The organism is Amycolatopsis acidiphila (assembly GCF_021391495.1).
Classification (GTDB): Bacteria; Actinomycetota; Actinomycetes; order Mycobacteriales; family Pseudonocardiaceae; genus Amycolatopsis_E; species Amycolatopsis_E acidiphila.
Map to the genome: position 1 here is coordinate 7,891,496 of NZ_CP090063.1, position 55,548 is coordinate 7,947,043.

Consider the following 55,548-nt stretch of genomic DNA (forward strand, 5'->3'; position numbering starts at 1 on the left):
TGATCAACATGCTCGTCGGGGATACGCAGAGGATTACGGTCTACGCGGAGCGTGGCTATTCGATAGCGCAACGCATGTCCCAGTCGGTTCTCTTCGCCTTCCAAAGACTTTCCCAAGCTGGGTACACGAAGCGACTAATAGCCTAACTTCGCGAGTGAGAATACGGTCGGCGCGGCCAACTACTTCTGGACATTCGTCGCCGCACCCTTTTTTGTGTGCACTAGCCTGAAGGTAATCCCTTTTCCCTTGAGTTCCTGCCGGGTCGTTATGACTTCCCTTCTTGCAATGTGTGAAGGTAGTTCTGTTTCGAAGGTTTCGCGAGTGAAATCAGTTTTCGTCGCGGCTAGTACGACGTAACACCTTTCCTGTGCGTCGAATAGTGCCAGGAATTGCTCTTCGGTCAGAGTAGAACTTGAATTCTCGGCGTTTGCGGCCCACTCTTTGTAGTAAGCTCGAAGCTGAGACTTTTCGTGCTTCAGGTCAGATTCAATCACGTCTGCCGCTGTGGCAATCTGCGAGCAGGCGTCCCGCATCTTGGCATCAAATCCGTCCTTTACCTGGATGACGTAGAGGACGCCCGAGGCTTGATCCTGTAACAACAGATCGAATAGTTCGATCTTGCCCCTATCGCTGACTGCAAAGATCTTGTCACCGTAATAGTAGTTCTCCGCAGTAGCCTGATTTCGGTTGAAGCCGTCCTCATCCTTGGCAGTCCAGGGCTTCTTTCCTGGAAGATCACTCAACAATATCCGGTCCGGCGCATCAAAGGTCTCTTCCAGAAAGTCAGTCTTGAGGTTTTCAAGGAACGTTCCTTGGCTGCGGTACCAGATCTTGTCTAGCAAAAAATAGGTATCACCATTAGATTGCACCTGAGCGTGGAAGTACTTGTGCAACTCGTGCACGACTCGATGCGATTCGTTGTCTTCATCGGCAGGAAGATAGCTAAGTCGCATCGACTTAACCTTTTCGTAGAAGAGTCGCGAGTCCTCTAAAATTTCCACCCGAAGTTTGTCCAGTAAGATATTTCTGAGGTGTTCTTTCTCTGGTGGATCGGCAGCTAGTATGGGCCACCTGCCGAGCTTGAAGCTGGTTCCAGCATAGTACTGGGCCACATCTTCTGGATCGCAGATGTCGAGATCAATGCTTTTGCCCTCGACCAAATACAATCGAAATTCCTCGATTAGTCGTCTATTTAGCTGCTCCCTATGCCCTTTAGGCTTAACGGGATACAGACTGTCGAGAAACGAGAGCTCGAGAGCATGTTCCTTTGTAGGCTCAGGGAGTGCCTCTAGTTCATGCACAAGCGAGATTAGTTGCCGTAGATCTAGGCTTTTCCTGAGCACGAAGGAGGACTTTAACTCCAGCGCGGGAGGCCTATTGGGGTCGATAATCGCACGGAGGTAACTCTTCGGTCCGAGCCTGGTGCTATCGAGACGACCAACGAGTCGCTTCCAAACCTTGCCAAATGACTCGCTCTTTGAGATCGAATATCCATATCGATAAGTTTCTGTCCTGCCTGTCCGCGGCCCGGTAATCTCCCTGACATCAGCTTCTTTAAAATTGTTTGCTATCAGCTTTTTCGCGGTATCGAAGGCGAAGCTGTAATCTACGTAATCGCTTAGGATTCTATACCCGTTGCCAGATGTGATCGCAAATAGCGAGCTTTTGGTTGCGATGAAAAGGCATACATCAAGCGAACTGCGGAAGAACTTTTCTTCGTCCTCTTCTGAGGCTAGGTAACTCTTCAGGAAAGGCAGCAATCCACGTGACCAGGCTGATCGAACCCAGAGTTGCAGTTCAACAGATGCAAACGGTTGATCAGTTTGGATCTGCTCAAGCTTTTGGTACTGCGATGGATTACCTTTTCTGAGTTCGGAATACCGAGAAAGGATATGATCGACAGTTTGCACGGGTGTTTCGTCGTCTTCGACGACCAACTTCCAGATCGCGTTGTTCGATCGTTTTGAACTCACGCCCACCTCGCCCCGTCGCGACACGTCACTGTTCGTGTATGAGTTATCGCGTTCCGGAGGCCGGGTTGTTACGGCCTGCGCTGGTAGTGTTACCAATCGTTGCTCATGTGAGATCAACAATCGTTTGGCGGTTTAGGTGCCGAACTTGGCTCTATGGGATCAAGAGCGGCGCGCAAGCGCGCCGCACGGCCACTCGGCCTGCCGCTCCGCTCCGGCCGGCGGCCGCGGTTGCAGCTAGCGTCCTCTCATGACCGACGACTCAGAGTCGAGCGAACCACCAGCGTGGCCGATCACGGTGGAAGCGCCACCGGTGACGCTCGTGGGGTGGCCATCCTTCGCCGACGATGCGCGCATGTTGATGGCGCTGGGCGCCGTCGTACGCGGTGCATCGAAAATCGACTACGTGCTACGAGACCTGTACTGTGCGCTTGTTGGTAGCGCATATGCGGCCGTCACAGCGGGTGGATCGATGACGAGCTGGCTCCTTGGCGAGTGCGATGCCCTGGTCAAGTCGAATCGTGAGACCGGTTCTGAGGGTCGCGGCCGGTTGCTGCAGTTGATCAGCGAGGTCAGGTCGCTGGCGAGCGAGCGGAACCGTTTCGTTCACGACGTCTGGGTGACAGGTCTCACCCCGGGGCACCGGCTGATGCGGAGTCGCAATTCGCGTTACGAGATGGACGTTCGGGCCGTGCACCTGGACGACTTGGTGAGAGTCGCGAACGGCTTCGAACGCTCAGCCGTCGCGGTAAGCACTTGGATCGTCGAAAACTTGGGGTATCAGGCAGCTGGGTTCGGGAGCCAATTGCGGTTCGATGAAGAGGACAAACGACGCTCCGACACGGACCCTGACGCCGGTCAAGGAGCTGGGTAGAGCCATCCCGGCGATCTCCTCACGGCGCGCCCGAGGGCAGCCAGACCGGGCGGCACCGGCCAAGGGCGCTTCGCGGCCTCCGGCAGACCCTTGACCGGCACCACCCGGCCCGGCAGGGATGAACCCGCGCCGCGAGGAAATCACCTCAGCAGGGGAAAGGTTGGGAAGAAGACGGTCGGGTGCGTGTGCCATTAGCGTGCCATTAAGGCCGGTCAACGGCGGCCACCCCGAGGAAGACTCGACCGCAGGTCAGAGGCACCATCCTGCATGATCAAGCCGGTTCCCAAGCTGAATACGCAGAATTGGGCATCGTTATTGCCTCACCCACGGGCTAGAGTGCCCTTGTTGGTGGGTTGAGCCCGGCGATCAGCTGGGTCTCGACGCTGCTCGCTCTCCTGTTGATCCTGAACGTCGCTTCCAACCTCGACCTCCACAAGCTAGCGAGGAAGGCGGCCAAGCGGATGAAGAAGATCATCGAGAAGTACGTGGCGCTGGTACCTGCTGCGATGAAGGTTGGTGTCCTGCACCTGCTCATGGCAGCGTCGAGCTGAGTCCACCAACGCACGTTGCAGCAAGATCATCTCCCCGCTTTTTCCCCGCAAAACGATGACAGACACCGAGAAGCTGCCAGATTCAGCGAGCGTTTGCGTTCGCTATCCGGGCAGCCCATGGGTACCGCCGACAAGCGACGGCAGACGACCAGTGGCACAGTCATCTACTCCGTAGGTTCTGGGTTCGAGCCCCAGGCGGCCCACTTCTAGCCCTGCTCAGAGCGCGCCGCAGGCCGCTCGGCCTGCCGCTCCGCTTCGGCCACCGGCCCGCCGGCTACCACTCTTGATCGGCTTGCGAATCGAGCGACTTCGGCACGTGCACTGCTCGGAGCGATCCGTCAGCGTGGTACCGGCCTTCTGCTTCGCCGATCAGCCGCACCGCACGAGGAAACACCGCTGGCGTGCTCCTCGACGGCAGCAGCGGACGGCCGTGCAGGACCGCCCACGCCTCTCGTCGCAACCGGCGAAAGCTCTCCCACCCATGGTCAGTAGCCGCGACCTCGTCAACCGCCGTTCTGACAGCCCCCCGTGAACGCGGTCAACGCCCATACCCGGTCGTCACTCCACCCGCAACGCGCCGCCACCAATTGCGCTAGCACATGCTAAGAGCTGTCGCCTCCACAACGACCTCGCCGATCACAGCCGGCAGATCGCGTCCTAGATCCTTCACCTCGACCCACATCCGCCCAAGACAGTGCGGCGACCTGCTAGGTGTCGCGGATGGTCACGCTCCAATGGACACCGTCCGAGGCGTAGACGTAGAGGAAGTAGTTTCCGCGCTGCCAGCCAGGCGCCACGTCGGCTCCGGGGCGGTATCGCTCTACGACTGTCACATTCGAGAAAGGGTCGCGACCGGTTGTCATGAGGTCGATGGAGAAGTAGCAGTCATCAGGCCGGCAGGCGTGCGCACCTTCGGCCGGCAGTGTCCAGTCGACATCGTATGAGCCGTCCAGGGGGAAGGGATTCGACCGGGCGGTGCCGTATCCCTCGACGCTGATGATCGTGCCCGGAGGAGGGCTGGACCTGCCTTGGATCAAGGGCGCCGCGGTGACGGACTCGCAGGCCGTGAGTGCGAGCACGAGCGTGGCGAGAACGAGCAAGTGAGCGCGCATGCCAAGGCTCCTGACTCCGAGAAGCTGATCACGGTGCGACCCTCAGTGTGCTGCCTCGCGAGGCAGGTGTCAGCTCTCCGATCAGCGCGACCTCGGCGCTGTCAGATCGACCTCGAGCGCGACGAACGACGGGACGCTGTCAGTGCCACTCGACCACGAGCTCGGCAAATGGGAGCGGCGCGCTAGAGAACGGCACCCCGCGAACCTGGTCGGGTTCCTGCTCGAAGACGACAACTCGATCCTGACCGACAACGCGGTCGCGGCGAACCGGCTCAAGCATGTCGTCGACCGGCCCAGGGGACGCCCTGCACTTCGACGGCAGCGTGGAGAAGTTCAGCGAGAAATTCCCGGTGCCCCTGCGGATCGAGGTCACGCGGACACGAGGCGTTCTGGGTTCCGACTAGCCCGCGTCGCGCACTACAGCTGAAGCCAGACCTGGACCGCCTGACGCCTACCTGTTCGGCGGCGGCGGGACAGGGGGCGCCGGTGGCTCGGGCGGCGGGGGTGGCGCCGGTGGCTCGGGTGGTTGCGGCGGCTGCGGTTCGGGTGGGGGCGTCGGCTGGACCATGGCTTCCTCCTCGATCGTCGTCCGTTTCCGGCTACCCGGCGCCCCGGCCATCTAAAATCGACGTATGCGCGGACATCGTCCGGTGACCGAGGTACCCGACGTGGTGGGGTTGGGCGCCGAGGACGCCTGCGACATCGTCCGCCGCGCCGGGCTGGTGCCGCGCGGGCCCGAGGGCGAGGCCGAGCCGGCCCCCGGCATCGTCGTCGCGCAGGCGCCCATCGCGCCCGCGGGTGCTGAGCAGGGCAGCGAGGTCGTCCTCTGGACCCAGCTCGGCCCCGGTTCCGGTGCCGACACCACCCCGCCGCCCCGGCCCGAATCCGCGCTCCTGCCTGCCTGAGGGGTATTGACAGCCCCCTGCGCCGCGCCGCATAGTGCTCGTACTAGAGCGCGCTAGTAGCGCGCGCTACCGGCGCCAGCACGAGGAGGTGTGCCGGGGTGAGCTTCGACCTCGTCACCATGGGCCGGATCGGGGTGGACATCTACCCGCTGCAGACCGGCGTCGGCCTGGAGGACGTGACCTCGTTCGGCAAGTACCTGGGCGGCACCGCCACGAACGTGGCCGTCGCGGCCGCGCGCTACGGGCAGAACTCGGCGGTGATCACGAAAACCGGCGCGGACCCGTTCGGCCGGTTCATCCACCGCGCGCTGCGGGGCTACGGCGTGGACGACCGGTTCGTCGGCACCAGCGAGCACCTGCCAACGCCCGTCACGTTCTGCGAGATCTTCCCGCCGGACGACTTTCCGCTGTACTTCTACCGTTTCCCGCAGGCGCCGGACCTGGATCTGCACCCCGGCGACGTCGACCTGGACGCGGTGCGCAGCGCGAAGATCTTCTGGGTCACCGGCACCGGCCTGTCCGAGGAGCCCAGCCGTTCGACGACGCTGGCTGCGCTGGAAGCCCGTGGCCGCCGCGGCATCACCGTGCTGGACCTGGACTACCGGCCGATGTTCTGGAAGTCCCGCGAGCAGGCCAGGGAATGGATCGGCAAAGCGCTCGATCACGTGACCGTCGCCGTCGGGAACCTCGACGAGTGCGACACCGCGGTCGCCACGCGCGAGCCCAGCGAAGCGGCGAAAGCTTTGCGAGACAGGGGAATCTCGCTCGCCGTCGTGAAGCAGGGGCCCAAGGGCGTGCTCGCGGTGGACGACGCCGGCACGGTGGAGGTGCCGCCGGTGCCGGTCGAGGTGGTCAACGGTCTGGGCGCAGGCGACGCCTTCGGTGGCGCGCTGTGTCACGGGCTGCTCGCCGGCTGGGACGTCGCACGGATCATGCGCTTCGCCAACGCCGCGGGGTCGTATGTGGCGGGCCGGCTCGCGTGCTCGGACGCCATGCCCACCGAAGCACAGGTCCTGGCGAAGCTCGAAGAGGTCGGGAGTGTCTGACAAGGTGCGGGCGATCGTCGACGTACGGGTGCGCAACCCGGAGTTGATCGCGGCCGCGGCGGCCACCCGCGCCAGGGCGCCGTCGCTGTTCGGCGGCCACGGCCGGATGATGATCATCGCTGCCGACCACCCGGCCCGCGGTGCGAACGCCGTCGGCGCCGATCCGCTCGCGATGGCCGACCGCGGCGAGCTGCTGGACCGGTTGTGCGTCGCGCTGGCGCGGCCCGGGGTCACCGGAGTACTGGCCACCGCGGACATCCTCGAAGACCTGCTGCTGCTCGGCGCGCTCGAAGGCAAGACGGTGCTCGGGTCGATGAACCGGACGGGCCTGGCCGGCTCGGCGTTCGAGATCGACGACCGGTTCGCCTGCTACGACGCGGAATCGCTGGCGCGGATGCGCTTCGACGGCGGCAAGATGGTCACCCGGATCGCACTCGACGACCCGCACACGCCCGGCGCGCTCACCGACACCGCGCACGCGGTGAACGAACTGGCCGATCGACGCTTGATCGCGATGATCGAGCCCTTCCTGTCCCGCTGGACCGGCGGGCGGATCACGAACGACCTGACGCCCGAGGCCGTGATCCGGTCCATCACGATCGCCTCCGGTCTCGGCCGCACCTCCGCCTACACCTGGCTGAAACTGCCCGTGGTCGCGGAGATGGAGCGAGTGCTCGCCTCCTCCACGCTGCCCGCGGTGCTGCTGGGCGGCGAGGTGAAGGACGCCGAAGTGGCATTCGCCGCCTGGCAGAAAGCGCTTTCGCTGCCGACCGTGCAGGGGCTGGTGGTGGGACGGTCGTTGCTGTACCCGCATGACGCGGATGTGGCCAAGGCAGTCGACACGGCAGTGGGGTTGCTATGAAGTTGTATCGCGAGGCGGGCAGCACCGCCGAAGGACCGTTCGACGTCGTCGTCACGCCAGAGTCCGCGGGCTGGGGCTACTCCGGCCTCCGGGTGCTGGAGCTGGACGGCGCGGAAACCGTGACGACCGGCGAGTTCGAGATGCTCGTACTGCCGCTGTCCGGTAGCTGCGCGGTCCAGGTGGACGGCGAAAGCTTCGAACTGGCCGGACGCACCGGCGTGTTCGACGCGGTCACGGATTTCGCTTATGGGCCAAGGGATACCGAGGTCACCATCACCGGTCGCGGCCGGTTCGCCCTGCCCGCGGCCAAGACGGAGAAAACGCTTCCCGCGCGCTACGGCCCGGCCGAGAACGTGCCGTCGGAGCTGCGCGGTGCCGGCAACTGCAGCCGTCAGGTCAACAACTACTGCCTGCCCCAGACGTTCGACGCCGACCAGTTGCTCGTCTGCGAGGTGCTCACGCCCGGCGGCAACTGGTCCTCCTACCCGCCGCACAAGCACGACGAGCCGCGCGAGGGCGAGAGCGTGCTGGAGGAGATCTACTACTTCGAGGTCGCCGACGGCGGCATGGGCTACCAGCGCGTGTACGGCACGGCGGACCGGCCGATCGACGTCCTGGCCGAGGTCCACACCGGGGACGTCGTGCTGATCCCGCACGGCTGGCACGGGCCGTCGATGGCCGCGCCCGGCTACGACCTCTACTACCTCAACGTGATGGCCGGTCCCGGCCAGGAGCGGGCCTGGCTGATCTGCGACGACCCGGCCCACGGCTGGGTGCGCCGGACCTGGGAGTCCCAGGAGGTCGACCCGCGCCTGCCGTTCGGGAGGAAGTCATGAGGCTCACCACGGCGCAGGCGCTCGTACGGTTCCTGGCCGACCAGTACTCCGAACGCGACGGCGTCGAGCAACGCCTGATCCCGGCCACCTGGGGCATCTTCGGGCACGGCAACGTCGCCGGGCTCGGCCAGGCGCTGCTGCAGAGCACCGCCGAGATGCCGTACCACCTGGCGCGCAACGAGCAGGGCCAGGTGCACGCGGCGGCGGCGTTCGCGAAGATGCGCAACCGGCTGCAGACCTTCGCGTGCACGGCGTCCACCGGTCCCGGCTCGACGAACATGATCACCGGCGCCGCGCTGGCGACCACGAACAGACTGCCCGTGCTGCTGCTGCCGAGCGACATGTTCGCCACCCGCGTGGCGGATCCGGTGCTCCAGCAACTCGAGGACACCCGCGCCGGTGACGTGTCGGTCAACGACGCGTTCCGGCCGGTGTCGAAGTACTTCGACCGCATCTCGCGCCCGGAGCAGCTGATCCCGGCGGCGCTGGCCGCGATGCGCGTACTGACCGATCCCGTCGAAACCGGCGCGGTGACGCTGTGCCTGCCGCAGGACGTGCAGGCGGAGGCGTTCGACTGGCCGGAGGAGTTCTTCCGGCGCCGGGTGTGGCACGTTGGGCGGCCGGCGCCGGAGGAGGCCGCGCTGGAGCGTGTGGTCGAGCTGCTGCGGGGCGCGAAGTCGCCGTTGATCGTCGCCGGTGGTGGGGTCGTGTACGCCGAGGCGTGGCCCGAACTGCGCGCGTTCGCCGACGCCACGGGCATTCCGGTCGCCGACACCCACGCCGGCAAGGGCGCGGTGCAGTGGGACCACCCGTGTGCCGTGGGCGGCCTCGGCTCGACCGGCACCTCGGCCGCCAACGCCCTCGCCGCGGACGCCGACGTGGTCCTGGGCATCGGCACCCGCTACAGCGACTTCACCACCGCGAGCCACACGGTCTTCGGCCGCGGCGTCACCTTTGTGAACCTCAACGTGGCGCGCCTCGACGCGGCGAAGCACTCGGCCGAGATGTTGCTCGCCGACGCGAAGCTCGGTATCAGGGCGTTGCACGAAGCGCTCGGCGGCTGGCAGGTCGAGGACGCGTACCGGGCGCGCACCCGGGCCCTCGCCGACGACTGGCAGCGCAAGGTCGACGCGTGCTTCACCCTGGGCCACGGCCCGCTGCCCGCGCAGACCGAGATCCTGGGCGCGCTCAACGCCGCGCTCGACGACCGCGACGTGGTGCTCAACGCCGCCGGCTCGATGCCCGGCGACCTGCAGATGCTTTGGCGGGCAAGGGATCCCAAGGCCTACCACGTCGAATACGGGTACTCCTGCATGGGCTACGAGGTGGCCGCCGGGGTCGGCACGAAACTCGCCGCGCCCGATCGTGAGGTCGTCGTGCTCGTCGGTGACGGCTCGTACCTGATGATGTCGCAGGAGCTGGTCACCTTGGTGGCCGAGGGGCTCAAGGTGATCGTCGTGCTCGTGCAGAACCACGGGTTCGCCTCGATCGGCTCGCTCTCGGAATCCCTCGGCTCGCAACGGTTCGGTACCTCGTACCGGTTCCGCGGGAAGGAGTCCGGCCTGCTGGACGGCGATGTGCTGCCCGTGGACCTCGCCGCGAACGCCGAAAGCCTGGGCGCGACAGTGCTGCGGGCGTCCACAGTGGACGAGTTCCGCACGGCGATCGCACAGGCCAAGACGAACGACCGCACGACCGTCGTGCACGTCGAGACCGATCCGGCCGGCCCGAACCCGCCCGGCTCGGCGTGGTGGGACGTGCCCGTCAGCCAGGTCTCCGAACTCGACTCCACCCGGAAGGCCTACGAGGACTACTCGGCGGCCAAGCAGAGCCAGCGGCACTACCTGTAGGAGCAGCATGACCACCGCAACGACGCGCACCGTCATCGGCAACCTCTGCCTCGGCACCGCGCCGGACTCGTGGGGCGTCTGGTTTCCCGAGGACGACCAGCAGGTCCCCTACACCCGTTTCCTCGACGAACTGGCCGGGGCCGGGTACCGGTGGCTCGAGCTGGGCCCGTTCGGCTACCTGCCGACGGACCCGCAGCGGCTCGCCGAGGAGGTCGGCGCGCGCGGGCTGCAGGTGTCCGGTGGCACCACGTTCGGCGCGCTGCACCGGCCGGAGCTGTGGGACGAGATGGCCGCGAACACGCGCCGGGTCGCGGCGCTGACCGCGGCCGCGGGCGCGCACCACCTCGTGTACATCCCGCCGATGTACCGCGACGAGAAGACCGGCGAGTTCACCGAGTCGCCCGAGCTCACCGCCGAGCAGTGGGCGTCGTTCGGCCGCCGCGCGAGCGAGCTCGGCAAGATCCTGCTGGAGGAGTACGACGTGCGGTTGTGCCTGCACCCGCACGCCGACAGCCACATCCAGACCCAGGCCGAGATCGAGCGCTACCTCGACGAGAGCGACGCGCGGTACGCGAACCTGTGCCTGGACACCGGGCACGTCGCCTACGGCCGCGGCGACAACGCCGAGCTGATCCGCCGCTACGCCGAGCGCATCGGCTACGTGCACATCAAGCAGATGGACCCGGTGATCCTCGACCAGGTGCACGACGAGAACCTGAGCTTCGGCGAGGCCGTCAAGCGCGGCGTCTGCGTCGAACCGCCGGCCGGGGTGCCGAACCCCGCGGAGATCGTCGACGAGCTGTCCCGGCTGGACGCGGAGATCTTCGTGATCGTCGAGCAGGACCTCTACCCCTGCGCGCCCGACGTCCCGCTGCCCATCGCCGTGCGCACCCGGGAGTACCTGAACCACTGCGGGCTCGCCGGTTCGAACCGGCCGGGAGCGCGCGCATGACTGTCCACATCGGAGTGATCGGCACCGGCATGATCGGCCAGGACCACATCCGCCGGATCACCGACGTGGTGACCGGAGCCGAGGTGGTCGCGATGGCCGACCTCGACGCGGACCGCGCGCGGCAGGTCGCCGCCGGCGTCGGCGCACGGGCGCTGGCGAACGGGCACGACGTGATCGACGACCCGCTCGTCGACGCCGTGGTGGTCACCTCGTGGGGCCCGACGCACGCGGAGTACGTGCTGGGCGCGATCGCGGCCGGCAAGCCGGTGTTCTGCGAGAAACCGTTGGCCACCAAGGCCGAGGACTGCCTGCGGATCGTCGAAGCGGAGCAGGCCTTCGGCCGGAGGCTCGTGCAGGTCGGCTTCATGCGCCGGTACGACGCGGGCTACCGCGCGATGAAGCAGGTCATCGAAAGCGGCGAGATCGGCGCCCCGCTGGTCATGCACTGCGTGCACCGGAACGCGACGGTGCCCGAGACCTACCACTCGGACATGGCCGTGCAGGACACCGCGGTGCACGAGCTCGACATCATCCGCTGGCTGCTGGGCGAGGACATCGTGTCCGCACAGGTGATCAAGCCGCGGCGGACGAGCCGCAGGTTCGAGCACCTGCAGGACCCGCAGCTCATGCTGTTCGAGACCGCCAGCGGCGTGCGCGTAGACCTCGAGGTGTTCGTGAACTGCCGGTACGGCTACGACATCCAGTGCGAAACGGTCGGCGAGACCGGCGTCGTGCGGCTGCCGGACCCGGCGGACGTGTGGGTCCGGACGGCGTCACACCTGCGCACGAACGTGTTGCAGGACTGGAAACCACGCTTCGCCGCGGCGTTCGACCTCGAGTTCGTCGAATGGGTCGCGTCCGTCCGCGACGGCACGGCGGCCGGGCCGAGCGCGTGGGACGGGTACGCCACCGCCGTGCTCAGCGACACGACCACGGAGGCCCTGCACTCCGGGCGGGTGGTGTCCGTGCGGCTGAAGGACCGGCCGGCGTTCTACGGGGGCTGAGTGTGATGGGAGGCACCGCGCCCGGTGCCTCCCATCGGCCGCTCAGGCCTGGTTGACCGACGCGAGACCGGCGGGCGCCGCGTCGAGGGCGCGCAGGATGGCGTCGGCGAGCTCACGCGCCGCCTCTTCCGTCAGCTCGACCGGAACCCGCGCGGACGGACCCTCGCCGGGGTTGATGAAGTCGATGTTCACCGTGTGCGCGAAGGGCGCGTGCACAGGGTGGTCGACGTAGACGGTCGCGTGTGACAGCGAGAACCAGCCCTTCGCGGACTTCCCGCTGCCGGTGACCTCGATCTTCTCAGTCTGGTAAGTGCACATGTCTTTCCCTTATGCCGCGAGGTTCTTGCCGAAGAAGTCGAACACCCGCTGCCAGCCCGCCACCGCCGCCTCCGGGCGGTAGGTCGGCCGGTCGACGGCGAAGAACGCGTGGCCGGCGCCGTCGTAGGTGTGGAACTCGTGGTCCTTGCCCAGCCGGTCCAGCTCGGCGTCGAGCTTCGCGGTCTCGTCCGGGGCCGGGTACTGGTCGTCGGCGCCGAACAGGCCCAGCAGCGGGCACGACAGCTGCGACGCCAGGCCCAGGATCGGCTTCATGCTCGCGGGCATCTGGGCCGGCGGGTCGTTGACGACGAACGCGCCGTAGCAGTCGACGGCCGCATCGATCTCCAGGCTGCACGCGGCGAGGAAGGTCTGGCGGCCACCCGAGCAGTAGCCGATGACGCCGATCTTCCCGTTCGCGGTGTCGAGCGCCTTCAGGTACTTGGCGGCACCGTCGACATCGCCCACCAGGCGGTCGTCCGGCACCCCGCCCGCGGCGCGCACGGCCGCGGCGGCGTCGTCGGGGTCGGCCCCCGGCGCCTCTCGCGAGTAGAGGTTGGGGCAGAGCGCGTTGTAGCCGTGCGCGGCGAACTTGCGCACGATTTCCTTAGTGGCGGCGTCGTATCCCGGCATGTGGTGGATGACCACCACGCTGCCGTGCGGCTTCTCGTCCAACGGCCTGGCCAGATAGGCCTCGATCTCGTCACCGCCGTCGCCGGTGATCGTGATCGTCTCGGCCCGCATCGCATCGGTCATGGGCCCAGCTTGGCACGATCATCGGCGCGGCGACGAAGCTGTGGGTTACTCGCCCTGATCTGCACCTTTGTCCGGTTCCGGAGACTCGCCCAGCAGGCGGTCGAGGTCGAACTCCGCGGTCAGCTCGGCGAAGATCGGCGTGGTCTCCAGCTCTTTCTGGCTGACGCTCATGCCATTACCTCCCTCACCCGCCCGCGCACCTCTGCGCGAGCGGTTCGCGCCCGCCGCCCCGTCACCCGTCGAGGTGCCGGCCCGGCGGTCCCTTCCTGCAGGTGAAGCGCCGTCCCCTCGCTTCTTGTTCCCGCAAGAGTATTAACGGGTAACCATGTTACCTAACTCACCGTGAGCGACCGTCCGAGCACCGAAAAAAGTTCACACAGATCGGCGCGATGACAACCGCTGGAGGCGGGATCATAATGGAAGTCGAAGGCGGTGCGGCATGGCACTTCACGGGGAAGAGCAGCGGCGGCTGACCGAGATAGAGCGGCAGCTGGCCGAGGAGAACCCGCGCCTGGCCCAGCGACTCTCCGAGCTGCGGCCCATGCGGGTTCCGAGCGTAGTGTTCGCGATGATCGGTGCCCTCTGCTCGGTCATCGCGGGCCTGTTCATCATGGTCGCGGGCGCGCAGGTGCAGACGGCCTTCCTGATCATCTTCGGGGCGGTGCTGACCTGCGGCGTGCCCACCGCGATCCTCTGGCGGACCTGGCTCTACCGGTTGCGCTGAACCCGCGGCGCGCGCCGTACGATGCGGTAGCCGGCGTCGGCCAGTATCTCCGGCAGCGCGAGCACCACGTTGCGGTCCTTCTGCCGTTCCGCCTCGCCGAGCTCCTGCCACGGCCGCAGGTCCGGATGCAGCTTGCGGGCGTTGTCCCGCCGCGCGCCGAGGCGCCAGCCGTCGGCCTTCCGCTCGGCCGTCCAGCGCTCGTGCTCGGCGACCGCCAGCCGCTCCACCTCCTCGGGCTCGAAGGCGAACGGCACCTCCTCGAGGCTGGGCACCATCCGGCAGCCGACCATCGCCAGTTTGCGTTCGATGTCGCCCGCTGAGGCACGATTGGCGTCACGCAGCGTGTCCGGCAGCTCGTCCCAGTCGACCAGCGACGGGTTGTCGGCCACGTCCTGGCCCAGCGCCCGCTGGTCCCGCAGGTAGCGCCGGTGCACGGCCCGCGCCAGCGAGTCGGTGATCCGCTCGGACAGGTACACGCTCGCCATATCCAGCACTCCCACGAATCGGAGCCGGTCCTCGTGACCGTGCTGCACAATCATCTCACCGACGCCGGCCAGCTGTGCCATCCGCACGATCACCGTGCCCCGGGTGGCGTCGACGGTGGCCGCCGCGGTGAGGCCGTCCCGGAGCGCGCGCTCCTCGTCATCGTGGCAGACGAACACCAGATGCACACCTGGTTCCGGGATGTAGACAGGCACCACGGCGACCCGGCAGGCGGCGGCGAAGAACGGGTGCCGGGCACGCAGTTCGGCCACCACCGGCTCCCCGTCGGGGTCGGCGACGATCACGTCCACGATGCCCCGGCCGGCCCGGCGCGCCAGCTCGAGCAGCAGGGCGCGGCCGAACGCGCTGAGCCCGATCACGACAAGGCGTTCGCCGTCGGGCTCGACGGCCGCGAGCACCTGCTTGGCGGCCACCCCGTCGAGGGAGAAGAAATCGACCTCCAGCTCGTTCTTCCAGCCGCGGTCGCGCAGCGCGTCGCCCAGTTCGGGGTCCGCGACGTGCGCATACACCTCCAGCGAGGCGTGCGCGCGGCGTTCGACCTGGCTCGCCGCGAGGACGGTCGCGATGTTCGCGGGGGTTTCGTCGGCGAGCGCGTAGAGCCGGTCGGCGCGGGCGAGCCCGGCGGCGACGAGCGTGGCCGGGCTGCGGGCGGAGTCGACGCGCACGACCGGGTGCTGCGCCTCCAGGTGGGTGGCCAGCGTGCGGGCCGCGACCGAGCTTCCGCAGACGATGATGTGCCGGGCGCGCCGGCGCGCCCGCAGGCGCGCGATCTCGGTCGCGAACAGCAGCCGCGCGGCCTCGACCACGGCGTAACCGGTGACCGCCGGGGTCAGGAACCGGCTGATCTCCAGCGGCCACGGGTAGGGGCCGCCGTTGGACACCGGGCCGGAGTTGATCACGAAGAGCTGCAGGTCGTAGTAGAGGAGGTCGACCGGCCGGTGCGCGAACTGGGTGCTGGTGGCCAGGTACTCGGCCAGTCCGGCGTAGCCCAGGACCAGGGAGACCACGACGAGCACGGCGAACAGCACCCGGATCAGCACCGCGGGGCGCGAGGTCAGTGCGGTAACGATGGCCTCCGTACACGAAACTGGGCAGATGTCCAGTGTGGAGCAACTTCTCCGGCTCGTCGATGACGAAATTCCCGCGGCCCTCGCCCTGCGCGAAAAGCTGCACGCCAACCCCGAGGTCGGCTTCGCCGAGTTCGGCACCGCCAGGGCGATCGCGGACGCGCTGCCGTTCGAGCCCGCGCCGGTCGCCGAAACGGGCCTGGTCGCGCGGATCGGCGGGCCGCGGGGCGTGCTGGTGCGGGCGGAGCTGGACGGGCTGCCGATCGACGAGGAGACCGACTCGCCGTTCGCCGCGGCCAACGGGTTCATGCACGCCTGCGGGCACGACGTGCACCTCGCCGCGCTGGTCGCGGTCACCCGGGCGGCGTACCGGATGCGCGAGGACCTGCCCGTGCCGTTCACCGCGGTCTTCCAGCCCAGCGAGGAGCGGCACCCCTCGGGCGCGGTGGCGCTGCTCGACGAGCCGGCGCTGACCGGCGGGTTCGACGCGGTGGTGGCCGCGCACCTGCACCCGTTGATCGCGTGGGGGTCGATCGGGATCGAGCCGGGCGCGGTGAACGCCGCATCGGACGCGGCGGAGATCCTCGTCGAGGGCGCGGGCGGGCACGGCGCGTATCCACACCTGGCGACGGATCCGGTACTCGCGCTGTCGCACGTCGTGGTGGCTCTGCACGGTCTCGTCGGCCGCCGCCTCGATCCGACCCACGCGGCGGCGCTGACGGTCGGGAAGATCGAGGCCGGGACGTCGGAGAACGTCATCCCGTCCCGCGCACGCGCGTGGGCCACGCTGCGGGCGCTCGACGCGACGGACCAGGCGGTCCTGCGCGACGCAGTCGTGTCCACTGTGGAGGGTGTCGCGGCGGCCCACGCGTGCACGGGCTCGGTGCGGTTCACGAAGAGCGAGCCGCCGCTGGTCAACGACGACGACCTGGCGCGCTCGACCGCGGCCGTCGCACCCGTGGCGGGGCTGGCTGTCGCGCCGCCCTGGCGTTCCTGCGGCAGCGACGACTTCGCCCACCTGCGCCGCCTCGGCCCGTCGCTGATGGCGTTCGTCGGCCTGCACGGCGCGCCGGGCTTCCTGCCGCGGCCGCTGCACCACCCGGAGTTCCTGCCCCCGGCCGACTCGGTCGCACTGGTGGCGAAGACCCAGGCGGTGGCATACCTGGCCGGCGCGCGGCGGGGTTAGGGCCGGTCCTTCTCGAACACCACGATGCGGAACGGCAGCGTCGGGGCGCCGACGACCTTGACGCGTGTCTTGAAGCCGTGTGCCTCGGCGGCCTTGCGCAGCAACGAGACCGGGGCGGCGCTGGTCATGTCGGCGTTGCCGCGCATGTAGCCGTCGACCTCCTCCTCGGCCAGGCCGTAGCGGATCATCCACTCGCGCCACTTCTCCATAGCCGAGGCGCCACGGCGGTCGCCGTTCACGCCGAAGACGTCCGCGAACACGAGCGTGCCGTCCTCGGTGGTGTGCTCGGCGCAGTTGAGGAAGAACTCCTCGAGCGTCTCGTCGGTCGGGTCCGGGCCGATGAGGAAGTGCATGACCAGCGAACCGAACACGATGTCGTACCGCCCGTCGACGTCCTCCCACGCCGTGCCGCGCACCAGCCGCATGTCCAGGCCCGTCTGCGCTTCCGGCTGCAGCAGCTCCCGCGCGTACGCCGTCATCTGCTCGGCCCTGTCGACCCCGCGGTACTGCCGCACCGGCCCGTGGTGCTCCAGGTCGTAGAACGGCCGGTTGATGTTGCGGATCCACGGCACGATCTCGCTCGTCAGCCGCCCGGTGCCATAGCCGATCTCGAGCACGTCGACCGAGCGCATCTTGTCCGCGTAGATGCGCAGGATCTCGCGGAACACCGTTGCCGCGCAGTCGCGGATCAGCTGGGCGTAGCGCGGGATCCAGCACCGGATGTGCCGCTCGTAGGAGTCGAAGTAGTCGGGCGAGCGGAACTCGGTCTCGCTCGTCCAGTCCTCGTCCCAGCGCCCGACGCCGTTGCGTGCCACCCACGCCCGGCGCAGGTCGGCGGCCTTCATCGTCGGCTCGAAACGCACCGCGCGCGCCTTGATCGAGTCGTAGAACTGGGCCGCGCCGGCGTAGCGCAGCGAGTTGCGCTCGATGACCAGCTGCCGGCCGTCGACGCGGCCGGGGTTGGGCCGGTAGCCGCCGATCAGGTCCGGGTCGAGCAGCAGCAGGTGATGGCCGACGGCGGCCGGGCCCAGCGGATGCACCTCGCCGACCCGCAGCTCCTCCTTGGCGGCGATGTAGATGTCGTACGGCCCGTCGCGGTGGCGTGCCTGATGGCGCCTCCACAGCTCGATCTGCCGGGCGAGCTTGTCCTCGTTCTCGAAGAACCACGACCAGTCGATGAGGAAGATCCGCTCGCTGACGTTCGCGGTCATCTCCTCCGGGTGGTCCGGGGTCCAGAACTGCTCGGTCTCGTCGGTCAGGTCGGCGATCGCGCGGACCTCCCCGCCGGTCCACTCGCGCAGGCTCGAGAAGCTCGGCAGGTAGTAGTCGGCGTCCACGACCAGCTGCGACGCACCGCCCGAGTCGAGCTCGTGGGCGAGCGCGCCGGCCCAGCCACCGAGCAGGTGCAGACTCGCGTGCTCCTCGGGATAGCCGTCGATGAACTTGTTGATCTGCTCGTTCAGCGCGTTGCGGCCCTGGCGCGCCGAGCGCTGGCCCGGGGAGAGCGTGGTCTGCGCGAGCTTGCCGAGCCAGTCGGCGAACCGCGTCTCGAAGGTCTTGAAGCCGGCCTCGTCCCCGACGTCCGAGGGGTAGGACAGGTAGTCGGGCTCGCCGAAGTTCTCCGGCAACCGCTCGGAGTCCGCCTGCTTGACGACGACCAGCGGCAGGTGCAGCGCGTGCGCGAAGCCGACCTCGTAGGCGAGGTTGGGCCGCTGCTTGCTGCCCTCGAGGATGACCAGGTCGGACTTGAGCAGCTCGTCGCTGACCTTCGCGCCGATGTCCTTGTTGACGCTCTGGTTCTCGTTCCAGTCGTAGTAGTCGAACCCGTGCTCGCCGAGCCTGTTCTTCATGACCGACAACGCCTTCTTCACGGCGTCCGGGGAACCGGCCTGGGTGGACCAGGCGAGGAAAGCGGCGAGCCGGGTCAACAAGGCCTCCGTAGGGTCACGGGTCGGATCAGCAGTGTATCCAGCCGGCTACTCCGGACGGCCGGTTCCGCGAAAACCGTTACCGCGCCGGAGGAGCCTGGGGACGAGGAACCACAGCACCCCGAAAGCGATCGCCACCAGGCCGCCGACGACGCCCATCGCGAGCGGGCCGTAGACGACCTTCGCGATCAGCGCGACGACGTCGGACACCGCGGCGGCCAGGCACACGAGCCCCGCGAGGACGGTCCGGTTGCCGACGCGCAGGATGTCCTCGCGGCGGCCCTCCCGGAACAGGATCCGGTGCCACGCCGCGGGTGCGGTCAGCAGGGCCGTGGCCAGCGCGGCGAGCACGACGGCGAGCAGGTGCATCGACTTCTCGAAGCCGCTGGCCTCGCGGAACGGCGTGGTGAACACGACCGACAGCAGGAAGCCGAACAGGATCTGCACGCCGGCCTGCGCGACCCGCAGCTCGCTGAGCAGGTCGTTGATGTTGCGCGCGAGCCGCTGGTTCGGCGTCTCGTCGGGCTCACCTTCCACGCGCTCAGCGTACGTGTGGCCGGCTCGAATCGCGGACCACGAGCTCGGGCGTGAACACCACCTGCTGGTGCTCGACGGGCTCGTCATCGCCCCTGGTCTCGGCGATGAGCAGGCCGGCCGCGGTGTGCCCGAGCCGTTTCGCGGGCTGGCGGACGGAGGTGAGCGGCACGGCCGCGGCGGCGGCGAACTCGATGTCGTCGTAGCCGACGATCGCCATCTGCCTGGGCACGCGCACGCCGGCGCCGACCATGGCCTGCAGCACGCCGAGCGCGAGGAGGTCGTTGGCGCAGAACACCGCGGTGGGCCGCGGGCTCATCCCGAGCAGCCGGGCGCCCGCGTCCCGGCCGGAGGCCACGTCCAGTGCACCCGTCTCGAGCACGGCCAGCTCAGCGCCGGAGCCGGTGAGCACGGAGCGGACGCCGGCCTCGCGGTCGCGGCACTGTTCGAGGACGTGCGGCCCGTTCACGAACGCGATCCGCTGGTGGCCCGCCTCCAGCAGGTGGCCGGCCGCGAGCGCGCCGCCCGCGACGTCGTCCACCGAGACGGAGCTGGCCTCCTCCGGGGGCACCTTCCGGTCGACGAGGACGTACGGAATCCCCCTGCGACGGAAGGTTTCCAGCGCCTCGCCCGTCGTGTCGACCGGGCTGAGCAGCACCCCGCGCACCCGCTGCTCGGCGAGCATCGAGAGGTAGGAGGCCTCGAGGTCCACGCGCTGCCCGCTGTTGCAGGTGATCACGTTGAGACCCTCGTCGTGCGCCGCCTCCTCCGCGCCACGCGCGAGATCGACGAAGAACGGGTTGCCGAGGTCGAGCACGAGCACCGCCATGATCCGGCTGCGGCCGGCGCGCAACTGACGCGCCGACTCGTCGCGGACGTACCCCAGCTCCTGGATGACCGACAGCACGCGGGACCGCGTCGCCGCCGAGACCATGTGCGGCCGGTTGACCACATTGGACACCGTACCGATGGAAACGCCGGCTTCCCGGGCCACGTCCTTGATGCCGACCATCGATCCCCTTGCTCTGCCGGTGCGCACACCCTACCATGCTCATGAAACGTTTCAAGCTTAGGTTCCAATACCGGGAAAGCCCGCAGCGCCAGCATTCCACGGCATCGACGGGGTCTAACGTGGCAGCTGACGACAAGGAGGCTCCACGTGGAACTGATGCGGCTGGGCGAGTTCGGCAGCGAGCGGCCGGCGGTGCGCCGCGACGGCGGGGTGTACGACCTGGGCGGGCTGACCGCCGACATCACCGGGGACTTCCTCGCCGACGGCGGCCTCACCCGCGTCGCGGAGGCGCTCGACGCCGGCTCGCTGTCCACTGTGGAGGAAGCCGGGCGGCGGATCGGGGCGCCGGTGGCCAAACCGGGCGCAGTGATCTGCATCGGGCAGAACTACGCCGCGCACGCGGCCGAGTCCGGCTCCGCGCCGCCCGAGCGGCCGATCATCTTCTTCAAGCCGCCGAACACAGTGGTCGGCCCGAACGACGACGTGCTCATCCCGCCGGGCGCGACGAAGGTGGACTGGGAGGTCGAGCTCGCGGTCGTGATCGGCAAGCAGGCGCGGTACCTGTCCTCGCCCGAGGAGGCGCTGTCCCACGTCGCCGGGTACACGATCGGCAACGACGTGTCCGAGCGTGCGCTGCAGGTCGAGCAGTCGGGCGGACAGTGGTCGAAGGGCAAGTCGGCGGAGACGTTCAACCCGCTCGGGCCGTGGCTGCGGCCGGCGGCCGAGGTGGCGGACCCGCAGAAGCTCGGTCTCCGCTCCTGGGTGAACGGCGAGCCGCGCCAGGACTCGAACACCGCGGACATGATCTTCTCGGTGGCGCAGCTGGTCTTCGACCTCTCGCAGTACCTCGTGCTGGACCCCGGCGACGTGGTCAACACCGGCACCCCGGAGGGCGTCGCACTGTCCGGGAAGTTCCCGTTCCTGCAGGCCGGGGACGTGCTGGAGCTGGAGATCGACGGGCTGGGGAGGCAGCGCCAGCAGCTGCGGTGAGCGGGGCGGCTGCGGGTGTCCTTCGTCACGGGCGACAATGGAGGACGTGACGCAGACCCTGACCAAGCCCGCCCTGAAGATCGGCCCCTACGCGGTCGATCCGCCGGTCGTGCTCGCGCCGATGGCGGGGATCACGAACGTCGCGTTCCGGCAGCTGTGCCAGGAGTACGGTGCCGGCATCTACGTCTGCGAGATGATCACCGCCCGCGCGGTCGTCGAGCGGCATCCCGGCACGATGCACATGATGACCTTCGGCGAGCACGAAAAGCCCAGGTCGATGCAGCTGTACGGGGTGGACCCGAAGACCATGGCCGAGGCCGTGCGGATCATCGTCGGCGAGGGGCTGGCCGACCACGTCGACTCGAACTTCGGCTGCCCCGTCGCCAAGGTCACGCGCAAGGGCGGCGGGGCGGCGCTGCCGTTCAAGCGCCGCCTGTTCGCCGACATCGTGTCCTCGTCGGTGAAGGCCGCGGAGTCCGCCGGGGTGCCGTTCACGGTCAAGTTCCGCATCGGCATCGACGACGAGCACCACACGTACCTCGACGCCGGGCGGATCGCCGAGGCCGAGGGCGCGGCGGCGGTGTCGCTGCACGCCCGCACCGCGGCGCAGCGGTACTCGGGCAAGGCCGACTGGAGCGCGATCGCACGCCTGAAGGAGGCCGTGCAGAGCATCCCCGTGTTGGGCAACGGCGACATCTTCGCCGCGGACGACGCGTTGCGCATGATGGCCGAGACGGGCTGCGACGGCGTCGTCGTCGGGCGCGGCTGCCTCGGGCGGCCGTGGCTGTTCGGCGAACTGGAGGCCGCGTTCGCCGGGCGGGAGATCCCCGCCGGACCGTCGCTCGGCGAGGTCGCGCGCGTGCTGCGCCGGCACGCGGAACTGCTGATCGAGCACGACGGGCCGACGAAGGCGATGCGGGACCTGCGCAAGCACATGGCGTGGTACTTCATGGGCTTCCCGGTCGGCTCCGAGCTGCGGCGCCGGTTCGCGATGGTGTCCTCGCTCGACGAGCTGAACGAGCTGATCACGCACCTCGACCACGATGCGCCGTTCCCGGCGGACGCCCTGGGCCCGCGCGGCCGGCAGGGCTCGCCCGGCAAGGTCACCCTGCCCCACGGCTGGCTCGACGACCCGGACGACAACCTGGTCCCCGAAGCCGAGGACATGCACTCTGGGGGCTGAGGCCTCGATCTACCTAAACCTCCGAGGTTTTGCCTATACTGCTTCGCTGTTCCCCGAGCTCTTGCTCCCCGGCCCACGAGTGGTGACACATGGTTTCCGCCAGCGAGCCTTCGACCACCGCATACGACCGGCTGGCTTCGGCGATCCGCGAGGAGATTCTGTCGGGCGCACTGCGACCCGGCGATCGTCTGCCGACAGAACCCGAGCTCTCGGCGTACTACCGGGTCAGTCGCAACACGGCACGGGAGGCCATCCGCGCATTGGCCTCCCAGGGCCTGGTGAAGGTCAAACGCGGAGTGGCCGGTGGCACCTTCGTCAGCGCACCCTCGTTTTCGCACATCAGTCAGACTTTGCGCACCGGGCTCGCACTGGTGACCGACGGCGTGCACCTGACGGTCTCCGCCTTGATGGACGTCAGGGAGATGCTCGAGGTACCGGCCGCGGAATTCGCCGCCCGGCTCCGCACGGACGAGGAACTGGCGGCCATCCGCCGGACCTTGTTCGATCCAGCCGAAGTCGACCCCGGCAACGTCTTCGATAGCAACCGCGATTTCCATACGTGTCTACTGCGAGCAACTCACAATCCGCTACTCGAAGTGCTGGCCGAGCCGGTTTTCCGGGTACTGAAGGAACGGTTCCTGCGGGAGCGGGCGCCGGCCAGCTTCTGGGCGGAGGTCGACCGGGAGCATCGCGAGATCATCGGCTTCCTGGAGTGCGGCGACCAGGCAGGCGCCCGTGAAGCCAACCGGGCGCACCTTCGACACCTGCGCGGCACCTATGAGCGACTCGATCGCTTGACCGCCAAAACCTCCGAGGTTTACGCTGTCGGAGACCACGGCGTCGACTAACAAATCCCGTATGACTGAAGGTTCCGCACCGGCCGCGTGCACGTCCGCGCGCCTCCTCTGAAATGGAGCCGTACATGACCGTGAAACCCGGTTGGCAGGGTCGATTCTTCGAGGACTTCGAGATCGACGACGTCTATCGCCATCCGCTGGGGCGCACCGTGACCGAAACCGACAACACGTGGTTCACGCTGCTCACGATGAACACCAATGAGGCACACTTCAACGCCGAGGTCGGCGCGGCGTCGGAGTTCGGCAAGCCGCTCGTGGTCTCGACGCTGACGATCGCCATCGCGATCGGGCAGAGCGTCATCGATACCACGCAGAACGCGTTCGCGAATCTGGGCCTGGACAAGCTCACGCTGACTCATCCTGTGTACGCGGGTAACACGCTGTGGTCGGAGTCCATCGTGCTCGGCAAACGCGAGTCCGGCAGCCGGCCGCACGCGGGCATCGTCACGGTCAAGACTCGTACGCTCAACCAGCACGGAGACGAGGTCCTCTCGTTCGTCCGGACCTTCTATGTGCATCGCCGTGGGCACGGCACCTCGACCTTTCCCGAGGCCAAGAAGCCCTTCACGGTCCTCGATTCGGAGCGGTCGTGATGAAGCCTCTGGAGGATGTCCGCATCCTGGCGCTGGAGCAGTACGGTGCCGGCCCGTTCGGTTCGCTGCATCTCGCGCACCTCGGCGCGGACGTGATCAAGATCGAGGATCCCGGTGCCGGTGGCGACGTCGGCCGTTACGTGCCACCGTTCGCCGAGGGCGAGGACTCGCTGTTCTTCGAATCCTTCAACCGCGACAAGCGCAGCATCAGCCTCGATGTTCGTCATCCAGAGGGGCGCGCCGTGCTGGAGGACCTCGTGCGTCACTCCGACGCGGTGTACTCGAACCTGCGCGGTGACGTACCTGCGAAGCTCGGCATCCGGTACGACGACCTCAAGGACGTCAACCCCAAGATCGTGTGCTGCTCGCTGTCCGGGTTCGGCATGACGGGACCCCGCGCGGCCGAACCCGGCTACGACTACGTGTTGCAGGGGCTGGCGGGGTGGATGACGCTCACCGGTGACCCGGACGGTCCGCCGGAGAAGACCGGACTGTCGCTCGTGGACTACTCCGGCGGCTTCGTGGCGGCCATCTCGCTGCTCGCCGGCGTGCACGCGGCCCGACGGGACGGCGTCGGCATGGACTGCGACGTGAGCCTTTACGACACCGCGATCAGTCTGTTGACCTATCCCGCCACGTGGCACCTGACCGCCGCGTACCAGCCCGCCCGTACCCGCCGTTCGGCTCATCCATCGCTGGTGCCGTTCCAGGCGTTCTCCGCGAAGGACGGCTGGCTGGTGATCGGCTGCGCAAAGGAGAAGTTCTGGCAGCGGCTGGCCGCCGTCATCGAGCGGCCCGAGCTCGCCACTGATCGCCGGTTCGCCACCTTCGCCGACCGCAACGAGAACCGCCAGGAGTTGCAGGACATCCTCGACGAAGAACTCTCCACGCGAACCGTGGCGGAATGGCTCGAGGCGCTCCGGGCAGCCGCTGTGCCGTGTGCGCCGGTCAACGATGTCGGACAGGCCTTGCGTGACGAGCACACGCTGGCGCGCGATCTCATCGTTTCGACCGAGCATCCGCGGTTCGGATCGGTGTGGCAGGTCAACTCGCCCGTTCGAGCCGGCAACGTCCCGCAGCAGCACAGGCGTGCGCCCTTCCGTGGTGAGCACACCGCCACCGTCCTGCGTGACCTCCTGGGCTACGACGACGAGACTGTCCGCCGGTTGAGCACGGCCGGCGTATTCGGACCGGAGAATTAGCTCCGCACCATCCGCGAGCACCATTACTGGGTGAAACCTGCCCGAATTCGGGCAGGAACCTTGCCGAAGATGACTCCGACTGCGAACGTCTGAGGATGGATCAGCAGCTGGTGCGCCACATCGCAGGCTCCACGGGCCTGCCGGTGCCGGTCGCCGAGCGCGTGATCGCGGACGTCATCGCGTACTACCGCGAGACGACCGAGGAGTTCGTGCGCCGCCGGCACGGGGAGCTGCAGCGGCGTGGGCGCAAGAACGCCGAGATCTGGCAGATCGTCACGACGGAACTGGCCGAGCGCCCCGTCGGCGCGGGCGAGCTGACCGAGCGCCAGCTGCGACGGATCGTCTACGGGTGAAGGAAGGCTCTACATGTGCGGAATCGTGGGTTACGTCGGCAGACGGGCGGCCACGCCGATCCTGCTGGAGGGGTTGCACCGGCTGGAGTACCGCGGGTACGACTCGGCGGGGCTCGCCGTCGCGCAGCGCAGCCGGCTCAAGATCACGAAGGCCGCCGTGCGCGTGGACGAGTTGCGGGGCCTCGTCGAGGAGGACCAACCCTCAACTGTGGGCATCGCCCACACCCGCTGGGCCACCCACGGTGAGCCGACCGATGCGAACGCGCATCCGCACGTCGACAGCGCGAAGCGGATCGCCGTGGTGCACAACGGAATCATCGAGAACGCGGGCCGGCTGCGGGATCGGCTGGCCGCGGACGGCGTGAAGTTCGTGTCCGAAACGGACACCGAGGCGCTCGCACACCTGATCGCGCGGGCACTGGCGGACGGCGCGTCCTCGCTCGAGGACGCGGTGCGCGCGACGCTGCGGGAGGTTAACGGCGCGTACGGGCTCGTCGTGCTGGACGCGCAGAACCCGGGTCAGCTCGTCGTGGCGCGCAACGGCAGCCCCATCGTGCTGGGCATCGGCGACGGCGAGATGTTCGTCGCGTCGGACGTCGCCGCGCTCGTGCGGTACACCCAGCGCGTCGTGTACCTCGACGACGGCGAGCTGGCCACGATCACGGCGGACGACTTCGTCACCAGCACGCTGCAGGCCCACCGCACCGCGAAAACCCCGACGACGGTGGACCTCGACGACGACGACTACCAGCTCGGCAACTACTCGAACTTCATGCACAAGGAGATCTGGGAGCAGCCGGAGTCGGTGCGGCGGACCCTGCTCGGCAGGCTCGACGAGCGGTTCGGCACCGCCCGGCTGGGCGGGATCAACCTCGACCCGCGGGCGCTGCGTGCGATCCGGCGGGTGAAGTTCCTCGGCTGCGGATCGGCGTACTACGCGGGGCAGATCGGTGCGAACCTCGTCGAGGAATGGGCGCGGCTGCCCGCCGACGCGGAGCCGGCGTCGGAACTGCGCTACCGCAACCCGGTCGTGGAGGAGGACACGCTGTACGTCGCGGTGAGCCAGTCCGGCGAGACCGCCGACACGCTGGCGGCGGTGCAGGAGCTGCGGCGCAAGGGCGGACAGGTGATCGGCGTGGTCAACACGGTCGGCAGCGCCATCGCGCGCGAGTGCGGGAGCGGGGTGTTCCTGCACGCGGGGCCGGAGGTTTCCGTCGCGTCGACCAAGGCGTACACGAACATGGCTGTCTGCTTCGCGATGCTGGCGCTGTCGCTCGGGCGGGTGCGCGACCTGTCGGTTTCGGACGGCTCACGGATCGTCGCGGCGCTGGACGCGCTGCCCGCGCGGATCACGGAGGTCTTCGCGGCGGAGGACGAGATCTCCGCCGTGGCGAAGGAACACAGTGGTGCGGAACGGATGTTCTTCATCGGCCGGGTGCGGGGCTGGCCGGTCGCGCGGGAGGGCGCGCAGAAGCTGAAGGAGATCTCGTACGTGCACGCGGAGGCGTACCAGGCGGGCGAGCTGAAGCACGGGCCGCTGGCGCTGATCGACCCGGGGATGCCGTCGGTGGTCGTCGTGCCCGACGACGAGCTGCTGGTGAAGAACATCGGGACGATCGAGCAGATCAAGGCCCGCGGCGGCCCGGTCATCGCGGTGACGAACGCTTCGCTGCCGTCGGGGCTGGCCGACTCGGTGATCCAGGTGCCGCGCAGCGAGCCCGAGCTGGACCCGATCCTGTTCACGATCCCGCTGCAGGTGTTCGCCTACCACCTGGCGCACCACCTGGGCCGGGACATCGACAAGCCCCGGAACCTGGCGAAGAGCGTGACGGTGGAGTAACAGCGCGGCGGCGCCGGGCGACCCTCTTCGGAGGAGCTTGGAGCCGGACATGCGGATCAAAATTCTCGGTGTCGCCGCGTTGTTGGGTTGCCTCACCGCCTGCGCGCAACCGGCGGTACCCGGTGCTCCGGTGCCGGTCACGACCGTGGCGCCGGTCGAGGTCACGCCGACGACCACGGCGGTGCCGCCCCCTGCCCCGGCCACCACGACGACGAAACCGGGACCCACCACCACCCGGAAATCGTCCACACGCAGGACGACCACCCGGGTGCCGCCGCAGTACGGGTATCAGTGCCGCGATGGCGACGAGAAGCTGTACTCGATCTGTGCCGGACACAAGGCGTGGGTCGACGGGCAGCTGGAGCTCACGAACTGCCTCGACAGCGGCGGCACCTGGGACATCGAGCACCAGCGATGCACGAGGGCGCCTAGTACGACGGCTTCGTCGTCGGGGTCGGGGTGAGGACGCCGAGGTCGATGGGCGGAGCGTTGAACGCCGAGTCGTACGCCTCCTGCACGCCGGGCGCGATGGCCGGCTCCGCCGGTGGGCGCGGATGCGGGATCATCGCGTCCCGGCTGACCCGGGCCGCACGCTCATCCGCGGTCTCACCCCGGGTGTTCTTCGCCGGTTGCCGGGTCGTCACCGGCTTCGCGGCGGATACCGTCGCAGGCGGTGGAGGAGGCGGGGCGTCGGCCAGCTGCGCCTCGTCCTGCTCCACCACCGCGACGGCGGTGTTCCCACCCGTCACCGGTTCCTCCGACAGGCTCATCGGGACGATCGCCATCGCGATCGGCGCGGCCACGAGCAGCAGGAGGATCACGGATCTTCGCATTGGGCCTCTTCCACGCAGGACAAGATCAAACGGAAGATACCATCCCAGAATTCCGTGCCCTGCTGACGAAAAACAACCGCTCGACGGTCATTTTCGGTCCGGCAAAAGCAAACTTGCGCCGCGGTCTTGCCGAGCCCTTCGACGATCGCGGTGCTGACCGCCGTGGCTTCGACCTCCCCTGGTCGATCCACGGCTCGTACGGCTGCACGCCGGCCACCGGTCCGCTCGACCGCCCGGATGCCAGCGATCTTCGCGAGCGCGCTCGCGTTGTGCAGTTTCGGCACCGATCGCGGTCATCAGCTTCCGCCGGGCGTCGTACAACGCCCGGGGGCACCCCGGATGTCGTGGTGCAGCCGGCCGAGGGTCTCGTCGAGCTCATTCATCGAGTTCTCCTGGGTGAGGACGGTCGGCAGGGCCTGCAGGCGCTGAGCTGACCACCCAGCCCAGCTCGACCAGCTCGGCGACGGCGAGCGCTCGCGTGGCATCGGTGGTGCAGAAGCTCGCCGGGGCGTTCGGGTGGGCGTGATCTGTCGGTGGATGTCGGTACGGTTCTCGGCATGACCGCCGGCCTCCTGCGCGCGCCACCGGCCTCTCAAGCGGTGTCGGGAGTTGGTTAGAAGCCGGCGATGGGTGCTGCCGCGTGGCTGATCGGCACGGTGTGCGTGATCCAGGACCGGGCGACGAGAAGGTGCAGCAGGAAGGACGTCGGCTCTGCCAGGTAGTTGGGCACTCCGTCGTGCAGCACCAGGCCACTCTGGAGGTGCGTGCTGGGGGCGATGGCCAGGACACTGCCTGCGAAGGCAGCGGTGACGGGGCGGTGCACGTGGCCTGCCAGCACCCGTGCGACATTGGTGTGCTGGACGAGCACGTCCAGCAGTTCCACGCCGTCCTCCAGGCGCATTCCGTCCAGAAACGGGATGCCGACATCGATCGGAGGATGGTGCAGGCACACGATCGCCGGCGTGTCCCGCTTGCGAGCGAGGATTCCGTTGAGCCAGTTCAGTTGCGGCGTTCCCAAGCAGCCTTTCGGCGACCCGGAGACCGTGGATTCGAGGACGACAAGGGTGAATGCGGGATAGTCCACCGCGTACTGCGTGCGCTCGGTACCGCCGATAAAGCGGGTGCCATCGAACTCGTCCAGCAGCGCTGCCGGGTCGTCGTGGTTGCCTGCCGCCAGATGCAACGGCAGCGGGAAGCGGTCGATCGCCTCGTGCAGTTCCTTGTACTCCTCCGGCCTGCCGTGCTCCACAAGATCGCCGGTGATCACGACGCAGTCGGGCTGTGGGTCGAGCGCGAGGACGCGGCCGAGGGCCCGGTTGAGCCCGACAGCCGGAGGTCCGGCCAGAGGACCCGTGGTCATGTGCGGGTCGCTGAGATGCGCGATCGCTGCGGTCATAGCCCCCAACGCTCCAGCATGCGTCACGGCCGTGGCAACCGGTCACGCACCCGCGCCGATCTGCCAGGGGGCGTTGGGATGTTGCTGGAGATAGCAGAAGGGGTGCCTCCCGGACCTGGGTGGCACCCCTTCTGACCTGCGAAGAGCGGATGACGGGAATCGAACCCGCGTATTCAGCTTGGGAACCATATCCGGAGACCAGGAAAACGGCGCTGACCTGCGGTTCTTGGTGTGCGTGGGGTACCCGTGTTGACCGTTGTTGACCGGGGCATGTTGTTGGCATGTTGCTGCGGGCTGCCCTCGCACAGGGCTCCTGCTGAGGTGATCTCCTCGCGGCGCGGGTTCATCCCTGCCAGGCCGGGTGGTGCCGGTCAAGGGTTTGCCGGAGGCCGCGAAGCGCCCTTGACCGGTGCCGGCCGGCCTGGCAGCCCTCGGGCGCGCCGTGAGGAGGTCACCGGTCGTGCCCTTCCCTGATCTCCGAAGCGGTGCCGGGTCCAGGGCAGAGCCCTGGCCGCCGGAGGGCTTCCGCACCCCGATGACGAGCCCGCCGGGGCAGTTCCGGTTGGATCAGGCTTATGGCCGACGGGTACCCGGACCTACGCATCGATCGATATGTGACGGTCGTCCAAGGCGACCAGCATCACCAGGCTCGGTTGCGCGGTTGGTTGGATGGCCACGACGGAACGAGACCGATCTACCGACTTGAGCTGCTGACCAGCCAAGGGACGTACGGAGGTCCCTACACGGCGACCGGACCGGACATGTTCGAGGCCCTTGTGCGATTGCGGCGCCAACTGGAACCGGAAGGGTTGAGAATCGCGATCCAGGGCTCCCGACGCGACGCGTACCCCAGCGGCATGGCCCGCGACATGGGGGGCGGCGAGCGAGTCTACGTCCTACGTCCGGGACGGACAGCTCGCCGCGACGACCTCGTGGACACCTTCGCCGAAGCACCGCCCGACCAGTTGGCGACAGTCGACGAACAGCGAACCTTCTGGGAAGCCTGGCTCAAGGAAGCCGACAAGGCGTAGGCAGGGTCCGGTCGTCGAACCTTCTGGGATCGGGTGGTCACTGAATCGCTGGGGCCGCCGGCCGAAGCGGAGCGGCAGGCCGAGCGGCGCAGCGGCGCGCTTGCGCGCCGCCCTTGATCCATTAGAGGCAAGTTCGGCAGGTCGAGCGTTGGCTCAGTGGCTCCCGGTCAAATCCGGCAGCGTAGGCATGCCCACACGGTCTCGCGCTGCCCCAAAACTGTCGGTGCGCCTGTCTAGTCTTGGAGCCATGAACGAGGGACGCTCCAAACCCCGGGCACGGCTGCTAATCACCGACTTGGACAACACGCTGTGGGACTGGTTCCAAGCGTGGTACCGATCCTTTTCAGCCATGCTGAACAAGCTATCCGAGCTGAGCGGCGTCTCCGTACAACAGCTAGAGCGTGAAATTCAGGTTGTCCACCGCGCGAGGGGGACGACGGAATACTCGTATCTATTGAATGAGCTGCCGTCATTGTTAAGGCAAGGCCTTGACTCCGACCCCTTGACCTACTACGACCAAGCTATTCATACTCTCAACCGCGAACGGCGTACATTTACAAACCTCTACCCAGGAGTCAAAGATACACTCATTAAGCTCCGCCAACGCGGAATCCCAGTAGTTGGCTACTCTGAATCGATCGCATATTGGACCGAATGGCGCATCCGAAAAACCCGCTTAGATGGCCTTCTCTCCGTGCTATACACATCGCCCGATCACGACCTTCCATCTGGCGTGACCTTCGAAAAACTTCGATGGCACCCTAACCATGAATACGGGTTAGTTCAAACGGAACATCGTCACGTTCCCGAGGGGACTTTGAAGCCCGCCCCCTCGATCCTAAAGAAGATAATGTGCGACTTTGATGTTGAGCCTTCTCAGGCGGTGTATGTAGGCGATAGTCTAATGAAAGATGTCGCAATGGCGCAGATGGTGGGAGCACTAGATGTACATGCGTCGTATGGGATAGCCCAGCACGCCGAGGGCTACGATCTCCTCCGCCGAGTGTCGCACTGGAGTCAGGGCGAAATTGAGCGGGAAAAGCAGCTAGCATCACAGCCCGACGTTACCCCTACTTACTCCCTTCGTAGCGGCTTCAACGAACTACTTGAAACTTTCGACCTTGGCGGAAATTGCTAATGAACGACGAGGATCTAGTCAAAAACTATGTGGAACTGTGGAAACAAACGATAGCCGTCCAGCAGCATTTCAACGATATCGCTTGGCGTATACGGCAACTGGCCCTAACGGCACTCACTTTCGCACTCGGGGCCGCGGCCGTGGCCGCCAAAGACCGCACGACTATCCAGCTAGGAGGGCTAGAGATCCAACTCTCCACCACCATCCTTATATTCGGAATAATTGTTTGGGGGTCATTTTACTTTGTAGATCAAGTTTGGTATCACAAGCTACTAATTGGCGCCGTGAAGCACGGGGAGACACTAGAACGAGCGCTGGCGTTATACCTGCCAGAATCGGGGCTGACCCAAGAGATCAGCAAAGCTAGTCCCTCGCACATAAAAATTGGGCTAGGAAGGTTCACGCCCACGAAAAGGATCACACTTCATTCTACGAATAAGCTGCGGATATTTTACGCTGCTGGGGGCATTGCCCAGTTGGTCGTAGCAATTATTCTGCAGTTTTCCTCGAAGACCCCTCACGTCTATCCACTCTGATCCTTGCTTCCGGGTAGGCGCCTCTCGATGGCTGAAGGCAGCAGCAGGCCAGCGAGTCAGTCCGGACCACGTCCCAGAGCGTCAACGCATCGACTCCTCCTACTGCGCCCTCCCTATCCTTCGACAAGCGGTGCGATCCATGTCACACCGTCAGATGGCTTAAGATCGGCATCGGCGTAGCGCGCGCCTCCCCAGCTTCGAACGCATGTACGACAGGATGGTGCGGTGACTTCCTTCGAGCCCCTGGTCGACAGCCCCGAGCTGCGGAAGGCGCGAGGTGCCTTCTTCACGCCTGCAGCTCTCTGTAGCTACGTGGTGAACTGGGCTGTTCGAGACGCGGCCGATCGAGTTCTTGAACCAGCCTGCGGTGAGGCAGCCTTCCTAACTGCGGCCGGCGAGCGTCTCATGGAGCTCGCTGCTCAAAGCCGCAGGCCTGCTGCCGCGTTGCACGGCGTTGAGCTACACGAACACAGCGCACGTCACGCCGCTGCCGTGGTGCGGGCGCAGGGGAACGACGTTCAAGTCGACGTCGGGGACTTCTTCACCTTCAGTCCGGAACCTGTCTATGACGTGGTCATAGGTAATCCTCCCTACGTGCGTTATCAGGACTTTGCGGGTGAAGCGCGTATGCGGTCCCGCGAGGCGGCACTTCGCGCCGGCGTCCCGCTGACTGGCTTGGCGTCGTCCTGGGCCGCGTTCACAGTGCACGCTGCACTTTTTCTAAAGCCCGGCGGCCGCCTAGGCCTTGTTCTTCCAGCCGAGCTCTTAAGTGTTAACTATGCGGCACCAATTCGCCGCTTCCTAATGGAACGCTTCCAGTCCCTGCGCCTAGTTATGTTCACAGAACGTGTTTTCCCGGGCGTAATGGAAGAAGTCGTTCTTATTCTAGCAGATGGGTTCGGCCGAGGCTCGGCCAAACACTGCGATATCTATCAAGCAAAAAACACCACAGATCTACATCAAGCAATCGAGCAACGATGGACGCCAGTCGATCTCGAAGCCAAGTGGTCTCCGTCTCTATTGTCAGAGTCCGCGCTCGATGCGTACGAGTCACTGGCCGCAAGTTCAATGTTTTCCACACTGCTCGCTTGGGGTGAGACCACGCTTGGAATGGTGACAGGAAATAACAAGTACTTCATGATGTCGCCAGCTCAAGTGGCAGAACTAGGGCTTTCCCCCGACGAACTGTTGCCTATGTCGCCGCCGGGTTCGCGCCATCTTCGCGGCCTAGAATTTACGAAAGCTGCCTGGCGAGAGCTTGGCAGCGACGGGATGGCAACGTTGCTTCTGCGACCAATGGGCGAGCCCTCCCCTGAGGCAAAAGCTTACTTCGCGAAGGGCGAGAAAGATAAGGTCGACCAAGCATACAAATGCCGAGTTCGCAAGCCGTGGTGGCGCGTCCCATTGGTAGCTAAAGCCGACATGTTCCTCACTTATATGAACGCCGACACCGTGCGTCTGTGTCAAAACAGTGCGGGCGTGCACAATCTGAACTCGGTACACGGCGTATATCTACGAAAAGGCGTGCTTCAGCTCGGAAAGAAAAACCTGCCAATTGCCACGCTCAATTCGATGACCTTGCTAAGCGCAGAGACTGTGGGGCGAGCCTATGGCGGCGGCATGTTGAAAGTCGAGCCAAAAGAAGCGGATCAACTTATAGTGCCGTCAAAGATGCTCGTCGAAAACGCTCAGGGCGACCTCGCTTCTATCCGCCCACAAGTCGCTCGGTTTCTGCAAACTGGCAAGTTATTCGAAGCTGTTCGACTAGTTGACGACGTCTTATTAAGTGCTCATGTAAAGATGAATCGAACACAGATAAAGGCGCTCCGTACATCGCATATGGAGTTGCGAAAACGTCGCGCCTCTAGAGGAGCCAGCGCGCGTGACTCGAATTGACGACTCAGTCAGACAAGCTCTCAAGTCGCTTGGCACTAAGCCTCCCGATGACTCGAATAATTCGGTTAAGAAGGCTTACTCGGAAAACATGTCGAATGCTCTCGCGGCGGCGCTCGCCGATGAGCTTCGACGTCGCGGCCTACGCGGTACCCGCCCGGCCGGTCCAGGAGAGGTGGGGGCATCGGGAGCCGGGCGCCGACTTAATGGTGGCTTATTTTCGAAAAAGATCGATGTGAGCTGGGCGACCGAAGAGTCCGGGCTCCTGCTCGGAATGAGTATCAAGTGTATAAATTTCCGAGACGGTCGAAGCCATAATTACCAGAAGAACCTGACCAATCGTAGGGGCGACCTGGCGGTAGAAGCGGTTACGCTGCATCGAAGGTTTCCGTATGCAGTCCTGGCAGGCTTCCTGGTTATGGATGACGGCGCACGCCATGACGGTACTGCGAAACGCACCAGCACATTCATTAACGCGTTTCCACGTCTCCGGATTTTTACTGGAAGGTCAGACCCATCAGGCCGCGAGGAGCAGTTCGAGCGATTGTACATAATGTTAGTCGATGCTAATCCGTTTCGACCAACACTTGACTGCTATCGAGCTGATGACCCTAGCCAGGCCGTGCCTATGGACGAGATATTTGACGACTTGATTTCTTTGTTAGTCGAGAGAAACTTCGACGCTTACGAGCGAAATGGCAGTAACGGCCTCCAGAAGGCAAAGTGATGACTGAAGCTAAGATCGTTGACATCTTTTCATTGCTTGAGCCGATTGTGCTCGCGCATCCTGAGACCAACCCTTGGCAGGTTCGTGGCGCTGGACCTGCGGTATATGACGCTGACTTCAAGTTGCTTGAGGAGATGCTGACTGTCCCCGTGGCAGAGGGAACGGGGACTCAGTCGGGTAGACTGGCGAAAACGATCGATGCCTGGGTTGCAAGGGAGTTGCGACGTTCTGGCTTCGACGAAGACGAGGTTTGGCCACGCCTGAGCGCACCCCGCGTTGTACCGCGCGAGGTCTCGCAGTTCATAAAGATGTTGCCTCGGCGGTTACAGTCCGAAGCCAGGATGCAACTCCTCCGCAACACCACGGTTGCCCCTTCGGACGCGCGCATACTAGGACGAGCGTATGTGAAGCAGGTCGACGTCCTCATAGCACAATGGTCACGCGGCCCCGAGCTTCTCGTCTCAACTAAGAGCATGGGGTCCTCGTTTAGAAAGAACCTGGCAAACAGATTTGAAGAGGCATACGGCGATGCCAAGAACTTGCGTGGCCGATACCCGCTTGCAGCGATGGGTTTTTTGTTTCTCCTGAGATCGACAATCCAGGAGGAGGCGGGGGCCTTCGAGCGCGCGGTTGACATGATGCGGAAGCTGAAGGCGGAAAGTGACGTATACGACGCAACTTGCCTAGTTGTGGCTGAGTGGCACGAGGGGATGAAGCCCGCAAAGGTGACCTTGCTAAATGATTTGGTACCCGAGGACTTGAACGCCAACACGTTTATGGCGACACTCGTTGATGCCGTTTTGACTCGAACACCTGTGGAGATGCACGTTGAGGTACGGCAGCGGCGCGAGCATCGCGTACTGCCGATCGAGTAGGCAGGTCGGGGATCGAGACAGAACGGCTCGCCAGGTCCTAGGTAGTACTTTAAGTGTTGGGTGATACTCTGAGTGCTACTCTAGGGAGGAGCGGTCATGTTCGCGCTTATTGTTCGGTTTTATCTTCGTGATGAAGTAGCAGCTGAGCAGTTCGATTCGTTGGTCGCGGAGACGGTGCCCTTGATCAGAGCTACAGAGCCCGGCACTCTGATCTACGCCGTGCACAAGGTCAAGGACGCTCCGCTGTCGCGCGTCTTCTACGAGCTGTACGAGTCGCGCGAGGCGTTTGACCAGCACGAAGCCAACGAGCACACTAAGCGCTTCCTGGCTGAGCGAGAGCAGTACCTGACTGGTGTCCGCGTCGAGTTCTTGGACTCGCCGACCGGCAAGGGGTTCTGATGCCTCTGCCCAGCGACGCGAAGGCACTTGGCAGGCGAGTCGCGTCGCATCGGGCCAGGCGGGGGCTGTCTCAGAAGGAGCTTGGGGCGAAGATCAGCCGCTCTGAGAGCTGGGTGAGTCAGGTCGAGCGGGGTGCTCGGCGGATCGACCGCATGTCGGTGTTGGAGACGCTGGCTGAGGCGCTTGAGGTGCCGATCGGTGAGCTGGCTCCCGAAGAGAACGTGGTCGCTGCCGCGACTCAGAAGCCGCAGGCTGCATCCAGTCTGAGTTTGGCCCTGTCGTCGAGTGATGCGCTGCATGCGGTGCTGTCCGAGAAAGCCCCGGTCGATATCGACGCTCTGGGGGCCAGGGCTGAGCAAGCGTGGGACTTCGCGCACGGCTCGGAGTACGAGAACCTGAGCGAACTGCTCGGGACGCTGATCCCAGAGCTGGAGTACGCCGCCCGCAAGACCACGGGCGCGGACCGGCAGCGGGCGTGCATCGCGAAGGCCAAGGCGTATCACGCGGCGGCTGGTGTCCTCTCGAAGATGGACGAGCTGGCGGCGGCCTTGGTGGCTGTCGACCGCTCGATCGCTGCTGCGGAAGAGGCCGACGACCCGCTGTTGATGGCGGCCGGCGCCTTCCGGCTGGCCATCGTGTTCCAGAACGCCCGACGCCAAGACCTGGCACTTCGCACGGCGAGTACGGCCGTCAACGCACTGGCGCGGCTGGTCGAGGCTGGAGAACCGGAAGCCGTGGCACTACGTGGCGCCCTGTACTTGCAGCTCGCCGTGGCGTCGGCTCGTACAAACCAGGCGGACGAGGCTTACGGCTACCTGGAGCGCGCCCGAGAGGCCGCAAGCTTCTTGGGCGTCGACCGGAACGACTACAACACCGAGTTCGGGCCCACGAACGTCATGCTGCACGAGGTCAACGTGGCCGTAGAGCTCGGCGACGCCGGTCGTGCCCTCCGGGTGGCAGCCAAGGCTGACACCTCCCGCATGTCACCGGAGCGGCAGGGTCGTCTCCTGATCGACGTGGCTCGCGCACACGCACAGCGGCGACAAGCCGAGGAGCTAACAGCCGCACTCCGACGTGCCTTCGAAGTGGCTCCGGAGCAGGTGCGTACCCACCGAGTCGTCCGAGAGCTGCTGGATGACGCCCTCAGCAGCGACTACGGGAACACTCCTGAGCTGCGAGAACTCTCCCACGAGATCGGAGCACGCGCCTAACCCGCACTTTTTTTGCGATACCCGCACTTTCAGTGTTGCCCGGTACTGAAAGTGCGGGTAGCTTGGTCTATGCAAGCCCGCGAAGGGCTCCCGAAGAAGACCGAGAAGCAAAGGTGTTGAGGATGGCGATCACGAGGGGACACCGTTTCCCGATCGAGTTCGATGAGGCGTTTCCGCAGGGCCTGGTTATGGTGGGCGAGGTTTCGCCGGACAACGAGTACCAGTCGCGTGACGACCGGTCGGCTGGTCGGCCCGCACGACAGCGGGTGGACGAGACCACCGGCAAGCGGCAGTGGAAGGTGGCCGTAACCGACCCGTCCGAGCCCAACGCCAAGCGGGCCTCGTACGAGATCACATTCCTGGCCGATGTCCAGCCCGTCCCGACCACCACCGAGGTGCTGCCGGGAATGCGGCCGATCGAGCTGGACGGGCTGACCGCTGAGCCGCGCGTGGCGGGCAACGGCGAGTTCAAGTACCAGTCCTTCGTCTTCCGCGCGACTGGGTTCAAGGCCGCGAACAACGGCGGTGGCAGGGCTGGGAAGTCGCCGGGGAACGCCGGTGAGCAGTCGGCCAAGGCTGCGTGAATAGATGATGTACAGCGACGTTTCGGTGTCGGCGGTTCCGCGCATCGAGAAGCCGGACGATGGCCCGGGGTATCTGTACGACTGGATGGCTGAGCATCTCGCCACCCGGATCGAAATGGGCGAACTCCGACCCCACACCCGGCTTCCCAGCGAATCGCGGTTGGCCTCCGAGTACGGCGTCTCGCTGGGAACCGCGCGGCACGCGACCCGAATCCTGCAGTCTCGCGGACTGCTGGTGACGGTCAAGTCCAAGGGCACCTACGTAGCCACCCAGTTGGATCGGGGAAGGCCTTAGGTCCGGCACGGGGACGGATGCAGGATTCGACGGCCCGTCTGTCCCCGTGCCTCCCACCCACATCCCTTGGAGGGGAGGTGATCGTGGTGGCAACCAGAGTACGGAACTCCCGGCGTCGCTGGCTGGTACGCCGACGCTGCCTGCTCTGCGGGCAACCACACCGGCTCATTCGCGACAAGGTCCACGTGTGCCGGACGTGTGCCCTACGCCCATTCGAAGGTCTCTAAACCAAAGTCCACAGTAGACGCTCAACGCACGCGGGCCGTGTGTCGATCAAACACGCCCTCGTGCGGAATCCCGGAAACGTAAGGCGCAGAAGCGGAACCTGGCTACCAACCCTTTCCCGCTCCTGCGCTGTCTACCCTGATGGAGCAGACAAGTGGAAACCATAGACAACGCGAACCAACGCGTGTCAACAGACCGCACCCCGCCGCGGTGCGCCACATGCAAAAAGTTCACCCGACTGCTACCCGGCGACACCGAGTGCGCCTTCTGCGCGGGCAGGCTCCCCATCCTGATCACCACGAAGGCGGGTGCGCGCCGATGAACGCACACACCTTCGGAATCCTGTTCCTCGGCGGCGTCGGCCTGGCGATCGTGGTCTGGGTGCTGCACAAGCTCGGCCGCGCTCTCGCCTCGATTGCGGAAGCTCTCGCGGCCGCTGCCGTGGTGTTCATCGCGCTGTGGTGGCTACTCAAGGGCCTGAGCTGGGTCGTGAAAGAGATCGTGACCCATCCCCGAACAAGCCTCACCGTCGTCACGGTGACCGCGTGGTGTCACTGGCTGGGCTGGCTCTCGTTGGCCGTCGCTGTTGCAGCGGCTTCAGCGGTTCTCGGTCTGTGGCGGCTGGTGGACCTGGTGTCGTTCGACCAGTGGGCCGGACGGATCTTGCGGTCCTGGTGGCAGCGCTGGGCCATCTACGCACCAAAACTGCCCGGCTGGTTGCACGCCTGCGGGTTGAGCGTCAAGGACGACACGGTGCCGGTCGACGTGACCGTGAGCCTCGTTGGCCGCAAGAAGATCACTCGCGACCGCTCACACCCCAACGTGCGGATTCCTCGAGTGCGGGGAGTGAAGTCCGGCCCGTCGTGGGACGAGGTGCGGGTGGAGCTGGTGCCCGGCCAGAAGCCCGAGGACTTCGACGAAGCCGCTCGCGCCTTGGCCTCGGCACGCAAGGTGTCGCGGTGTCAGGTGCGGGAGGTCGCACCGAATGTGGTGTCCGTCGACTTCCAGCGTCGTGACCTGCTCGCCGCTCCGGTGCCGTGCCGGTGCCGGAGCTAGCGGGAACCGATGCGGGGGATCTGCGGCGGGTGTGGGCCGGGCGGACCGAGTACGGGCAGGACTGGTACCTGCCGCTGTACGGCTCGGGCAGTCACACCCTCACGGCTGGCGCCTCCGGTGCAGGGAAGAACTCGGTCATGTGGTGCCCGCTGGCGTCGATCGCTCCGGCAATTCGGGATGGCCTGGTGCGAGTCTCCGGGATCGACCCGAAAGGCATGGAGCTGGCTTACGGGCGGGGCATCTTTCATCGCTACGCCGTGACTGCCAAGGAGGCACTTGAGGTTCTGGATGACCTGGTGGCCGCGATGGACGAGCGCAAGTGCCAGTTCGCCGGACACGTCCGGGCCGTGCCGATCAGCCGGGACAACCCGCTGGAGCTGGTCGAGTTCGACGAGATCGGGGCACTAACCCGGTACACCGACCGCAAGACCCGGGACTTGATCGTGGAGAAGGTCGCGCTGCTGACGACACAGGGCCGGGCATTGGGCTTCACCGTGCGCGGATATGTGCAGGAGCCGACGAAGGAGACGGTTCCGGTCCGGGAGCTGTTCCCTCGCCGTATCTGCCTTCGCGTCACGGCCAAGTCGCATGTCGCCATGGTGCTCGGGGACCAAGCCTATGAGCGCGGCGCGTGGGCGAATCGCATTGACGAGTCCGCGGCTGGTGTCGGTTACGTGTGGGGCGAAGGGCTCCGGGAACCGCTGCGCGTGCGGGCGGGCTGGGTGCCCGACGAGACCGTGAAAGCCCTGGAGGCGTTCGTCGCTGGCGGTCAGGTCCTCACCCTGCCCGGCCGGACCTCGGACGAGGGCGGGGTGGCGGCGTGAACCACCACCGTCACGATGTCCTGCCCTACCTGGACGCTCTGAGGGAGCACCTCGTCCGACATGACGTGCCCTCGCCGGTGTCGGTGGAGTGCACGAACTGGCGCGAGCCGATCGCGGTGCACCTGTATGAGATCACCCTGTCCGATCTCGCGTCGGCTCTGCTGCTTTGGACGAAGTCTCTCGACGGTGTGACGGTCACGGCGAAGCGGATGCGGCATGACCAGTCGGTGCATCTGACTGTGGTCGGTCGGGTCGCCTCCGGTGTCCCACTGCACGTGTGGGGCGGGGTGCGGTTCGAGCGCCCCCTGTTTCCGGACCTGCCAACCGGCGTGGAGCAGGACGTGGAGCTGTCCACGCTGCACCGCTGGAAGCACCCCGGGCAGGGGGTGGCCGCCTGATGACGGCCCCTTCTCAGAAGGCCGGCGGGACTCGCGCGGAGCGGATGCGGTTGCCGCTGTCGACGGAGGTCATGAAGGCGACCGCCGAGAAATACGGCGTGTGTGTCCGGCCGTTCACGATGGAGGTCGGCGACCCCGACACCGGCGAACTGCGCTACGTCGCCGTGCCTTGCGGGTCGACGGTCGAGAGCGTGTGTGCACCGTGTGCGAAGAAGGCCAAGGCCTTGCGGATGGCGCAATGCCGGGAAGGCTGGCACCTGACCGAGGAACCCGACTTCACCCCGGCAGCACCCACCGACGATCAGAAGGAGTTGATGGCCTTCCGCGCTGACCTGGTGGCGCGGTATCGGGAGGCGGTGGAGATCGGGGAGGAGGGCCAGGCCGATGAGCTGCGCGACGAGATCCGGGGAGTGGACGAGGAACTTCGACAACTCGGGATGCGCGGTCGTCTGCCCTCACCGGACCTGCCGGAGAAGGGACCGAAGAAGCGATCGACCAAGCGGCGACAGGACGCACCCAACCTGCCCCGGCGGAAGGTCGCCAAGACCACCGTGGGGCGGGAGTACGCGGGCAAGTTCCGGCCGTCCATGTTCGTCACGCTCACCTGCGACACCTATGGGCGGGTCCGCGACGACGGCACCCCGGTCGATATGGCGACCTATGACTACCGCCGTGCGGCTCGCGACGCGGTGCATTTCTCGTCGCTGGTGGATCGGTGGTGGCAGAACCTGCGCCGGGTCGTCGGGTGGGATGTGCAGTACTTCGCCACCGTGGAACCGCAGAAACGGGCCGCACCGCACCTGCACACCGCGCTGCGGGGCTCCATCCCGCACGAGGTCGTCCGGCAGGTCACCGAAGCCACCTACCACCAGGTGTGGTGGCCCAACCATGACCAGCCCGTCTACGGCGGGGACTACCTGCCGGTGTGGGACATGCGAACGAAGTCCTTTGTCGACCCCGAGACACGGGAACCGTTGCGGCAGTGGGAGGACGCGATAGAAGACGCGGAGGAACCCGCGCACGTGGTCACCTTCGGGCGGCAGGTGCACTCCAAGGGCATCCTCGGCGGCACCGAAGAAGCGGGGCGGCACATCGGGTACCTGACCAAGTACCTCACCAAGTCCACCGGTGAGGTGGTCGAGGCAACCTCGGCCAGGCAGCGGGACCACCACGACCGGCTGCATGCCGAGCTGTCGATCACCCCGTGTTCGCCTCGGTGTGCGGTGTGGCTGCTGTACGGGATCCAGCCCCTCGGCGCGACCAGCCGCACGACTCCAGGGCACTGCAAGGGGCGGACGCACCGCCGGACCACGCTGGGCTTGCCTGGTCGCCGGGTGCTGGTGTCGCGCAAGTGGTCCGGCAAGACCCTGGTCGACCACAAGGCCGACCGCAAGGCCTTCGTCCGGGACATGCTCGCGGGCGTCGGGATCGAGAAGCCGGAGGTTGACACCTCGCGGCTGATCTGGCGCAAGGTCGACCCCGGCGATCGGGACGCACCCCCACGTGCGCACCTGCTCATGCGGGCCATCGCCGAGCGGATCACGTGGAAGGCCGAGTACGACCGGGCGCTACTGGCCGCGAGTCCACCAGGGGAGCCAGAAACTTCGGCAATCCGGCAGGCGGCTTGAGAACTGGGGGAACGGCTGTGAACAGCCATTATCTGAACGTCGAGCAGGCGGCCGAGTACCTGAACACCTCCGTCCGCTTCGTCCGCCGGTTGATCGCAGAACGACGGATTGCGTTTCACAAGGTCGGTGCCCATGTCCGCCTGGCGGTCGAGGACCTGGAAGCGTTCGTGCGGGCCGGGCGGGTGGAGCCGATCACTCGGGCGTCTGTCCGTCAGGACCTGGGAAGGGCTGCCTGATGCCGAACAACAAGGGACGGAAGCGGCGGTTCGGCAGCGTCCGGAAGACCTCGCTCGGGGAGTTCCAGGCGAGCTACCTCGGGCCGGACGGCAAGCGGCACTTCGCGCCGCATCGGTTCAAGCGGGAGCGTGACGCTGACCGCTGGCTGAACGGCGTGGAAGCACTGATCGTCGCCGGGGATTGGACGGATCCGGAACGGGCGAAGGTCACGCTCGGCGAGTACGCGGAGCGGTGGATCAGAGAGCGTCCGGGGCTGCGGCCACGCACGGTCGAGCTGTACCGATGGTTGCTGCGCAAGCATGTCCTGCCCTACATCGGCGGCGTCGAGCTGCGGAAGCTGTCGGCGGCGACCTTTCGGCAGTGGAGGGCGGATCGGCTGGAGGCCGGCGTATCGGCCTCGGTGCTGGCCAAGTGCTACCGGCTGCTTCGGGGCATCCTCAACACGGCCGTGGATCCGGACGCGATCATCACGAAGAACCCGTGCAAGATCGCGGGCGCGGAGAAGGAGAGTCCGGAGGAACGGCCGCTCGTCACGGTAGCGCAGGTGTTCCAGATCGCGGAGAAGATGCCCGACCGGTTCGCGGCCATGGTGCTGCTCGCGGCGTTCGGGTCACTGCGGTTCGGGGAGGTGATCGCCCTGCGGCGGTGCGACCTGGCCAAGGACGTGAGCTGGGTACGGGTGTCGCGGTCGTTCGTCGAAGTGCCGGGTAAGGGAGTGGTCGCGGGGCCGCCGAAGTCACGGGCCGGGGTGCGGACGGTGATCCTGCCGGACGCGATTCGCGGGGAGATCGTGGCGCACCTGAAGAAGTTCGTGCAGCCGGAGCAAGAGGCGTTGCTGTTCACGCTGGAGAAGTCGGGCGCGCCGGTGCGGCGGCCGAACTTCGCTCAGCGCACGAAGTGGACCGAGACGGTGACCAAGCTCGGCCTCAAGGGGGTCCACTTCCACGACCTGCGGCACGCGGGCAACGTCTGGGCGTCCAAGGCGGGCATGTCCACGCGTGACCTGATGGCGCGGATGGGCCACGACGACATACGGGCGGCGCTGATCTACCAGCGGGCGACCAGCGACGCGGACCGGATCATCGCGGATCGGCTGTCGAAGTTGGTGGAAGAGCACCGCGAGAAGCCCGCCGAGTGATGTTGTTGGGATGTTGCTGGAGACGGCAGAAGGGGTGCCTCCCAAGATCGGGTGGCACCCCTTCTGACCTGCGAAGAGCGGATGACGGGAATCGAACCCGCGTATTCAGCTTGGGAAGCTGATGTTCTACCATTGAACTACATCCGCAGCGCCACGAAGCATACACGGTGCGCCCTATCCCTTTCGCGAGGCCTCCCGGACAACTTGACGTGTCGGGGGCAACTGACAACACTTGTTGTCATGGACCAGCGGCTCCCCGATCCCGAGCTCTTCCGCCACGGCGGGTTCAAGGTCGCGGCCAAGTTGTTCGGGCCGGCGGAGGATCTTCGCGGGACCGCCGAGCAGGTTCGCCGCTTTCGGGAGTACGCCCAGGCCGAGGATCCGCTTGCCGACGCGGTCGTCGCGAGCATGTCCAGTCCACAAGCCAAAGCCGCCTTCGAGGAGGCGCTCGAAAAGGGCGTCGGCCAGGTGCGGCACCCGCCCCGGGAGGTGCGCGAGTTCTTCGAGGCCGTCGAGGCCGCGCCCTACTGGCTCGACCACGACCGGCTGGAGCGGGGTGCCCGGGCGATCACGCGCACCGGCCTGCTCGGGCTCTTCCCGCTCGGCGACATGTCCCTGATGGGCGGCTACCTCGCCTCCCGCGCCACGAAATCCCTCGTCGCGACCGGGCAGATCGAGCATATGGCGGGCCGTCGCCTCATCGAGACCGCCGCGTGGTGGATCGACGTCACCACGCCCGGCAAGCTCCGCCGCGGCGAGAGCGGCTACGCCTCGGCCATCCGCGTCCGCCTCGTGCACGCGCACGTTCGCGCCGCCATGAACCGGCGCCCCGACTGGGACTACGAGGCCTGGGACCGTCCGGTCAACCAGGTCCAGACGACCGGCACCCTGCTGCTCTTCTCGCTCGTCTTCGTCCTCGGCACCCAGCTCCTCGGCATCCGCTACACCGACCGCGAGCGCGCCGACATCCTGCATCTGTGGCGCTACGTCGGCTGGCTGATGGGCGTCGAGGAGGACCTCCTGCCCGCCAACGAGGATGACGCCTGGCGCCTGCTCTGGCTGCTCGCCAGCACCGAGTTCATCCCCGACGAGGACTCGAAGCGCCTCGCCAAGGCACTGCAGGCGACCCACGACGCCAGCCCCGCCGGCAAGCTCCTTTCGCGGGTGCACTCCTCGATCAGCCGCCTGGTCCTGGGCAAGAACAACGCCGACTTCCTCGAACTGCCCAACGACCTCGTCACGCAGGGTGCGGTGCTCACCGCCGCCGCGGTCAACTTCGCTGCCGAGACCGCGCGCCGCCACATCCCCGGCGCCACCGCGCTGCAGGAACTGATCGGCACGCTCGAGCGCCGCCGCTACGTCGACCGGCTCGCGAAGATCGTCCGCTTGGACCCGACGTATGCGCGGCACATGGCGGCGTGACAGTAGGGTGAGCGGGTGCTGCTCAGTGACCGCGACCTTCGCAAGGAAGTCGAAGCCGGACGCCTGGGGATCGACCCCTTCGACCCCGCCATGGTGCAACCGTCCAGCGTCGACGTGCGGCTGGACCGGTTCTTCCGGGTCTTCAACAACAGCCAGTACACCCACATCGACCCCTCCCGGCAGCAGGACGAGCTGACCTCGCTGGTCGAGAAGGAGGGCGACGACCCGTTCGTCCTGCACCCGGGCGAGTTCGTGCTCGCCTCGACGTTCGAGCTGGTCAGCCTGCCCGACGACCTCGCGGGCCGGCTCGAGGGCAAGTCCTCGCTCGGGCGCCTCGGACTGCTCACGCACTCCACCGCCGGGTTCATCGACCCCGGCTTCTCCGGGCACATCACGCTCGAGCTGTCGAACGTCGCCAACCTGCCGATCACGCTCTGGCCGGGCATGAAGATCGGCCAGCTGTGCCTGTTCCGGCTCACCAGCGCCGCCGAGTTCCCGTACGGCTCGGCCGAGGTCGGCTCGCGCTACCAGGGCCAGCGCGGCCCGACGCCGAGCCGGGCGTACCAGAACTTCCATCGCGTGGACACCTGGCGCTGAACCACCCAAAACGTATGGAAACCTTGCTGACCAGGTGAAACATTTCACCCGGCTGGTTCGGTATGGACTGGACCACCCCTACCGTTAGCCCGGATGGAGGCATCACCTCAGGGCAAGGAGGCAGGGGCAATGGGTCTCGCCACGACCGGAGAGCGAGCTGGTCAACAACATCTCGCCCACGTCGTGTTCATCGCCGGGGCGGCCGCGATCGGCGGCTTCCTCTTCGGCTACGACAGTTCCAACATCAACGGTGCCGTACTCGGCATCCAGCAGCACTTCCACGTCGGGGCCGGGGTCACCGGCCTGACCGTGTCCAGCGCGCTCATCGGCTCGGCCGTCGGCGCCTGGTTCGGCGGCCTGCTGTCCGACCGGATCGGCCGCATCCGCACGATGCAGCTGGCCGCCGTGCTCTTCCTGATCAGCGCCGTCGGCGCGATGTTCCCCTTCAGCGTGTGGGACCTCGCGATCTGGCGCGTCGTCGGCGGAATCGCGATCGGTGTCGCCTCGGTGATCGGGCCGGCCTACATCGCCGAGGTCGCGCCGCCGGCGTACCGCGGCAGGCTGGCGTCGCTGCAACAGCTGGCGATCGTGCTCGGCATCGGGGTGTCCGCGCTGGTCAACTGGGTCGTAAAGGACCTGGCGCCGGCCGGCGCGGACGGGTCACATGACCTGAACGGCTCACTCGGCGGCATCGAGGCCTGGCAGTGGATGCTCGGGGCCGCGGCCATTCCCGCCATCGTGTACCTGGTGCTCGCCTCGGTGATCCCCGAGTCGCCGCACTACCTGCTCTCGATCGGCAAGACGGCGAAGGCGCGCAAGGTGCTCGCGGAGGTCGAGAGCGGGGACGTCGACGCCAAGCTCGAGGACATCCGCCGCGGCCTGCGCGTCGAGAAGCGCTCGAAGATCCGCGACCTCGTCGGCGGCAGGTTCGGACTGCTGCCGATCGTCTGGGTCGGGATCGCACTGGCGGTGTTCCAGCAGTTCGTCGGCATCAACGTGATCTTCTACTACTCGGACACGCTGTGGCACTCGGTCGGGCAGAACACCGACTCGCTGCTGATCTCAATGGTCAGCCCGGTCATCAACATCATCGGCACGTTCATCGCGATCGCGTTCATCGACCGGGTGGGCCGCAAGCCGCTGCTGCTCATCGGCTCGGTCGGGATGGCGATCGGCCTCGGCGTCGCCGCGATCGCGTTCGGCAACGCGGCGACCGTCAACGGCGAGCTGAGCCTGCCGGGCGCGTGGGGCCCGGTCGCGCTGGTGTTCGCGAACCTGTTCGTGATCTCGTTCGCGCTGTCCTGGGGCGTGATCCTCTGGGTCATGCTCGGCGAGATGTTCCCGCTGCGCATCCGCAGCGCGGCGCTCGCGATCGGCACGGCGGCCAACTGGGTCGCGAACTGGGCCGTGACGGTCAGCTTCCCGAGCATGGCCGCGTGGAACCTGTCGACGACGTACTGGATCTACACCGCGTTCGCGGTCCTTTCGATTCCGTTCGCGCTCAAGTTCGTCCGTGAGACGAAGGGAACAGCACTCGAAGACGTGGCCTGAGCAGGTATTCGACACGATGGCGCAACGATGTTGCGCCATTCGTGCGCTCCGGGTCGTTATCGTTCGGTGACAAGAAGCTGGGCGTGGGGCTCGCCAAGTCCGGCTGGTACTGGGTTCAGGACTTCGGGTTCTGACGCGCCCGCTCGACGATCGCCGCCGTGTCCACAGTGGACGGCAAGGTGCCGAACGCGATGCCCCAGTCGCCGCCGAGCCGGGACGCGCAGAAGGCGTCCGACACCGCGGCCGGCGCGTACCGGACCAACAGCGAACCCTGCAGCACCAGCGCCATCATCTCGACCAGCCGCCGGGCGCGGAACTGGATCTCGTCGAGGTCGGACAGCTCCTTGCGCAGCCTCGCGACCGCGTCGTCGAGCCGCGCGTTCGCCCCCGCCGCCAGCTCCACCTCGGTGAAGAACGCCTCGACCGACTCGGGCTGCTTGCCCATGGCGCGCAACGCGTCCAGCGCGGCGACGTTGCCCGAACCCTCCCAAATGGACAGCAGCGGCGCCTCGCGGTAGAGCCGCGGCATCCCGGACTCCTCGACGTAACCGTTGCCGCCCAGGCATTCCAGCGCCTCGGCGGCGTGCGCCGGGCCACGCTTGCACACCCAGTACTTGGTGACGGCGAGCGCGAGGCGGCGGAACGCGGCCTGGTCCGGGTCGCCCGTCGCGCCGGCGAGGCGCATCGCGACCGTGGTCGCCGCCTCCGACTCGACGACGAGGTCGGCCAGCACGTTGGCCATCGCGGGCTGGTCGACGAGGTTCGCGCCGAACGCGCGCCGGTGCGCGGCGTGGTGCGTCGCCTGGACGACACCTTGGCGCATCAGGGAAGTCGTGCCGAGGACGCAGTCGAGGCGGGTGTTGTTGACCATCTCGATGATGGTCGGCACGCCCCGGCCCTCCTCCCCGACCAGCCAGCCGACGGCGCCGTCGTACTCGATCTCGGACGAGGCGTTGGACTTGTTGCCCAGCTTGTCCTTCAAGCGCTGCAAGAAGATCCGGTTGCGGGAGCCGTCGGGCAGCACCCGCGGCAGCAGGAAGCAGGACAGCCCGCCGGGTGCCTGCGCGAGCGTGAGGAACAGGTCGGACATCGGCGCCGAGGTGAACCACTTGTGCCCGGTCAGCACGTAGCTGCCGTCGCCGGCGGGGCGCGCGGTGGTGGTGTTCGCGCGGACGTCGGAGCCGCCCTGCTTCTCGGTCATCGACATGCCCGCGATCAGCCCGCGCTTGGTGCTCGGCACGCGCAGCCCGAAGTCGTACTCGGGCGAGGCGAGCAGCGGCTCGTAGACGTCGGCGAGCTCCGGGTTGAAGCGCAGCGCGGGAACCGCCGCGTAGGTCATGGAGATCGGGCAGACGTGCCCGCCCTCGGCCTGGTTCCACACCAGGACCTTCGCCGCGCGGGCGGCGTGCGCGGCCGGGCGCTCGTCCCGCCACGGCGCCGCGTGCAGCCCGTGCCCGACGGCGACGGTCATCAGCTCGTGCCAGGCCGGGTGGAACTCGACCTCGTCGATGCGGTGGCCGTAGCGGTCGTGGGTGTGCAGCGTCGGCGGGTTGTCGTTGGCCTGACGGCCCCACTCCTGCCCCTGCGCGCTACCCGCGAGCCTGCCCAGCTCGTGCACCTCGTCCTCGGCCCAGCCGGCCCCCTCGCGGCGCAGCCCGTCGAGCAGCGCGGCATCGTCGGCCACGTCGTAGTCGACGAGCGGCGGGGCCTGGTTGAGAACCTCATGGGTGTCGGGCATCGGAACCTCCTAAGGCACGCAGGATGAAGGTGCGCAGCTCGGCGACTGCGTCGGTGTTGTCCGTGGTGAGCGGGCCGATGAGCACTTCGGTGACGGCGCCGACGATCGCGGCGGCGGTGAGCACGGCGTCCTGCGGCGGCAGCGACCCCTGGCCGACGCCTCCGCGGATGTGCTCGGCGGCGACGTCGCGGAACACCCGGCGGAACACGATGCGCTCGGCCTCGACCGGCGCGTCGACGGGCTCGGCCAGCAGGGCGTACGCGCGCCGGGGCGCTTTCAGCGCGCGGACGGCGAAGGTCTCGAACACGGCGACGACCCGTTCCGCCGGGTCGCCGGGCAGCTCGGCGGCCCTCCTGACCGCCTCGACCTCACGGTTGACGACGCCGCGGAACAGCTCGACGACCAGCTCCGCCTTGCCGGGGAAGTGCTTGTAGACGCTGCCTGTGGCGACGCCCGCCTTGTCGGCCACCGCCGCGACGGAACAACCCGCGTATCCGCGCTCCGCGAGCAGCTCGGCGGCGGCGTCGAGGATCGCGGCGCGCTGGGCGTCCAGGCGCGCCTGAACCTGCGGGGTGCGGCGGTACGGCACTCAAGTAGTGAACCACTGATTCACTGCTTCAGGCAAGGTCGTCAGTCCGCGCGGCCGTAACGGCTGGCCGCCTCGCCGTAGCGCGCCAGCACCGCGGCGCGCAGCTCGGGATCCGTGCGTGGCACCGGCTCGATGAAGACCTCGCTGACGTCGGAGTAGGCCTCCTGCATCTCCCCGGCCAGGCGCACACAGGCCCGCTCGACGTCGGAGGCGTGCAGCGTGTCGTCGAAGTCCACCCGGGCGCAGACCAGGATCAGGTCGGTGCCCAGCAGCATCGTCTGCAGGTCGACCACCGCCTCGATCTCCGGCGCGCCCGCGAGCAGCTGCCGGATGCCGCGCACCACCACCGGGTCGGCCTGCCTGCCGATCAGCAGCCGCAGGTTCGTCAGGCCCAGGCTCCACGCGACGACCGCCAGCAGCAGGCCGATCAGGATCGACGCGAGACCGTCGTAGAGCGCCGAGCCGGTGAGCTGGTGCAGCAGCAGCCCCAGGAACGCCAGCACCAGGCCGACGAGCGCGGCGGAGTCCTCGAAGAACACCGACTTCGGTGCCGGGTCGTCCACCAGCCGCAGGTACGCGGGGATCGACCGCTTCTGCTGGCGGGACTCGCGGCGCACCTGACGCATCGCCTGCAGCCACGACGTGCCCTCCAGCACGAACGCGACGGCGAGCACGATGTAGCCGACGATCGGGCTCGACTGCTCCTTCGGCTCGCCGAACACGGTGGAAAAGCCCTCGTAGAAGGAGAACATCGCGCCCGAGGCGAAGATCGACACCGCGGCGAGCAGCGACCAGAAGTACCGCTCCTTGCCGTACCCGAACGGATGCACGAGGTCGGCGGGCTTGCTGGACCGGCGCAACGCCGTCAGCAGCAGGATCTCGGTGAACGTGTCGGCGACCGAGTGCGCCGCCTCCGACAGCAGGGCCCCGGAGCCGGTGATGGCGCCGGCGACGGCCTTCATGATCGCGATGGCCAGGTTGACCGCACCCGCCAGCACAACGGTCAGGGTGCTCTCGCCCTTCGGCGACTCGCGCTCGGTCACCTGCCGATCTTAGAGCCGCTGCAGGCCGTCCAGCACGCGACGCATGAGCGCCATCGGCGGTCGCCCTTCGGCGGTGCGCTCGGTGCCGTGGATGTGCAACAGCCCCAGTTCCGCCATATCGGACAGCAGCACGCGGGCAACGCCCAGCGGGATCGACAGGTTGGCGGCGACCTCCGCGACCGACACCGGCTGCAGGCACAGCGCCCGCACCGGCTGGTACTCGCTGTTCAGCGCGCTGCCGGCCCACCGGGCGTCGGCGCGGAGGTTGACCATCGTCTCGAGCGCCAGCTCGTAGGTGGACTGCGTGCGCCCCTTCGTCAGCACGTACGGGCGGACACGCGGACCGACGGCCTCCTCGGTCTCGGCCTCCTCGGCGAACCGGGGCAGCGGCGGCGCGGGCTCCCGCGTCGGCCCCTGCGGCGGTCCGGGTTCGGGCGCGGCCGCCGGTGCCGGCTCGTCGAACCTCTCCAGCTGCCGCTCGCTCGGGAAACGGGCACCGGAAGGCCGGGAGCTGCGACTCTCCCGGATCGGCTCGACCGGGTCCTCGTCGGAGAACTTCTCGAGCTGCTTCGCCGACGGGAAACGGGCACCGGCACGCGCGCCGACCGGCTTGTCAGCCGGCTGGCGGTCACCAGTTGAGCCCATTTCTCTTCCCCGTTCGCGCAGGTCACAGTGTCCCGCGGACACCGATGGCTGCGAGGAACCAAGGATAACGTGGATGTCGAGCCCTGTCGGGGGGTTCGGGCCCGAACCCCCCGACTGCCACGGACTACTCGTCCTCGTCCGGCAGCGGGGTGCCGGTGGCCACCTTGTCGGTCGAGACGTCCGCCGACTCCGGCTCGGCCTCGACCTCGGGCGCACCCGCGACCGGAACCGGCTGCGGCCGCCGCTTGACGGCCTCGAGCAGCAGCTGCGAGACGTCGACGACCTCGACCTTTTCGCCGGCCAGACCGTCGTTCTGGCGCGCGGTGACCCCGTCGGTGAGCATCACCCGGCAGAACGGGCAACCCGTGGCGATCTTCGACGGCGCGGTGCCCAGCGCCTCGTCGACGCGGTCGAGGTTGATCCGCTTGCCGATCTTCTCCTCCATCCACATCCGGGCGCCACCGGCGCCGCAGCACATGGACCGGTCGCCGTGCCGCGGCATCTCGCGGAACTGCGCACCGGAGGCACCGACCAGCTCGCGCGGCGCCTCGTAGATCTTGTTGTGGCGACCGAGGTAGCACGGGTCGTGGTAGGTCACGTCGTCGGCGATCGGCGCCACCGGCACCAGCCGCTTCTCCCGCACCAGGCGGTTGAGCAGCTGCGTGTGGTGCACGACCTCGTACTGCCCGCCCAGCTGCGGGTACTCGTTCGCGAGCGTGTTGAAGCAGTGCGCACAGGTCACCACGATCTTGCGCTCGAGCGGGTCGCGGTCCTCGAACACCGAGTTGAGCACCTCGACGTTCTGCTGCGCGAGCATCTGGAACAGGAACTCGTTGCCCGCGCGGCGGGCCGGGTCACCGGAGCAGCTCTCCTCCGGGCCGAGCACGGTGTACTTCACGCCCGCGATGTTCAGCAGCTCCGCGACCGCCCGCGTGGTCTTCTTCGCGCGGTCCTCGAAGGCGCCGGCGCAGCCGACCCAGAACAGGTACTCGGTGTCGCCGAGCTCGCCCTCGAAGACCGGCACCTCGAAGTCCAGGTCCTCGGCCCAGGCCAGCCGGTCCTTGGCGTTCTGGCCCCACGGGTTGCCCTTGTTCTCCAGGTTCTTGAACATCCCGTTCAGCTCGGTCGGGAAGTTCGACTCGATCATCACCTGGTAGCGGCGCATGTCGACGATGTGGTCGACGTGCTCGATGTCCACCGGGCACTGCTCGACGCAGGCGCCGCAGGTGGTGCAGGACCACAGCACGTCCGGGTCGATCACGCCGCCGTCGTCGCCGACAAGTGGTCGCTCGGCCTCGGCGATCGCGAGCACGTCGATCCCGGCGTACGGGTTGTCCCCGGTCAGGCCGACCTCGTCGCCCGCCATGTCCTTCTTGCCGCCCGCGAGCAGGTACGGCGCCTTCGCGTAGGCGTGGTCGCGCAGCTGCGTGATGACCAGCTTCGGCGACAGCGGCTTGCCGGTGTTCCACGCCGGGCACTGCGACTGGCAGCGGCCGCATTCGGTGCAGGTGGTGAAGTCCAGCCAGCCCTTCCAGCTGAAGTCCTCGATCCGGCCGGCGCCGAAGACGTCCTTCTCCGGGTCGGCCTCCTCGAAGTCCAGCGGCTTGCCCTCGCTCATCATCGGCTTGAGCGGGCCCAGCGCGACGCCGCCGCCGTCCTCGCGCTTGAAGTAGATGTTGAAGAAGGCGCTGAACCGGTGCCAGGCCACGCCCATCGTCAGGTTGCGGCCGACGACGTAGAGCCAGACCATGCCCGAGAGCAGCTTGACCAGCGCGGTGATCGTGACCGCCGCGGTGCTGGCCGGCAGGATCTCCGCGATGCCCTTGGTGGCGAAGCTGCTCCACCACGACGGGTCCTCGATGCCGCTGGAGATCTTGAACGCCTTCACGCCCAGGATGCCGAGGCCTTCGATGACGACCACGGCCTCGACGAAGTAGGCCTGCCCGAAGTTCGACCCGGCGAAGCGGGACTGGCGGTCGGCGCGGCGCGGGTGGTTGCGCTGGCGGATGATCGCGAGCGCGATGCCGCCGATCACGGTGCCGAGGCCGAGCAGCTCGGTCAGCAGCAGCCAGGGCTGCCACGCGCCGATGACCGGCCAGTGGAAGTGCGGGTCGAACGTCTCGCCGTAGGCCTCGAACCAGGCCAGCGAGCCGATCAGGAAGCCCCACATCACCATCCAGTGCCAGGGGCCGACGTGGCGGAACTTGTTCATCCGCGTGTGCGCGGCGAACTCCTTGATCAACGTGGCGAAGCGGGGCCCGAAGGGGCCGTTGCGGGTCGAGTCCGGTTGTCCGAGGCGAATGATGCGCACCATGCGCCAGACGCCGGCGACGAACATGATCCAAGCGACGATGCTTATGGCGACGCCGATCACACCGACCGTGATCTGCAGAGCACCCATGATCGGGGCCTTTCGTCCGTATGTGGTGGTTGACGGGAGACTAACGGCTCTTACCCGTGGGTAACCAATTGATGTGGCGTAGGACTCGCCGAGACCTGGGACGATCGTTCAGGTAGTTTGGCACGGTGGCTGCCTACCTCCTCCTCGCGCTGGCCATCGTCGCCGAGGTCAGCGGCACGATCTCGCTCAAGCTCTCCGAGGGTTTCTCGAAGCTCGGCCCGTCGCTCGTCGTGGTGGCCGGCTACGCCATCGCCTTGGGGGCGCTGTCCGTGGTGCTGAAGATGGGCATCCCGGTCGGGGTCGCGTATGCCGTCTGGGCGGCCGTGGGGGTCGCCGCGGTCGCGCTGATCGGGGTGCTGTTCCTCGACGAGCGCTTCAATCTCACCATGATCGGCGGGCTGCTGCTGGTCATCGGTGGCGTGGTGCTGATCGAGGTGGGATCGGCGCAGTGAGGAGCCAACGGGACGGCCGGAAGGCACGCGGCGAGCGGCGGCGGCAGGACATCATCGACGCGACGCTGCGGGTGATCGAACGCGACGGGGTGGCGGGCGTGACGCACCGGACGGTCGCGGCGGAGGCGGGCGTGCCCACCACGTCGACGACGTATCACTTCGCGAGCCTCGACGACCTGCTCATCGCGACGCTCATCTCGTGCGCGAAGGACATGGCGACCGAGGTCTACTGGACGATCGACCGTGCCCGGTCGCGCGGCAGCCTCGGCGCGCACGAGGTCGCGGCGCTGCTGGCGGAGGCGCTCGGCCCGCGGCGCGGGCGCACGATGGCGGAGTACGAGCTGTACCTGCTGGCCGCGCGCCGGCCCGAGCTGCGGCCCGCCGCGCGGCGGTGGCTGGACGTGCTCACGTCGATGGTCCGCCCGGACGACCTGGTCGCGCTGCGCGCGTTCCTCGCCGGGATCGACGGACTGCTGATCCAGGGCCTGATCGACGACGAGCCGCCCACCGCGGAGGAGCTGCGGCCCGTCGTCGAGTTCCTGCTGCGGCCGCGCTGAGGCAGGATCTGCAGGGCATGACGACGAAGAAGGAAGCCGCCGACGCCGTGCTCGCCGCCAAGGTCCGGCTCGGACTGACCTGGACGGACCTGGCCGAGGCGCTCGGCACCCCGCTCGCCTGGACCACCGCCGCCCTGCTCGGTCAGCACCCGGTACCCAAGGAGCAGGCCGAGAGGGCCGCGGAGATCCTGGAACTGCCCGCGGACGCGGTCACCGCGCTGCGGCTCCAGCCGACCCGCGGCGCCCTGGAGTCCCCGGTGCCGACCGACCCGACGATCTACCGGTTCTACGAGGTGCTGCAGGTCTACGGACCCACCATCAAGGAGCTCATCCACGAGCAGTTCGGCGACGGGATCATGAGCGCCATCAACTTCCGGCTGGACGTGCGGCGCGTTCCCGATCCCGCCGGCGACCGCGTCGTGGTCACGCTGGACGGGAAGTTCCTGCCCTACCAGTGGTGATGGCGTCAGCCCTTGTTCTCGTAGACCGGCACGATGGCCGCGCGGGCGAGGGTGTGGCCGAACAGGTTGAAGCCCAGGAAGGCCGGGGTGGCGTCCTCCGGGATCTCCAGCGACTCCACGTCCACGGCGTGCACCGTGATGAAGTAGCGGTGCGGCCCGTGCCCGGGCGGCGGAGCGGCGCCGAGGAACTGCTTCACGCCGCCGTCGTTCTTCAGGGTGACCGCGCCCGCGGGCAGGCCGCCGGTGCTCGCGCCCGCGGCCAGCTCGGTGACCGAGGCCGGGATGTTGAACACGGCCCAGTGCCAGAACCCGCTCGCGGTCGGGGCGTCGGGGTCGTACACCGTGACGGCGAAGCTCCTGGTCTCCGCCGGGAAGCCCTCCCACGCCAGGTGCGGGGACCGGTCCTCGCCACCGGGCACGCCGAAGATGCCGCTCAGGTGCGGCGCGTCCAGGGTCCGGCCGTCGCCGACGTCGTCGCTGCGCAGCGTGAAGCCGGGCACCTGGGGCAGGAAGTCATAGGGGTTGGGTGGCTGGGCCATCGATCCTCCTTGTCGGCGAACAAGATCGAGTCTGAGAGTAGGTAGGGGACACCCCAGGGTCGAACCGGGGGCGTTCCCTGATGTCGTCCAGTCCTACCCGGTCCTAGCCTCGTCCGCACAGGA

At 67.0% G+C, this 55,548-nt stretch carries 59 protein-coding genes, 1 tRNA gene and 1 pseudogene (1 of these 61 running past the window's edge); 41 read left to right on the forward strand and 20 right to left on the reverse strand.

Annotated features, from left to right (window positions below; genetic code table 11):
• On the forward strand, positions 1-146 hold the final stretch of the coding sequence (locus tag LWP59_RS38775) for a YdcF family protein (RefSeq protein ID WP_144643597.1). It extends 520 nt beyond the left edge of the window; the window shows 146 of its 666 coding nt (coding positions 521-666); the start codon falls outside the window, past its left edge; its stop codon occupies positions 144-146.
• Between the two features lie 33 nt (positions 147-179).
• Here the strand turns inward: LWP59_RS38775 and LWP59_RS38780 are convergent, their stop codons facing one another.
• Entirely contained in the window at positions 180-1,973 is a 1,794-nt protein-coding gene (locus LWP59_RS38780; RefSeq protein ID WP_186383516.1) for a DUF6119 family protein, read from the reverse strand.
• A gap of 247 nt (positions 1,974-2,220) precedes the next feature.
• Here LWP59_RS38780 and LWP59_RS38785 point away from each other — a divergent pair, with 247 nt between their 5' ends.
• Both LWP59_RS38785 and LWP59_RS38790 read left to right on the forward strand, forming a co-directional pair.
• Entirely contained in the window at positions 2,221-2,844 is a 624-nt protein-coding gene (locus LWP59_RS38785; protein ID WP_144643599.1) for a hypothetical protein, read from the forward strand.
• Positions 2,845-3,197: 353 nt separating this feature from the next.
• Positions 3,198-3,395, forward strand: coding sequence for a hypothetical protein (locus tag LWP59_RS38790; RefSeq protein WP_144643600.1), 198 nt, complete (start codon positions 3,198-3,200; stop codon positions 3,393-3,395).
• A gap of 707 nt (positions 3,396-4,102) precedes the next feature.
• Here the strand turns inward: LWP59_RS38790 and LWP59_RS38795 are convergent.
• Both LWP59_RS38795 and LWP59_RS38800 read right to left on the reverse strand, forming a co-directional pair.
• The gene (locus LWP59_RS38795; RefSeq protein ID WP_144643601.1) at positions 4,103-4,507 is read right to left on the reverse strand and encodes a hypothetical protein; all 405 of its coding nucleotides are present in this window, start codon (positions 4,505-4,507) and stop codon (positions 4,103-4,105) included.
• A 139-nt stretch (positions 4,508-4,646) separates the two neighbouring features.
• A complete protein-coding gene (locus tag LWP59_RS38800) occupies positions 4,647-4,880 on the reverse strand; it encodes a hypothetical protein (protein WP_144643602.1) in 234 nt (77 codons plus the stop codon).
• 259 nt (positions 4,881-5,139) lie between these two features.
• Between LWP59_RS38800 and LWP59_RS38805 the strand changes: the two genes are divergently transcribed.
• From LWP59_RS38805 to LWP59_RS38835, 7 genes are all read left to right on the forward strand, one after another.
• On the forward strand, positions 5,140-5,412 hold the full coding sequence (locus tag LWP59_RS38805) for a PASTA domain-containing protein (protein ID WP_144636692.1): 273 nt from the start codon (positions 5,140-5,142) through the stop codon (positions 5,410-5,412).
• A 98-nt stretch (positions 5,413-5,510) separates the two neighbouring features.
• Entirely contained in the window at positions 5,511-6,458 is a 948-nt protein-coding gene (gene iolC / locus LWP59_RS38810; protein ID WP_267903750.1) for a 5-dehydro-2-deoxygluconokinase, read from the forward strand.
• Positions 6,451-7,320, forward strand: a complete 870-nt coding sequence (locus LWP59_RS38815; RefSeq protein WP_144636694.1) for a Cgl0159 family (beta/alpha)8-fold protein — start codon at positions 6,451-6,453, stop codon at positions 7,318-7,320. The genes iolC and LWP59_RS38815 overlap by 8 nt, the downstream gene beginning before the upstream one ends.
• Positions 7,317-8,156, forward strand: coding sequence for a 5-deoxy-glucuronate isomerase (iolB, locus tag LWP59_RS38820; RefSeq protein WP_144636696.1), 840 nt, complete (start codon positions 7,317-7,319; stop codon positions 8,154-8,156). The genes LWP59_RS38815 and iolB overlap by 4 nt, the downstream gene beginning before the upstream one ends.
• Positions 8,153-10,006, forward strand: coding sequence for a 3D-(3,5/4)-trihydroxycyclohexane-1,2-dione acylhydrolase (decyclizing) (gene iolD, locus LWP59_RS38825; protein WP_144636698.1), 1,854 nt, complete (start codon positions 8,153-8,155; stop codon positions 10,004-10,006). Before iolB ends, iolD begins: the two co-directional genes overlap by 4 nt.
• Positions 10,007-10,013: 7 nt before the next feature.
• Positions 10,014-10,958: a TIM barrel protein gene (locus tag LWP59_RS38830; protein WP_144636700.1), complete on the forward strand. Its 945-nt coding sequence runs from the start codon at positions 10,014-10,016 to the stop codon at positions 10,956-10,958.
• Complete coding sequence (locus tag LWP59_RS38835; RefSeq protein WP_144636702.1) at positions 10,955-11,962, forward strand: Gfo/Idh/MocA family oxidoreductase; 1,008 nt, start codon at positions 10,955-10,957, stop codon at positions 11,960-11,962. The genes LWP59_RS38830 and LWP59_RS38835 overlap by 4 nt, the downstream gene beginning before the upstream one ends.
• 42 nt (positions 11,963-12,004) lie before the next feature.
• On the opposite strand, the gene LWP59_RS38840 is transcribed toward LWP59_RS38835, so the two are convergent.
• The 3 genes from LWP59_RS38840 to LWP59_RS40570 are packed head-to-tail and all read right to left on the reverse strand — an operon-like array spanning position 12,005 to position 13,204.
• The gene (locus LWP59_RS38840; protein WP_144636704.1) at positions 12,005-12,280 is read right to left on the reverse strand and encodes a DUF6295 family protein; all 276 of its coding nucleotides are present in this window, start codon (positions 12,278-12,280) and stop codon (positions 12,005-12,007) included.
• Positions 12,281-12,289: 9 nt separating this feature from the next.
• The gene (locus tag LWP59_RS38845; protein WP_144636706.1) at positions 12,290-13,033 is read right to left on the reverse strand and encodes a dienelactone hydrolase family protein; all 744 of its coding nucleotides are present in this window, start codon (positions 13,031-13,033) and stop codon (positions 12,290-12,292) included.
• 45 nt (positions 13,034-13,078) lie between these two features.
• Positions 13,079-13,204, reverse strand: coding sequence for a hypothetical protein (locus LWP59_RS40570; RefSeq protein ID WP_267903751.1), 126 nt, complete (start codon positions 13,202-13,204; stop codon positions 13,079-13,081).
• A 268-nt stretch (positions 13,205-13,472) separates the two neighbouring features.
• On the opposite strand from LWP59_RS40570, the gene LWP59_RS38850 reads away from it, so the two are divergent.
• Entirely contained in the window at positions 13,473-13,757 is a 285-nt protein-coding gene (locus LWP59_RS38850; protein ID WP_144636708.1) for a DUF3040 domain-containing protein, read from the forward strand.
• On the opposite strand, the gene LWP59_RS38855 is transcribed toward LWP59_RS38850, so the two are convergent.
• Positions 13,742-15,301 (reverse strand): RyR domain-containing protein, encoded by a 1,560-nt coding sequence (locus LWP59_RS38855; RefSeq protein ID WP_144636710.1) that lies wholly within the window; start codon positions 15,299-15,301, stop codon positions 13,742-13,744. The two genes, LWP59_RS38850 and LWP59_RS38855, sit on opposite strands and share 16 nt — an antisense overlap.
• Before the next feature lie 55 nt (positions 15,302-15,356).
• Between LWP59_RS38855 and LWP59_RS38860 the strand changes: the two genes are divergently transcribed.
• On the forward strand, positions 15,357-16,514 hold the full coding sequence (locus LWP59_RS38860) for a M20 metallopeptidase family protein (RefSeq protein ID WP_186383166.1): 1,158 nt from the start codon (positions 15,357-15,359) through the stop codon (positions 16,512-16,514).
• Here the strand turns inward: LWP59_RS38860 and LWP59_RS38865 are convergent.
• From LWP59_RS38865 to LWP59_RS38875, 3 genes are read right to left on the reverse strand one after another with little or no spacing between them, the layout of a single operon-like run.
• Entirely contained in the window at positions 16,511-18,442 is a 1,932-nt protein-coding gene (locus tag LWP59_RS38865) for a class I SAM-dependent methyltransferase (RefSeq protein WP_144636714.1), read from the reverse strand. The two genes, LWP59_RS38860 and LWP59_RS38865, sit on opposite strands and share 4 nt — an antisense overlap.
• 48 nt (positions 18,443-18,490) lie before the next feature.
• On the reverse strand, positions 18,491-18,979 hold the full coding sequence (locus tag LWP59_RS38870) for a DUF6328 family protein (protein WP_144636716.1): 489 nt from the start codon (positions 18,977-18,979) through the stop codon (positions 18,491-18,493).
• Positions 18,980-18,983: 4 nt separating this feature from the next.
• Positions 18,984-19,988 carry a LacI family DNA-binding transcriptional regulator gene (locus LWP59_RS38875; RefSeq protein WP_144636718.1) on the reverse strand — a complete coding sequence of 335 codons (1,005 nt, stop codon included), beginning with the start codon at positions 19,986-19,988 and terminating at the stop codon, positions 18,984-18,986.
• 147 nt (positions 19,989-20,135) lie between these two features.
• On the opposite strand from LWP59_RS38875, the gene LWP59_RS38880 reads away from it, so the two are divergent.
• From LWP59_RS38880 to LWP59_RS38915, 8 genes are all read left to right on the forward strand, one after another.
• Positions 20,136-20,978, forward strand: coding sequence for a fumarylacetoacetate hydrolase family protein (locus tag LWP59_RS38880; protein WP_144636720.1), 843 nt, complete (start codon positions 20,136-20,138; stop codon positions 20,976-20,978).
• A gap of 37 nt (positions 20,979-21,015) precedes the next feature.
• Entirely contained in the window at positions 21,016-22,161 is a 1,146-nt protein-coding gene (dusB, locus tag LWP59_RS38885) for a tRNA dihydrouridine synthase DusB (RefSeq protein ID WP_144636722.1), read from the forward strand.
• A gap of 89 nt (positions 22,162-22,250) precedes the next feature.
• Positions 22,251-23,009, forward strand: a complete 759-nt coding sequence (locus LWP59_RS38890; RefSeq protein WP_144636724.1) for a FadR/GntR family transcriptional regulator — start codon at positions 22,251-22,253, stop codon at positions 23,007-23,009.
• 74 nt (positions 23,010-23,083) lie between these two features.
• Positions 23,084-23,611: a MaoC family dehydratase gene (locus tag LWP59_RS38895; RefSeq protein ID WP_144636726.1), complete on the forward strand. Its 528-nt coding sequence runs from the start codon at positions 23,084-23,086 to the stop codon at positions 23,609-23,611.
• The gene (locus LWP59_RS38900) at positions 23,611-24,813 is read left to right on the forward strand and encodes a CaiB/BaiF CoA transferase family protein (protein WP_144636728.1); all 1,203 of its coding nucleotides are present in this window, start codon (positions 23,611-23,613) and stop codon (positions 24,811-24,813) included. The genes LWP59_RS38895 and LWP59_RS38900 overlap by 1 nt, the downstream gene beginning before the upstream one ends.
• A gap of 95 nt (positions 24,814-24,908) precedes the next feature.
• On the forward strand, positions 24,909-25,166 hold the full coding sequence (locus tag LWP59_RS38905; RefSeq protein WP_144636730.1) for a hypothetical protein: 258 nt from the start codon (positions 24,909-24,911) through the stop codon (positions 25,164-25,166).
• A 13-nt stretch (positions 25,167-25,179) separates the two neighbouring features.
• Entirely contained in the window at positions 25,180-27,006 is a 1,827-nt protein-coding gene (glmS, locus tag LWP59_RS38910; RefSeq protein WP_144636732.1) for a glutamine--fructose-6-phosphate transaminase (isomerizing), read from the forward strand.
• 49 nt (positions 27,007-27,055) lie between these two features.
• Positions 27,056-27,469 carry a hypothetical protein gene (locus LWP59_RS38915; protein WP_144636734.1) on the forward strand — a complete coding sequence of 138 codons (414 nt, stop codon included), beginning with the start codon at positions 27,056-27,058 and terminating at the stop codon, positions 27,467-27,469.
• Here LWP59_RS38915 and LWP59_RS38920 read toward each other — a convergent pair.
• The 3 genes from LWP59_RS38920 to LWP59_RS38930 form a co-directional block, all read right to left on the reverse strand.
• Positions 27,435-27,839: a hypothetical protein gene (locus tag LWP59_RS38920; RefSeq protein WP_144636736.1), complete on the reverse strand. Its 405-nt coding sequence runs from the start codon at positions 27,837-27,839 to the stop codon at positions 27,435-27,437. The genes LWP59_RS38915 and LWP59_RS38920 overlap by 35 nt on opposite strands.
• Positions 27,824-28,123, reverse strand: coding sequence for a hypothetical protein (locus tag LWP59_RS38925; protein WP_144636738.1), 300 nt, complete (start codon positions 28,121-28,123; stop codon positions 27,824-27,826). The genes LWP59_RS38920 and LWP59_RS38925 overlap by 16 nt, the downstream gene beginning before the upstream one ends.
• A 329-nt stretch (positions 28,124-28,452) precedes the next feature.
• Complete coding sequence (locus tag LWP59_RS38930; RefSeq protein WP_144636740.1) at positions 28,453-29,235, reverse strand: phosphodiesterase; 783 nt, start codon at positions 29,233-29,235, stop codon at positions 28,453-28,455.
• 575 nt (positions 29,236-29,810) lie between these two features.
• Here LWP59_RS38930 and LWP59_RS38935 point away from each other — a divergent pair.
• The 15 genes and pseudogenes from LWP59_RS38935 to LWP59_RS39005 all read left to right on the forward strand — a co-directional run bounded on the left by LWP59_RS38935 (position 29,811) and on the right by LWP59_RS39005 (position 43,430).
• Positions 29,811-30,266, forward strand: coding sequence for a hypothetical protein (locus tag LWP59_RS38935; protein ID WP_144636742.1), 456 nt, complete (start codon positions 29,811-29,813; stop codon positions 30,264-30,266).
• A 247-nt stretch (positions 30,267-30,513) separates the two neighbouring features.
• Positions 30,514-31,404, forward strand: coding sequence for an HAD family hydrolase (locus LWP59_RS38940; protein WP_144636744.1), 891 nt, complete (start codon positions 30,514-30,516; stop codon positions 31,402-31,404).
• Positions 31,404-31,940, forward strand: coding sequence for a hypothetical protein (locus LWP59_RS38945; RefSeq protein ID WP_144636746.1), 537 nt, complete (start codon positions 31,404-31,406; stop codon positions 31,938-31,940). The genes LWP59_RS38940 and LWP59_RS38945 overlap by 1 nt, the downstream gene beginning before the upstream one ends.
• Before the next feature lie 225 nt (positions 31,941-32,165).
• Positions 32,166-33,836: an N-6 DNA methylase gene (locus LWP59_RS38950; protein WP_186383167.1), complete on the forward strand. Its 1,671-nt coding sequence runs from the start codon at positions 32,166-32,168 to the stop codon at positions 33,834-33,836.
• A complete protein-coding gene (locus tag LWP59_RS38955) occupies positions 33,823-34,560 on the forward strand; it encodes a hypothetical protein (RefSeq protein ID WP_222425485.1) in 738 nt (245 codons plus the stop codon). Before LWP59_RS38950 ends, LWP59_RS38955 begins: the two co-directional genes overlap by 14 nt.
• Positions 34,560-35,435 (forward strand): hypothetical protein, encoded by an 876-nt coding sequence (locus LWP59_RS38960; RefSeq protein ID WP_222425486.1) that lies wholly within the window; start codon positions 34,560-34,562, stop codon positions 35,433-35,435. The genes LWP59_RS38955 and LWP59_RS38960 overlap by 1 nt, the downstream gene beginning before the upstream one ends.
• Before the next feature lie 96 nt (positions 35,436-35,531).
• Positions 35,532-35,834 carry a putative quinol monooxygenase gene (locus LWP59_RS38965; protein ID WP_144636748.1) on the forward strand — a complete coding sequence of 101 codons (303 nt, stop codon included), beginning with the start codon at positions 35,532-35,534 and terminating at the stop codon, positions 35,832-35,834.
• Positions 35,834-37,045, forward strand: a complete 1,212-nt coding sequence (locus LWP59_RS38970; RefSeq protein ID WP_222425487.1) for a helix-turn-helix domain-containing protein — start codon at positions 35,834-35,836, stop codon at positions 37,043-37,045. Before LWP59_RS38965 ends, LWP59_RS38970 begins: the two co-directional genes overlap by 1 nt.
• A gap of 122 nt (positions 37,046-37,167) precedes the next feature.
• Positions 37,168-37,629 carry a hypothetical protein gene (locus LWP59_RS38975; protein WP_144636750.1) on the forward strand — a complete coding sequence of 154 codons (462 nt, stop codon included), beginning with the start codon at positions 37,168-37,170 and terminating at the stop codon, positions 37,627-37,629.
• A 4-nt stretch (positions 37,630-37,633) separates the two neighbouring features.
• The gene (locus LWP59_RS38980; RefSeq protein WP_229857374.1) at positions 37,634-37,924 is read left to right on the forward strand and encodes a winged helix-turn-helix domain-containing protein; all 291 of its coding nucleotides are present in this window, start codon (positions 37,634-37,636) and stop codon (positions 37,922-37,924) included.
• A 543-nt stretch (positions 37,925-38,467) separates the two neighbouring features.
• Positions 38,468-40,029 (forward strand): annotated as a pseudogene (locus tag LWP59_RS38985) (FtsK/SpoIIIE domain-containing protein).
• A complete protein-coding gene (locus LWP59_RS38990) occupies positions 40,026-40,427 on the forward strand; it encodes a hypothetical protein (RefSeq protein WP_144636752.1) in 402 nt (133 codons plus the stop codon). Before LWP59_RS38985 ends, LWP59_RS38990 begins: the two are co-directional and overlap by 4 nt.
• Positions 40,427-42,055, forward strand: a complete 1,629-nt coding sequence (locus LWP59_RS38995; protein ID WP_144636754.1) for a replication initiator — start codon at positions 40,427-40,429, stop codon at positions 42,053-42,055. The genes LWP59_RS38990 and LWP59_RS38995 overlap by 1 nt, the downstream gene beginning before the upstream one ends.
• A gap of 17 nt (positions 42,056-42,072) precedes the next feature.
• Entirely contained in the window at positions 42,073-42,291 is a 219-nt protein-coding gene (locus tag LWP59_RS39000) for a helix-turn-helix domain-containing protein (RefSeq protein WP_144636756.1), read from the forward strand.
• The gene (locus LWP59_RS39005; protein ID WP_186383168.1) at positions 42,291-43,430 is read left to right on the forward strand and encodes a tyrosine-type recombinase/integrase; all 1,140 of its coding nucleotides are present in this window, start codon (positions 42,291-42,293) and stop codon (positions 43,428-43,430) included. Before LWP59_RS39000 ends, LWP59_RS39005 begins: the two co-directional genes overlap by 1 nt.
• Before the next feature lie 76 nt (positions 43,431-43,506).
• Here LWP59_RS39005 and LWP59_RS39010 read toward each other — a convergent pair.
• Positions 43,507-43,577, reverse strand: a tRNA-Gly gene (locus tag LWP59_RS39010).
• 93 nt (positions 43,578-43,670) lie between these two features.
• On the opposite strand from LWP59_RS39010, the gene LWP59_RS39015 reads away from it, so the two are divergent.
• From LWP59_RS39015 to LWP59_RS39025, 3 genes are all read left to right on the forward strand, one after another.
• Positions 43,671-44,852 (forward strand): oxygenase MpaB family protein, encoded by a 1,182-nt coding sequence (locus LWP59_RS39015; protein ID WP_144636758.1) that lies wholly within the window; start codon positions 43,671-43,673, stop codon positions 44,850-44,852.
• A 15-nt stretch (positions 44,853-44,867) separates the two neighbouring features.
• Positions 44,868-45,449 (forward strand): dCTP deaminase, encoded by a 582-nt coding sequence (gene dcd, locus LWP59_RS39020; protein WP_144636760.1) that lies wholly within the window; start codon positions 44,868-44,870, stop codon positions 45,447-45,449.
• 129 nt (positions 45,450-45,578) lie between these two features.
• Positions 45,579-47,000 (forward strand): sugar porter family MFS transporter, encoded by a 1,422-nt coding sequence (locus LWP59_RS39025; RefSeq protein ID WP_229857373.1) that lies wholly within the window; start codon positions 45,579-45,581, stop codon positions 46,998-47,000.
• 115 nt (positions 47,001-47,115) lie between these two features.
• On the opposite strand, the gene LWP59_RS39030 is transcribed toward LWP59_RS39025, so the two are convergent.
• From LWP59_RS39030 to LWP59_RS39050, 5 genes are all read right to left on the reverse strand, one after another.
• Positions 47,116-48,738 carry an acyl-CoA dehydrogenase family protein gene (locus LWP59_RS39030; protein WP_144636764.1) on the reverse strand — a complete coding sequence of 541 codons (1,623 nt, stop codon included), beginning with the start codon at positions 48,736-48,738 and terminating at the stop codon, positions 47,116-47,118.
• Complete coding sequence (locus tag LWP59_RS39035; protein ID WP_144636766.1) at positions 48,722-49,327, reverse strand: TetR/AcrR family transcriptional regulator; 606 nt, start codon at positions 49,325-49,327, stop codon at positions 48,722-48,724. The genes LWP59_RS39030 and LWP59_RS39035 overlap by 17 nt, the downstream gene beginning before the upstream one ends.
• A gap of 41 nt (positions 49,328-49,368) precedes the next feature.
• Positions 49,369-50,370: a cation diffusion facilitator family transporter gene (locus LWP59_RS39040; protein ID WP_144636768.1), complete on the reverse strand. Its 1,002-nt coding sequence runs from the start codon at positions 50,368-50,370 to the stop codon at positions 49,369-49,371.
• A gap of 9 nt (positions 50,371-50,379) precedes the next feature.
• Positions 50,380-51,015 (reverse strand): DUF742 domain-containing protein, encoded by a 636-nt coding sequence (locus tag LWP59_RS39045; RefSeq protein ID WP_144636770.1) that lies wholly within the window; start codon positions 51,013-51,015, stop codon positions 50,380-50,382.
• Positions 51,016-51,139: 124 nt separating this feature from the next.
• Complete coding sequence (locus tag LWP59_RS39050) at positions 51,140-53,416, reverse strand: (Fe-S)-binding protein (protein ID WP_144636772.1); 2,277 nt, start codon at positions 53,414-53,416, stop codon at positions 51,140-51,142.
• Positions 53,417-53,541: 125 nt separating this feature from the next.
• Here LWP59_RS39050 and LWP59_RS39055 point away from each other — a divergent pair, with 125 nt between their 5' ends.
• From LWP59_RS39055 to cynS, 3 genes are read left to right on the forward strand one after another with little or no spacing between them, the layout of a single operon-like run.
• Complete coding sequence (locus LWP59_RS39055) at positions 53,542-53,868, forward strand: DMT family transporter (protein ID WP_144636774.1); 327 nt, start codon at positions 53,542-53,544, stop codon at positions 53,866-53,868.
• Complete coding sequence (locus LWP59_RS39060; protein WP_144636776.1) at positions 53,865-54,425, forward strand: TetR/AcrR family transcriptional regulator; 561 nt, start codon at positions 53,865-53,867, stop codon at positions 54,423-54,425. The genes LWP59_RS39055 and LWP59_RS39060 overlap by 4 nt, the downstream gene beginning before the upstream one ends.
• Positions 54,426-54,433: 8 nt before the next feature.
• The gene (cynS, locus tag LWP59_RS39065) at positions 54,434-54,886 is read left to right on the forward strand and encodes a cyanase (RefSeq protein WP_444541907.1); all 453 of its coding nucleotides are present in this window, start codon (positions 54,434-54,436) and stop codon (positions 54,884-54,886) included.
• A gap of 5 nt (positions 54,887-54,891) precedes the next feature.
• Here the strand turns inward: cynS and LWP59_RS39070 are convergent, their stop codons facing one another.
• A complete protein-coding gene (locus LWP59_RS39070) occupies positions 54,892-55,425 on the reverse strand; it encodes a YbhB/YbcL family Raf kinase inhibitor-like protein (RefSeq protein ID WP_144636780.1) in 534 nt (177 codons plus the stop codon).
• Positions 55,426-55,548 lie beyond the last annotated feature (123 nt).

Coding starts and splice junctions, on each gene's coding strand:
- LWP59_RS38785 (WP_144643599.1), top strand. CDS start 2,221: ATGACCGACGACTCAGAGTCGAGCGAACCACCAGCGTGGCCGATCACG.
- LWP59_RS38795 (WP_144643601.1), bottom strand. CDS start 4,507: ATGCGCGCTCACTTGCTCGTTCTCGCCACGCTCGTGCTCGCACTCACG.
- LWP59_RS38805 (WP_144636692.1), top strand. CDS start 5,140: ATGCGCGGACATCGTCCGGTGACCGAGGTACCCGACGTGGTGGGGTTG.
- iolB (WP_144636696.1), top strand. CDS start 7,317: ATGAAGTTGTATCGCGAGGCGGGCAGCACCGCCGAAGGACCGTTCGAC.
- iolD (WP_144636698.1), top strand. CDS start 8,153: ATGAGGCTCACCACGGCGCAGGCGCTCGTACGGTTCCTGGCCGACCAG.
- LWP59_RS38830 (WP_144636700.1), top strand. CDS start 10,014: ATGACCACCGCAACGACGCGCACCGTCATCGGCAACCTCTGCCTCGGC.
- LWP59_RS38835 (WP_144636702.1), top strand. CDS start 10,955: ATGACTGTCCACATCGGAGTGATCGGCACCGGCATGATCGGCCAGGAC.
- LWP59_RS38840 (WP_144636704.1), bottom strand. CDS start 12,280: ATGTGCACTTACCAGACTGAGAAGATCGAGGTCACCGGCAGCGGGAAG.
- LWP59_RS38845 (WP_144636706.1), bottom strand. CDS start 13,033: ATGACCGATGCGATGCGGGCCGAGACGATCACGATCACCGGCGACGGC.
- LWP59_RS40570 (WP_267903751.1), bottom strand. CDS start 13,204: ATGAGCGTCAGCCAGAAAGAGCTGGAGACCACGCCGATCTTCGCCGAG.
- LWP59_RS38850 (WP_144636708.1), top strand. CDS start 13,473: ATGGCACTTCACGGGGAAGAGCAGCGGCGGCTGACCGAGATAGAGCGG.
- LWP59_RS38860 (WP_186383166.1), top strand. CDS start 15,357: ATGTCCAGTGTGGAGCAACTTCTCCGGCTCGTCGATGACGAAATTCCC.
- LWP59_RS38875 (WP_144636718.1), bottom strand. CDS start 19,988: ATGGTCGGCATCAAGGACGTGGCCCGGGAAGCCGGCGTTTCCATCGGT.
- dusB (WP_144636722.1), top strand. CDS start 21,016: ATGGAGGACGTGACGCAGACCCTGACCAAGCCCGCCCTGAAGATCGGC.
- LWP59_RS38890 (WP_144636724.1), top strand. CDS start 22,251: ATGGTTTCCGCCAGCGAGCCTTCGACCACCGCATACGACCGGCTGGCT.
- LWP59_RS38895 (WP_144636726.1), top strand. CDS start 23,084: ATGACCGTGAAACCCGGTTGGCAGGGTCGATTCTTCGAGGACTTCGAG.
- LWP59_RS38900 (WP_144636728.1), top strand. CDS start 23,611: ATGAAGCCTCTGGAGGATGTCCGCATCCTGGCGCTGGAGCAGTACGGT.
- LWP59_RS38905 (WP_144636730.1), top strand. CDS start 24,909: ATGGATCAGCAGCTGGTGCGCCACATCGCAGGCTCCACGGGCCTGCCG.
- glmS (WP_144636732.1), top strand. CDS start 25,180: ATGTGCGGAATCGTGGGTTACGTCGGCAGACGGGCGGCCACGCCGATC.
- LWP59_RS38915 (WP_144636734.1), top strand. CDS start 27,056: ATGCGGATCAAAATTCTCGGTGTCGCCGCGTTGTTGGGTTGCCTCACC.
- LWP59_RS38920 (WP_144636736.1), bottom strand. CDS start 27,839: ATGCGAAGATCCGTGATCCTCCTGCTGCTCGTGGCCGCGCCGATCGCG.
- LWP59_RS38930 (WP_144636740.1), bottom strand. CDS start 29,235: ATGACCGCAGCGATCGCGCATCTCAGCGACCCGCACATGACCACGGGT.
- LWP59_RS38935 (WP_144636742.1), top strand. CDS start 29,811: ATGGCCGACGGGTACCCGGACCTACGCATCGATCGATATGTGACGGTC.
- LWP59_RS38940 (WP_144636744.1), top strand. CDS start 30,514: ATGAACGAGGGACGCTCCAAACCCCGGGCACGGCTGCTAATCACCGAC.
- LWP59_RS38945 (WP_144636746.1), top strand. CDS start 31,404: ATGAACGACGAGGATCTAGTCAAAAACTATGTGGAACTGTGGAAACAA.
- LWP59_RS38960 (WP_222425486.1), top strand. CDS start 34,560: ATGACTGAAGCTAAGATCGTTGACATCTTTTCATTGCTTGAGCCGATT.
- LWP59_RS38965 (WP_144636748.1), top strand. CDS start 35,532: ATGTTCGCGCTTATTGTTCGGTTTTATCTTCGTGATGAAGTAGCAGCT.
- LWP59_RS38970 (WP_222425487.1), top strand. CDS start 35,834: ATGCCTCTGCCCAGCGACGCGAAGGCACTTGGCAGGCGAGTCGCGTCG.
- LWP59_RS38975 (WP_144636750.1), top strand. CDS start 37,168: ATGGCGATCACGAGGGGACACCGTTTCCCGATCGAGTTCGATGAGGCG.
- LWP59_RS38980 (WP_229857374.1), top strand. CDS start 37,634: ATGATGTACAGCGACGTTTCGGTGTCGGCGGTTCCGCGCATCGAGAAG.
- LWP59_RS38995 (WP_144636754.1), top strand. CDS start 40,427: ATGACGGCCCCTTCTCAGAAGGCCGGCGGGACTCGCGCGGAGCGGATG.
- LWP59_RS39005 (WP_186383168.1), top strand. CDS start 42,291: ATGCCGAACAACAAGGGACGGAAGCGGCGGTTCGGCAGCGTCCGGAAG.
- LWP59_RS39015 (WP_144636758.1), top strand. CDS start 43,671: ATGGACCAGCGGCTCCCCGATCCCGAGCTCTTCCGCCACGGCGGGTTC.
- LWP59_RS39025 (WP_229857373.1), top strand. CDS start 45,579: ATGGGTCTCGCCACGACCGGAGAGCGAGCTGGTCAACAACATCTCGCC.
- LWP59_RS39030 (WP_144636764.1), bottom strand. CDS start 48,738: ATGCCCGACACCCATGAGGTTCTCAACCAGGCCCCGCCGCTCGTCGAC.
- LWP59_RS39045 (WP_144636770.1), bottom strand. CDS start 51,015: ATGGGCTCAACTGGTGACCGCCAGCCGGCTGACAAGCCGGTCGGCGCG.
- LWP59_RS39050 (WP_144636772.1), bottom strand. CDS start 53,416: ATGGGTGCTCTGCAGATCACGGTCGGTGTGATCGGCGTCGCCATAAGC.
- LWP59_RS39070 (WP_144636780.1), bottom strand. CDS start 55,425: ATGGCCCAGCCACCCAACCCCTATGACTTCCTGCCCCAGGTGCCCGGC.